This is a genomic window from Bradyrhizobium valentinum, assembly GCF_001440405.1.
In the GTDB taxonomy this organism is placed as follows: domain Bacteria; phylum Pseudomonadota; class Alphaproteobacteria; order Rhizobiales; family Xanthobacteraceae; genus Bradyrhizobium; species Bradyrhizobium valentinum.
The window spans coordinates 1-43540 of the sequence record NZ_LLXX01000234.1; the positions used below are offsets into that span (position 1 = coordinate 1).

Here is a 43540-nt window from a genome sequence, read left to right on the forward strand (position 1 = left end):
TCCTACCTCTAGTACCGCTGCACGGTGATTATGACTCATTGGCCGAGGCGTTTGGGACCCGCCTGCCAAGGCGGTAGGCGCGGCCATTTGGGCACGAGCTTTCGCGGTTGTGAATCTGATGCGGGCGCGTGATGCGTTGCGCTGTCGCTCGCAAGCAGCGATCTCGGATACGAGTTGTTGGCGGTTGGCGATGCGCCTGTCCAGACACTGGCTGCGCAGCACGCCAATCTCGATCTCCACGATATCTTCTTGTCACTGCAACCAAATGATCAATGACCTCCGTATATCCTTGAGGCCAGCCGCACCCTGTTGACGTCCTGGCAATTGCACCGGGCCGCAGCTTCGCGTCAGTACCGGACATCCCGCCCAGTAGCGCCAGACGACCGCTCGCCATCCATTTCGGGCGATCAATTCGCTGGGGGGAATGACCGCTTCGATTCAAAGTCGGAACTTGGCTCGCTTGAACGGCATGTCCGTTCTACCCCCAACAGCGGACCTCATCAGACCGGCCCGCTTGGTCCGGTTCGTGCCAATACCGGACCTTTGCTTGTTCACTCAATTACCTTGTCGGCACTCGCGACGAGCGCAGGAGGTACGGAAAGCCCCAGCTGCTTGGCCGTGTTGAGATTGATGGACAACTCGAATCTGGTCACTTGGTAGATCGGGATGTCGCCGGGCTTTGCTCCTCGGAGAATTGCGTCGATGTTGTTGGCGACGCGCCTATACAATTCGATCAGATCGAAGGAATAGGCCATTAAGCCCCCGGCCTCGACGGGATGAGGATGCGTAAAAATCGCCGGAAGCTTCGCGTCGCCGAGCAACTTAGCGATCAAAGTGCTGTTTTGATCGACCTCAGGCGAATCGAGGACCATGACCGCATCTGCACCGTCGCGGGAGATGCTCTCGATCGCCGCCTGATAGCCTGCTTCGCTGGTACCAAATTCCAGTAAAGACACCGCGAGAGGGAGGCCTGCCGTTTCGGCAGCTGCGCGGAAAGCGCCTGCGTTCGACCCATTCCATTGAAATCGAAGGGCGAGACAGCCAAGTTTCGACATCGTCGGAACCATCTCGCGCAATAGTGCAATCCGCTTCCCATGAATGGATGGACCGACGTCGACGCTAACTCCCGAGAAATTGCCGCCCGGATGAGCCAGACTCTCGGCGATCCCTTGCCTAACAGGATCGCCAGTTATCACCACGATTGGAATACGCGATGTCAGCTTTTTGAAGATGACTGCGCCAGGGCCAATGACAAGGATGACATCTGGGTTACTCCGAACGATTTCCGTCGCCAGGGCTTCGAGGCCGGACGTGTTCTGCTCTCGGCCGTAACTTTCGACCTTGAGGTTTTGTCCCTCGATCCACCTTAACCGCCGAAGTTCAGCGAATAGAGCTGGGGAAACTTTGCTTTCGCTATGCTCATGCAAGTCCGCGCTCGGCTGTGATGGGCTGAAGATAGCAAGACGTTTCTTATTGGTGCTCTGCTGTGCTACCGCAGCAAGCGGCCGTACGACCGCCGCACCGCCAAGAAGCCTGATGAAATCGCGCCGTCTCATGCAGCCCTCCAAGGAGGCTCAGGACCACGCAACGCAGGTCGAAGCATACCACATCGCGGCAGGGGAGTCCGGGGTGTTGGAGGCGCAAGATGTCGAGCGCGGCAATCCGCTATTCTGCGTTGCGCCATGGCCGCTAAGGGGCATTCGCTTCGTTCTGACGTGCGCTTGCGACTTCCGGTCTAACCCCTTAAGCGGACAATTTGCGAACCGCTCAGTATGTCTCAAGAGAGTGCCAATAGGAGACTCGTGCGCCGCAGCAAACGGCGTCTCTATTCGACCACCTCGTCGGCGCGGGCGAGAAGCGACGGCGGCACTTCGAGGCCAAGCGCTTTGGCGGTCTTCACATTGATTACCAGCTCGAACTTGGTGGGGGCTTCAACCGGCAGGTCGGACGGCTTTGCACCCCGCAATATGCGATCAACATATGCGGCGGCTCGGCGAAACGACTCGCTCCTGTCGACTCCGTAGGACACCAATCCGCCATCGGTAACGAAGAATCGGAAGAAATAGATTGCGGGTAGACGATGTTGCGCCGCCAACCCGATGATCACCTTCCGGTTCACGACACTGAAACCGTCGGATAGAACAACAAGACCACCGTTCGGATCGCGGGCGAATGATTTGACCGCAGGTTCCACGTCGTCGACGGCATGCACAGGCATAGCGATCGGCTGCATGCCGAGCGCCGCTGCCGCAGCCTCGATGGGACGCGAATAAAACGACCCGCCGCCAGGAGAGGTCTGCGGATTGAACAGGAGCGCGACCCGGCTGACGGCGGGAGCAATCTCTCTGAGAATCTCCAGCCACTTTCCCCCCAGGCTTGGTTCGAAATTGGTGAGGCCGGTCATATGGCCTCCGGGTCTTGCCAGGCTCGCGACGAAACCCTCGCCGATCGGATCGGAAACCTGTGCGAAGACAGTCGGGATGGACTTGGTCTCCCGCCACAGGGCCACCGATGCCGGCGTACTGGAGGTAAAGAGGACATCCGGCGCCAAGCCTAAGAGTTCTTTCGCGAAGACGTGCATGCGCTCGACATCGCCAGCGGCGTAGCGATGGTCGATTTGGATATTGCGTTCCTCGGTCCATCCAAACGATGCAAGCCCCTGCACAAACTGCGCGATACTGGCACGGTACTCCGGGTCGTCTTCGGCATTGATCGTGAGTACGCCGATCCGCCGCATCCGCTCGCCTTGCTGCGCGCGCGCCGCGATCGGCCACGCCGCCGCCACGCCGATGAGCGCAACAAATTCTCGCCGCCTCATAGGCTTCCCCTCTTGCAGAGAGAGTTCCAGCGAGCAGAGGCTATCACACTAGGGCGACGTCTGTTGTGCGTCAGAGCAAATTTGGCGGCCAAACGTCTCAGTTGGGTCAATCTCGTCATCCCGACCATGCGCCAGTCACTTCCGGTCTACCCCTGAGAGCAGATATTCTCTGAGCCGGTCGGCATGTCTCAAAGGGTGCCAACTCCGGACTCATGCACCGAACTACGCCCTCATTGGATCACGTCGTCGGCGCGGCTAACGCATGCGACGGGAGGTGGAGCGCTGTCACTGTCTCCAAATTGATTGCTGCCGCACTCGCCGCGGGCAAGCACGTCGCCGCGCTGCCAAGGAATGAGATGAATTCCTTTCGTCGCATGCGCCCTCCCCCTCAGAGGACCACGCCTGTGGCATAGAGAGCTTAGCAGCTTGGTGGTTGGCCGCCAGGGATTGTAGCTTTCGGTAACTCTCAGCTGGGCGAGCAACCTCGGGTTCCGTTACCGCCTGCCGGCTCCCGGTCCGCAGGCTGAGACAAGCTGCAGCATTGCTGCTAGATTTGAGCAATGAGCATCTCCCTCCACCCGGATACGCCACGGGGTCGGACGCTAGCGGGATCGCCGGTAGCGAGCGCGGGATTGGGAGCGGTTTCATCCGGCGCGAGGAACCGCAGCGGGCTCTTCATCAAGTACGTTGCGCTGTTTGTCGCCGTCGTTGGCGTCGCGCTGCTCGCCAACGGAAGTTTCGAGGTTTTCTTCTATTACCGCGAGCACAAGACCTCGCTGATCCAGATTCAGCACGAACAGGCGGTGGCTGCGGCGGCCAAGATCGGCCGGTTCATCAAGGAAATCGAGAACCAGCTCGGATGGACCACCCAATTACCGTGGTCGGCGGATTCAATCGAACAGCGCCGCTTTGACGCGCTGCGATTGCTGCGTCAGGTGCCGGCGATCACCGAACTCGCGCAGGTGGATTCTTCCGGCAAGGAGCGGCTGCTCGTCTCGCGCTTGGCCATGAACGTGATCGACAGCGGCCTTGACCTTTCAAAGGAGCCGAAATTCACCGAGGCCGTCGCCCACAAGGTCTACTACGGGCCGGTCTACTTCCGCAGGGAATCCGAGCCCTATATGACGTTGGCGGCGGCCGGCATCCGTAAGGACGCCGGCGTCAGCATCGCCGAGGTCAACTTGAAGCTGATCTGGGACGTGGTGTCCCAGATCAAGGTTGGCGAGCACGGCCGCGCTTATGTCGTCGACGCTCAGGGCCGGCTGATTGCGCATCCCGACATCAGCCTTGTGCTGCGCAACACCGACATGTCCAAGCTCGCGCAGGTGCAGGCGGCGCAAGCTGGGCAGGCGGGCGCCACAGCCGACGAGCTGCAGGGCGCGCGCAACATCCAGGGGCAAGAGGTGTTGACCGCATCCGCGCCGATCTTACCGCTCGGTTGGACCATGTTTGTCGAACTGCCGGTCGAGGAAGCCTATGCCCCGCTCTACACCGCCTTGCAGCGGCTAGCGTTCGTGCTGCTTGCGGCATCAGTGTTTGCTGTGCTTGCAGGAATCCTGTTGGCGCGACGCATGGTCGGCCCGATCCAGGCGCTGCGCGCGGGCGCCGCACGCATCGGCGCTGGCGATCTCGGCCAGCGCATCTCAATCAAGACCGGCGACGAACTGGAAAGCCTCGCTGACCAGTTCAACGAAATGGGCGCGCGCTTGCAGGAATCTTATGCCGACCTGGAAAACAAGGTCGAGCAGCGGACCGCAGAATTGCGGAAGTCCCTGCAGCAGCAGACGGCGACCGCGGAAGTGCTCAAGGTAATCAGCCGGTCGGCCTTTGACCTGCAGACGGTGCTCGATACGCTGGTCGAATCTGCCGTACGGCTGTGCGAAGCCGATTTCGCGCTTATCTCCAACCTCGAGGGAGAAGCTTACCGGGTGGTAGCAACCTTTTCCATTACGCCCGAATACAACGCGCTCATTCGAGGTCGCGTTTTGCCCGTTGGGCGTGGGAGCATGACCGGACGGATTGCATCTGAGGGACAGGTCGTCCACATCGCCGACATCGCTTCCGACGAGGAATACTCCATAACCGAGACGGTGACGCTGGAAAAAACTCACACCATGCTCGGCGTGCCTCTACTGCGCGAGGGGGTCGTGGTCGGTACGATCAATCTCGGACGCCAGCGGGTGCAACCCTTTACTGACAGGCAAATCGAGTTGGTTCGGACTCTCGCCGACCAGGCCGTGATCGCGATCGAGAATGTTCGGCTGCTCGATGAGCTTCAGGCGCGAACGGAGGAGCTCGGGCGCTCGGTCCAGGAGCTGAAAGCGCTCGGCGACGTCACGCAGGCGGTGAACTCGACGCTCGATCTCGAAACCGTGCTTGCGACCATCGTCGCCAAGGCGGTGCAGCTCTCGGGTACCGATGCCGGCGCCATCTACGTGTTCGACGAGGCGCAACAGCAATTCCGGCTGAGCGCCACCTACGGAATGGACGAGGCGCTGATTGCAGCGATCCGCGACCAACGGATCGGCGCCGGTGAGAGGCTGATGCAGCAGGCCGCTTCGGTTCGCGGACCCCTGCAGGTTTCCGACCTGCGTCAGGAGCCCTCCTCGCCGACGCTGGAGCTCATCCTACGCGCCGGCTATCGATCGCTGCTGGCTGTGCCGTTGCTCAGCCGCGACACCATCGTCGGCGCCCTGGTGGTACGGCGGCGTGACACCGGCACGTTCGCGGCTGGCAAGATCGACCTCCTGCAGACCTTCGCGGCCCAATCGGTGCTGGCGATCCAGAACGCCAGGCTGTTCCATGAGATCGAGGACAAGAGCCGGCAGCTCGAGATTGCGAGCAAGCACAAATCGCAGTTCCTCGCCAACATGAGTCACGAGCTGCGCACGCCACTCAACGCCATCCTCGGCTACACCGAGCTGATCCTGGACAACATCTATGGTGACATGCCCGACAAGATGCGAGCGGTGCTCGAGCGCGTTCAGAGCAACGGCAAGCACCTTCTTGGTCTGATCAACGACGTCCTTGATCTGTCCAAGATCGAGGCGGGTCAGCTCACCCTGTCGCTGACCGACTACTCACTTAGAGACATCGTACACGCCGTGGTCGTCGCGGTCGAATCGCTCGCGACCGGAAAGGATCTGGCGCTCAATGTTGAAGTCGCCCCGGATCTGCCGATTGGCCGCGGCGATGAGCGTCGCCTCGCGCAGGTGCTGCTCAACCTTGTCGGCAATGCCATCAAGTTTACGGACCGCGGCTCGGTGTCGATCAAGGCTTCGGCAGCGGATGGCACGTTTACGGTCGCCGTTCGTGATACCGGGCCCGGAATTTCGGCAGACCATCAAGTGACGATCTTCGAGGAGTTTGCGCAGGCCGACACATCCTCGACGCGCAAGAAGGGCGGAACGGGGCTCGGCCTGTCGATCGCCAAGCGGATCATCGAACTGCACCACGGGCGGATTTGGGTGGAATCGGTCCTTGGCGAGGGCGCGACATTTTCCTTTATGGTTCCGGTGCGAGTCGAGCAACAGGCGAGGCAACCATGACCAAGCGCATCCTGGTGATCGAAGATCAGGAGGACAACCGGAGAATCCTGCGGGATTTGCTTTCGAGCGTCGGATACGAGCTGATCGAAGCCGAAAATGGCGAGGACGGCGTTGCGGCCGCCGCCGCGAATCGGCCCGATCTCATCCTAATGGATATACAGCTGCCGCTTCTGGACGGCTACGAGGCGACACGCCGGATCAAGGCTCAATCGGCACTCTCCGCAATCCCCATTATCGCGGTGACCTCCTACGCCCTGAGCGGAGACGAAGACAAGGCGCGGGCTGCGGGCTGCGAGGGCTATGTCACCAAGCCCTTTAGTCCGCGTGAGCTGCTCGCCAAGATCCGGGAATATCTGCCCTAACGAGCCGAGCTCCGATGCACCATCCTCCCCGCATTCTAATCGTCGACGACAGCGAGGCGAACCGCGACATTCTCAGCGCACGGCTTGCGCCACACGGCTATGAGCTCATGCAAGCGGCCGACGGAGAGGAAGCGCTCGCTGCCGCGAGAGAAAGGGCCCCGGATCTGATCCTGCTCGACGTCATGATGCCCAAGATCGACGGCATCGAGGTCTGCCGCCGGCTCAAGCAGGATGCCGAGCTGCCGTTCATGCCCATCATTCTGGTGACGGCCAGGGCCGATACCAGGGATGTGGTCACAGGGCTCGAGGCCGGGGCCGACGAATATCTGACCAAGCCGATCGATCAGTCCGCGCTGGTAGCGCGTGTGAAATCGGTCCTGCGCCTCAAGGAACTTCATGACAAGGTGCAGCGGCAGGCGCACGAACTCGCCGACTGGAACCGCACGCTCGAGCAGCGCGTCACGGAGCAAGTCGCCGAGATCGAACGCATGGGCCGGCTCAAGAGCTTCCTGGCGCCGCAGATTGCCGAGATCGTTCTGTCCTCGGGCGAAGAGCTCTTGGACAGCCACCGCCGAGATGTGACCGTGTTGTTCTGTGATCTGCGGGGGTTCACAGCCTTTGCGGAGACGGCCGAGCCGGAGGAGGTAATAGCCATTCTGCGCGAGTACCACGCGGACCTCGGTGGGCTCATTCACGAGTTCGAAGGTACGCTGCACCGCTTTGCCGGCGATGGCATCATGGTCTTGTTCAACGATCCGCTGCCATGTGTCGATCCTGCGCTGCGCGCCGTTAGGCTCGCCGTCGCGATGCGCGACCACGTTGCCGCGCTTGCGACTAACTGGCGCAAGTTGGGTCACGAGCTCGGGTTCGGGGTCGGCATCGCCCACGGCTACGCCACGCTCGGCCGCATCGGTTGCGAGGGCCGGTTCGACTATTCGGCCACCGGCTCGGTCGTCAATCTCGCCGCGCGACTGTGCGCCGAGGCGAAAAACGGACAGATCCTGATCGACAGCAAGGTGTTCGCGGCGATCGAGGAGCTTGCAGAGACCGAGCCTGTCGGCGGGCTCGTGCTCAAGGGCTTTCACCGTCCGATCCAAGCCTTCAATGTGAATGTGTGCGCACTTCACCCGTAAACGAAATTCAAGACTTGGTCGATTGAATCTCCAGACCGTCCGCAACTGTGTCGCTACGCCGATCTGAATCCCCATAGCCCACGCTGCGCCATTTTCATGCCCCTCCCGTGGTTCCCTTGGAGGTTTGCGGACGCCGGCGCCGTGTGTGCGGCACCACCATCATGGGGCCGGCATCCGAAAACCTTCACAAACCCGGAACTGCCGATCTTATTCGATCACCTCGTCGGCCCGGGCGAGTAACGAGGGCGGCACAATGAGGCCGAGCGCTTTGGCAGCCTTCATGTTGATCAGTAGCTCGAATTTGGTCGGCTGCTCTACCGGCAGATCGGAAGGCTTGGCGCCTTTGAGGATCTTGTCGACGGAGCCGCCTGCACGGCGGAACAGATCGGCTATATCGGGGCCGTATACCGACAATCCGCCATTGGCGTAGTGTCGGAAGAAATAGTTTGCGGGCAGATGATACTTCGCCGCGAGCGCGATAATTCGCGGAGCCTGGACAAAGGTCAGAGCATCGCCAACATCAACTATGGCACCGGCGTGCTGGGCCGCGGCCGAGGCAAAGGCGACATCGAGTTCCTCGGCCGTGCTCGCCTCAACTATCGGCAGAGCCATGCCCAGCTGCTGGGCTATGCGCGGCACTTCCTCAGCTAATATCAGCCTGTGAGTTGGGCTGCCCGGATTAACCAGAAGCGCAATTTTCGAGGTGCCAGGAACCAATTCCCGGAGGATTTCTAAACGTTTACCGAGGAAATCTCCAGGTACGGCGGCCGCAAGACCTGTTACGTTGCCACCTGGTCGCGATAGGCTTTGCACGAGGCCAACTCCCACGGGATCGCCCACAGCCACGAATACAATCGGAATGGTAGCGGTTGCCGATTTCAGGGCTACGGCCGCTTGCGGTCCGGCGACGAGGAGCACATCGGGACTGCGAGCAATCAGGTCAGTGACTGAAGCCGGCAGTCGATCCGGGGGTTGGGAAAAACGATACTCGATAATCAGGTTTCTTCCGTCTATCCAGCCGTGGCTTCGCAGCCCATCAAACAACGCAAGCTCAGTTTGATTGAGGGCCTGCCCGCTCCCATCACCTACAGCAAGAAAGCCAAGCCGACGGCGTGTCCCCTGCGCCCACGAACGCCGTGGCGAAACGAGCAGCGCCGCAGCAGATGCTATGAACTCCCGCCGCTTCATTCAATCCTCATCGCAGCTTGAGGATGACGCGGGTGAGACTATCAGATTTCGATAGTCGTCGCACTCAGTGCTGGCGTAGATGCTGCGTCGCAAACGCGGCGCGTAGCGCACAACTGCTATGGGTCAAAAGCGCCGTTTTGAGCGCGCGCGCCGTCTACCCACTTCCGCGTCGGTCGGCATATCTCAAAGTATGCCGGCAACGGACATGCTATTCGATCACCTCGTCGGCGCGCGACAGGAGGGTTGGTGACACCGAAAGGCCGAGAGCCTTCGCTGACTTAACGTTGATAACAAACTCATAAAGTGTGGGCTGTTCAACTGGCAAGTCAGCAGGTCTCTCTCCCTTCAAAATGCGACCAGTGTAGACACCAGCCCGTCGAGATCCGCCAGCAATGCTTGCGCCGTAGCTCATCAGGCCGCCAGCTTTTGTGAACTCGCGATATGGCGAGATACTCGGTATCGCGTGGCGAATGGCCAAGGCGGCCAGCTGTTCGCTCCGTGCATTTAGGAATGTGTCGGCCCCTATCGTAAGTCCACCTACCCGCAGCTCCTTCATCCTTGCAAAGACCAAATCAAAGTCATTCTCGACGCTTGCATACAGCACATGAAGTTCCAGCCCGAGCTTGCGGGCAGCTGCGGGGACATCCCTCAATTGCCTCTGGGCGATCGAGGAATTGTTTGGATTGAGCAGGAGAGCAATAACGGACGCGGCGGGAGCGAGCTCGTGCAGCAATTCCAGCTGCTTGGATCCTAACTCGGCCCCCATGGTGGTCACACCGGTGACATTGCCGCCGGGTCGGCTAAAGCTCTCAACTAGACCATTTTCCACAGGGTCTCTTGCCATGCGAAATACGACAGGAATCGTCACGGTCGCATTCTTTGCAGCCAGGGCCGATGCTGTGCCTCCGAGGGCCACCAAAACCGATACTTGCCGCTGAACTAAGTCGGCTGCAAGCGCAGGCAATCGCTCATGGTGACCCTCTGCCCAGCGATACTCGATCACGACGTTCCGACCTTCCACATAGCCAGTTTCGTTGAGCCCTTGCCGAAACGCCGCCAAACGGTCAGCCCAAAGGGCCGGCGTCTCGCTGCCCAGAAATCCGATCACAGGCATCGCCGTCTGTTGCGCGCGCGCGACGCCGGGCAGCAAAGCCCAGGTGCCTCCGAGCAGCGAGATAAATTCGCGCCGATGCATCCTTCCTCCGCCAGCAAGCATAGCGTTGCGCATCCGAGCGACAAGCAGGAAACGACGACGCGTTTGGCCGGTTTGCTGCGACCCGATGTCCCGAGTTTTGCAACACAATCCCCCTGCAAACGGACATCGTCAGGGCCGGTCGCCATGTCTGCCAGATGCGGACTCATGCGTTGCAGTAATGAGCCGCTTCATTCAATCACCTCGTCGGCGCGGCCGAGTAATGAAGGCGGTACCGTGAGCCCGAGGACCTTGGCGGTTTTGAGGTTGATTACAAGTTCGAATTTCACAGGTTGCTCGATAGGCAAATCTGCCGGCTTCTCCCCGTTTAAGACCTTTTGCACATAGCCCGCCAGACGTTTGGCCTCAAAAATCCGACTCGGCCCGTAGGACAGCAACGCACCGCTGTCTGCGAATTCCCGCCACGACGCAATCACCGGAAGACGACGCTCTTGGCCGTGTTGTGCGATTTTAGCGGCAACAATGCCAGTAAGGCGCGACGAGATGACGAGCAGGCCATCGGCGCCACTTGCACCCACCCCCTGCAGCGCTACATCAAGATCGGCGATCTTGTTTATCGGATGGGTCGTTAGCTCAAGGCCGAGCGATTCGGCTCCGCGCCGTGCAAAAGTCACTTCGTCATCGAAATGCTGCGGATTGAATATCACCGCAACCTTCCTGACGTTGGGCGCCACTTCCTTGAGCAGTTCCATCCGCTTCGCCGCCATTTCATCCGTAAGAAACGTGATCCCAGTGAAGTTCTTGCTTGGTCGAGCAAGAGACACGGCAATTCCCGACCGGATAGGGCTATCGCTAACGCCACCGACGATGGGTATGCGACCTTTACTTGCCTCAAACAGTGGCTTGATAACGTCACCGCCAACAGCGAGCAGAAGGTTGGGCCTTTGCGCGACAAGTTCGGTGGCCAGTTCCGCAAGTCGATCCGGCATACCGTTGGCATAGCGGAAGACGATTTCGATGCTGCGGCCATCGAGAAGTCCGGCCTGTGCGAGTGCGTCCTTCAACGACTGATCGACTGGTCCCAGTTTCTTGGCGTCGCCAAATACTAACCACCCAATCCGGGGCAGCGATTTCTGCGCACGCACGGCAAGCGGCCAAGCTGCCACCATGCCGCCAAGAACTGCTATGAACTCGCGCCGCTGCATCCGGACACGCTCATTTAGTTCAACCCACAATCTAATCTAACACCTTGCGAATGGGCGGCGAATGAAAAATGGTAAGCAAACGGCATGAAACGGCATCAGGACCTAATGCCTCAAATGGGTCATTAGCTCGTTCTGACCATCATCCGACCACATCCGGTCTACCCCGATAAACGGACATCGTCAGACCGGGCCGGCCGGTCCGGTTCGTGCGGATATGTTGCAAAAGTCGAAAATCGAACAACGCTAACATTCTCGCGAAAGTTGATCTTTGGACCTCTCTGCTGCTGCGTCGCTTTTCAACGCCACTTACGGAGGTCCGTGATCGATTTTGGATTAAACGATAAGTTCCCTCACGTCGCCGCGCGCAAAACGCATTAGCAGCTCTAAGAGTTTTCATTCGCCACCCCAAAAAGACTTTTGCAACAATGCCAGAAGCAGACTCGTGAAATGCAGCAATCCGCCCTACTCGATCACCCCGTAGCCGCCCGCCAGAACTGGCCGTCGAAATTCGGTTCGTATGCCATGAGACTGCTGGTGGCCCGTCTCATTCGATCGTTCGGCTCGCACCTAGCAAGATCGATGTCGGGATCTCGATGTCCAGCGCCTTCGCCGTTCTGACATTCACTACGAGTTCGAACTTGGTCGGCTGCTCGACCGGAGGATTTGCAGGGCTTTCGCCCCGGAATATCCGGTCAGCGTAGGTCGCAAGTCGCAAATAGGTCGCTCGCTGGTTGGCTCCGTAACTCAAGAGCCCACCGGCATCGCAGTACTCGCTCCAACCGAACATCGATGGCAGCTTTTGATCGATGGCAAATTGCGCAACCCTGACTCGATGCACCATAGTGGCGCCTTCTGGGAACACTAGCATCGCGTCCGCGCGTGCACTGCTGACTGTGGCTAGCGCTTTGTCCAATTCCCCCGCGCCCACGAACGGAACGTAGATCAGATTGATGCTTAGCTTTTGGGCTGCCTGTTGGGTGGCATGCCATTCCGCTGGCTCACCGGGATGATCGGTATTTGACAGCACAGCGAGCTTCCGCAATTTCGGAAATATATCTTTCAACAAATCGACTCGCTTTGCGGCGAGATCGAGTGACAGGAACGTAATGCCCGTAAAATTGCTCCCCGGCCGGGCGAGGCTTTCGACGAGACCGAGTTGCACCGGATCGCCGCTAATGGCAAAAAGAACGGGAACTTCAGTTACCGCCCTCATTGCTCGAGTGGCGGGTCCGCTCGACACCACAAGGTCCACCTTGCCGCGAGCCAATTCGGCCAAGACCGGACGAAGTGCGTCGGGATTGCCGGGCGAATAACGCAGTTCCAGCAATACGTCCTTGCCTTCGACATATCCGCGCTCACGCAAACCTTCGCGAAATCCATCAACGAAAGGATCGGGTTGCGATTCAGTCGAAACCCAGAAGACGCGGCGAATCCTGGCCGTCTGTTGTGCCCTTGCGGCGAGCGGCCACGTAAAGGCTGTACTGCCAATCAGAGTAAGGACGTCGCGTCGTCTCATGGCCTTTTCATGCATGTGATCACGCAAAATGCCAGTACCAACAAATCAACCACAAAACTGGTGAGTGTCAGAATAACTCATTCTAAGGACATGCCCAATGAGATGGGTCAATCGCGTCGTCTTGGTCACGGATCAATCACTTCCGGTCTACCCCAATAAATAGACATTCTCAGCATCTGTCGGACTGTCTCAAACGTGACATAACCGGACCTTTGCTTGTTCACTCAATTACCTTATCGGCACTCACGAGGAGCCCAGGAGGTACGGAAAGATCCAGCTGCTTGGCTGTCTTGAGGTTGATGGACAACTCAAATTTGGTTACTTGGTAGATCGGGATTTCACCGGGCTTTGCTCCTCGGAGAATTGCGTCGATATTATTGGCCGCGCGCTTATGCAATTCGATCAGATCGAAGGAATAGGCCATTAAGCCCCCAGCCTCGACGGATTCGGTAAACGTGAAAATCGCCGGAAGCTTCGCGTCGCCGAGCAGCTTGGCGATCAAAGTGCTGTCTTGAAGGACCTGAGGCGAATCGAGGACCATGACCGCATTTGCACCGTCGCGGGAGATGCTCTCGACCGCTGCCCGATAGTCTGCTTCGCTGGTACTAAATTCCAGTAAAGACACCGCGAGAGGGAGGCCCGCCATTTCGGCAGCTGCGCGGAAAGCGCCTGAACTCGACCCATTCCATGAGAATCGAAGAGCGAGACAGCCAAGTTTCGACATCGTCGGAACCATCTCGCGCAACAGTGCAATCCGTTTTCCATGAATGGACAGACCGGCGTCGATGCTGGCTCCCGTGAAATTGCCGCCCGGGTGAGCCAGACTTTCGGCGAGCCCTTGCTTAACGGGGTCGCCAGTTATCACTACGATCGGAATATGCGATGTTAGCTTTTTGAAGATGACTGCGCCAGGGCCAACGACGTGGATGACATCCGGGTTGCTCCGAACGATTTCCGTCGCAAGGGCTTCGGGGCCGGACGCATTTTGCTCTCGGCCGTAACTTTCGACCTTGAGGTTCTGTCCCTCGATCCACCCCATCCGCCGAAGCTCCGCGAAAAAGGCTCGGGACTTTTTGCTTTCGCTATGGTCATGCAAGTCCGCGCTTGGCTCTGCTGGGCTGAAGATAGCAAGACGCTTGCTATTGGTGCTCTGCTGTGCCGCCACAGCGAGCGGCCATGCCACCGCCGCACCGCCAAGAAGACCGATGAAATCGCGCCGTCTCATGCAGCCCTCCAAGGAGGCTCAGGACCACGCTAAATGCAGGTCGAAGCATACCACATCGCGGCATGGGAGTCCGGGGAGTTGGAGGCGCAAGATGTCGAGCGCGGCAACCCGCTATTCTGCGTTTCGCCATAACCGTTAGGGTCAATCGCGTCACTTTGGCTGTCGGCCGACTACTTCCGGTCTTCCCCCCGTAAAGCGACGTCGTCAGGGCAAGTGAGCATGTCTCAAAAGTGCCACAACCGGACTCATGCGTCGCAGCAGGAGAGCTCTATTCGATCACCTCGTCGGCGTGAACGAGCAACGCGGGCGGCAGTTGCAGGCCCAATGGCCGTGCAGCTTTTTGGTTCATGACCAACTCAAATTCGGTTGGGACTTGAACAGGCAGTTCGGCAGGATTGGCACCGCGCAAGATTCGATCAACATAGGATGCCGCGCCTGCGAAAATCTTCTCGATTTTCACCCCGTACGACATTAGGCCGCCGGCCTCGCAGAAGATGCGAAGCGGGTAGATCGCCGGTAGCCTGCACTCTGCAACCAGCGCAGTAATCTGGACGCGCCGGACAGAAGTGATCGCATCTGGCAGAAAAATGAGCCCACTATTCGGCTCATCCTTGAGCGAGCGAATAAGACGATCAATGTCGGAGCTATCGCCGCTCGGTGTCTCAATCGAGGCAATCCCTACTTTGCTCGCGACTTCATCAATTGACTTGCGAAACGCTGAGGAATTGTTGCCCGGTTCAGGGTTATATACGATCCCTATGCGCTCGACGTTTGGCGCCACTTCCTTGATCAGCGAAACCCATTTGCCACCGAGGGACGGTTCAAATGGCGTAAAACCAGTCACGTTGCCCCCGGGCCTTGAGAAGGTCTCGACGTAACGCATGCCGACTGGATCGCTGACCATCGCGAAAACGGTCGGAATGCTAGAATGTTCGGCGTGCAGAGCGGCCATAGAGGTGTTGGTCACTGCGAACAGAACATCAGGCTGCAAAGCGAGCAGCTCCCGGGCATATGCCTGTGAGAGATTGGTATCGCCACGAGTTATTCGATACTCGATCTGGAGATTTTGGCCGAGTATCCACCCCTTCTCTCTGAGGGAGGTTTCGAGAAAGTTAGCTTGACCTGGCTCGGTATAGAGAATCCCGACACGACGCGCACGGCCTTGAGCGCTCGCGCGGCCGACACTAGCGAGCATCGCAAGACCGAGAATGAACTCTCGCCTCCTCATGCGCCGCCCTTAGACTTCAGATGCGCTAATGGTATCGCGCCGCAGAAAAGGCGGATAGAGGCTTGTGTCCGCGTTGGGCAATTTTCGACCGATTCAGTCAGTTTTGGCTGCCAGTTCATATCCGCTTCGCCCCAGAAAGCGGACCTTAAACGGAGGACGATAAGCATAACGCGCGTTGAGGTTGGCTAGATGCATGTGAATCCAACTCCCGTTCACGTAGGGCCGCACTGTTTGAACGTTTGATCGCACACCCTCCCACATCGATCGACGTCATGTTGATGGAGTAGTCGAGCTTTGATCGCCTCGGCGCTGATCACTTTCAACCGAGGCAGAAGTCGGACAGCGCTTCGTTCAGCTCTTTGAAAGCTCGGAGGGCCTGGCGCTAGTCGCCGCTTCGGCCCAGAACATCGATCGGATGGTCAGCCTCTACCGGTCCTATAGCGCACGGGCCGGACACTGATCATTGGCCTCAAAGCGCTTGCGCGGAGTTCAGCCTTCCCTGAAAGATTAGAGCGATCGGCAACCCGCCCGTTCAGCACGAGATTTCTTCTGATAGGCCGCAGAAAGTGGCTTGAGAGTGACACGCGATCTTTCGTCGCAAAACTCCGCAATTTCTCAAGCCCTCATCTGAAGCTTAAGGAGCGGATCAGGCGCTGCGTGTCTTCTGGAATCCCCGATGGATGTTATTGTCTATTACTGCATACGTCCAAGCGACCCTTCCTATTCGGATCAATCTCTTGAAGAGCAGCGAGCTGCCGTCCAGAGCTGGCTGACCAGCCATCCCGCCACCATCGAAGCTGAGTACATCGAGCCAGAGACAGACGGCTTCTCTCGTCCGCACCTGCGTGACGCGATTGAAGCATGCAAGCAGACTGGTGCCACGCTGCTCGTGGCCCGAACTGAAGCTGTCGGCAGCGGTGCACCGTTCTCGCCGCGCATCACAAGTGTTCCTGTCGCATTCGCGCCGGAGACCCCGCGCGACCGGGGCTACATCATTGCGGCCCCCGGGAAGGCTCCCACCGGAATAACGCTATACTTTCCGGATCGCGGCGCCATGAACGTCATGCCAGTCTTTCTCTGCAACAGAACCGACCGAACGATGCGCGACATCACGGTTACTACTGTCGGCATCACCACACATATATCCATGAGCAGCCCCACGGGAGCGCCCCTCTCTCGACGACGCATACCTCGCTGACCTTCGAACAGCTCACCCCGAATACTGCAGTTCTGATCGATCGCTATGCCCCATGATCGATGGGGAGTTCATCACTTTCTACGACGTTGCATTCATAGATCATCGGGATCAAAAGCAACTTATTCGCACCGCGATTGCCCCGGGCGGACCTTCCGCCAGGTTCGTTGCGATAATGGCGTAGCAGAGCCGCATCCCTGAACACACCAGCCTGCTGCGTCCCGAACCAGGAACTCTCAATCAACGAACTGTTGGGGTTTTCAGTATAGGCGCTCTTCTGGACAGAAGGGCGCAATTCACTGCCTCCGAGACGCGATGCTAGCGCAAGGGGCGTTGGCAAGGCACGCGCCTGCGATCAAGTACAACCTCAGCACAGAGCTAGCAGCCTAAGGCCGTGCGTAAACCAATCCGAGTGGACCGAACAATGAGCATTGAGCCCATGCATCATCTAGCGCAAACATTTACCGAAAAGGTTGCCTATTGGTATTTCCGCCTCAATGGGTTCCTGCAAATCGAAAATTTCGTCGTGCATCCGGAGCGACGCGGCAGCCAGCGAACCGATGCGGACCTACTAGGCGTTCGTTTCAGACATCGTGCCGAATTCACCTTTGATCATCAAACTCCAATGAAGGACGACTCGCGCCTTTGTTTCTCTCCTCGTCTCGATGACATTGTGATCGTAGAGGTGAAAACGAACCAACCATGTACGCTGAATGGACCATGGACAGATCCAGATAGGCAGAACGTACAACGGGTTGTGGCAGCCATCGGTTGTCTACCGCGCGCCAGCATTTCAGAGGCTGCAAAGTGCATTACGAGGACGGTATTGCCATATTCGGGCGAACCAGGATCCGGCTGGTCGCCGTGGGTCGAAATGAAAGTGCAGAGCTAAGGGAACGCTATCCGGAGGTGCTTCAGCTCAGCTGGGACCAGATAATTGAGTTCATTTGGGATAGATTCCGCATGTACTCGGAGCAGAAGCGACATGTCGAGCAGTGGGATGAGGTCGGCAAATATCTGAGGCGATTGGCCGAGACTAACGACAAAGCTGCATTCATTCGTGATGTCTCCCATCAGATTGGCTTGACGCAGAGGAGGCAATGACAAGCAAGGGAGCGGTTATCCGTCCTGGTAGAAGGCTGCGTTCGATAGTCGTGACCTGTTTGAAGCGGAATTTAGCCCGAGGCGCGACAAAAAGGTCGTTGCCCGTCTAGTCGAAAGTATGGGCTCGGATATGGGCCGTCAGACAGTCAGCTTCAGAAAGTGCTGAAAAATAAGAACTTTTCGGCCTATATGGCGGAGAGAGTGGGATTCGAACTGGCGGTACGCTCGTTCGGCGCGTGGGGACTCAGTTCCCGAATAATAAAAAGGCGCTCGTCGAGCCGCTTTGCCGGCTCGGCCCTGTCAATCACATTGCGGAGATTAGACGTACGCCGGCCTCCACAAACACCGTTTGAAAAACCGTTTTAACGTCACGTTCTCAAACGGTAATCTTTTGTAAGTGCTTGATTTGAATGGCGCGCCCGAAGAGATTCGAACTCCTGACCCCCAGATTCGTAGTTCAACGGTGAGGCAGCGTGGCCGGCGCAGCAAAATGGTGACGGCCAGCGAGCCGTGATCCGACGTAAGTGCGGCGGTCGCCATCGACCTGCGATCACAATTGAGTCATCGCGCCCCGTTCACCCTCGCCGATTTTACGCTACGACTTTCCTTCTGCCGCTTCCACGGCGCCTCCACGAGCAAAATTTCCAACCAAATTGGGAGCAGCAAAAAGCCCTCGAAAACGATGCGTTCTCAAGGGCTTAGAACTTGGTTGCGGGGATAGGATTTGAACCTATGACCTTCAGGTTATGAGCTTGACGATTTGCCGGTAGTGTTTGTCACGATCATCTGGCGGTTTGCATCACCGGTCCGATTTCTATGCCACGACCATCCACATCCCGCAGACAAACGACGTTCTTTAAACACCGGGGTCTTTGAGAATCGGCCATACAATCTATGATAATAGTCCTTTCTTGTGCAACTTTTGGGCGGGACAGGTCAAATGCCGAAGAGCATCGTCATCTTTTCCGATGGCACAGGCCAAGCGGGCGGCATCAATTTCGACGAGGCGCGAACCAACGTCTACAAGCTGTACCGCGCCTGCCGCGTAGGCCCCGACACCCGGATTGATCCTTCCGAGCAGGTCGCATTCTACGACCCCGGTCTCGGTTCGGCAGCGGACGGCGGTCACTTCAAGGTCGGCTGGCTGCGTACGTTCTACAACGTCGCGAGCATGGCTACCGGCCTCGGCATCACCGCAAACATCATAGACTGTTACGCTGCGATAATACGATTGTATGAACCCGGCGATCGTATTTTCCTGATCGGCTTCAGCCGCGGCGCTTACACGGTTCGCTCGCTTGCGGGTGTGATCTCCTATTGCGGAATCGCGCGGCAGTTGCCGGGTGGTGCTCCCCTACGTCTTGACCTTGAGGGATCGCGCAAACTTGCAGAACACGCGGTGAAGGACGTGTATCAGTTCTGCTCATCCTATGACCGGACGAGGGCGGGCCGCTATCTCCAGTTCATGTTGCGGACGCGCGATGCGATCGCCAAAAAATTCAGGACCGAACACGGATGCTCAGCCGTCAAGGACGGAGTCGAGCAGGCAAACGTGTTTCCTTATTTTATCGGCGTCTTCGACACTGTGGCCGCATTAGGGAATAAGTGGCTGGCGCCGATTCTTATCGCGGCTGTGCTCGCGATTCCATTCGGGCTGCATTTCATCGGGGCTTGGCTCGAAGCCGCCTATCCGTGGGCCGGCAAGGTTACGCGCGATCTGGGCTATTTGAGTGTTATCGTTGCGCTGCTCATCTACCTGAGGAATTATTTGAAGATTGCGCCGTCCCTGCCCGGCTATGGCTTTTTCAGACGTCTCATGACGCTGCATCTCACGCGGCCGAAGCATCAATTCTATGACACGACCCTTAACGTGAATGTCGGCTACGCGAAGCATGCAATCTCCATCGACGAAAACCGCGCCGACTTCGCGCGTGTGGGCTGGAGGCCGACCGCCGAGAAGCTGATGAAGCGCGACGAGGACAAGAACCTTTACTTCGAACAGGTCTGGTTTCCCGGAGTTCACGCGGATATCGGCGGCGGCTACCTCGAAAACGAAGCCCGCCTTTCGGACGTCGCCCTGAGCTGGATGCTCGCCGCTTCGTCCATCATCCCCGATGGCCTGAAACACGACAGCAGTGTCCTGAAGCTATGGCCCGATCCCAGCGGCCTGCAGCACGACGAACAGGCCGGGGGCTGGCTGAGGAAGGGCCTCCGGCTGTTGCCGGAAGACGATAAGACGCATGAGTCGGCTGCAACGATGCACAAGTCTGTCTACCAGCGATTCGCAGGCGATCCGGTCCTGTTGTTCAACCGAATTGCGCAGTATCGCCCCTCAAATCTGGGAAGGCATGTCGACTTCAAACAATATTTTGGTTCGAATGCAGCTCTACCCAAGCCTGCTCAGAATCCAAAGTGCGTCGCCGACAATATCGAGGCGAAGTGGGAAAAAGCCGGCTATCCGGGCCGTTTGTGACGGGGAGCCCGGAATGAAGAGCGTCTACGCCGATAGGATCTCAACCTATGGCCTTAGGTCATCAGGCTGAAGGTCCGCTACAAGTGACAGACGTCAGTCGCCACAAACGCCCTCTCTAAGTTCGGGTCCAGACCGAGGCGTCACCGCACCAGTTTCGCACCAGAAACGGCCTCATCGAAGAGCAACAAACGCGATCGAATTCAAACAAAACCACTGCAAAATCAACAGGGCCGATCGATATTCCGCCGCTCATAACGAACTGGTTGCAGGTTCGAGTCCCGCTGGGACACAAGTGAAACGGGCGAAACGCCGAACGCGGCTTTGGATCACCGCACCAGATACAACTCAGTTCCGCGAGATGTCATAAGCAATTCTGAAATGGTTCGCGCGCATGGACCTGTCCGATATCCACTCCAAACTAACCGAATGCGCGACGGCGAGCCCACTACTCTTTTCTCGGCCTTGATCAACTACTATGCCGCCGAAACTGGACACCATTCAAAGTGGCGGCGGTGGGAGTGCTGAATGATCGAGCCCCGTGGCATGTCGAAAGAACAGGCCGCGGCCTATGCCGGTTGCGAAACGTTGTCGGCGTTCAACGACTGGATTCGACGCGGAATCATGCCGGGCCCGATCCCCGGAACGCACAAGTGGGATAGAAAAGCCATCGATGCTGCCCTTGACCGGCTATCCGGTCTCCAGCCTACAATGCAACCGCGGCTATCACCATACGACGCGTGGAAGGCATCCCAAAATGCGAGTGCGGCTGAAGGGAATCAACTGGTCAATCAAAAAACTCGCTGACGGAACGTCGAAAACCTATTGGTACGCTTGGAAGGGCGGCCCACGCATCGACGCGGAGCCTGGCACGCCCGAGTTCATGCGCCTCTACAATGAAGCTGTTGCGTCCTACAAGAAGAAGAGCGCCGAGACGTTCAGTTCGCTCATCGACTACTTCAAGGACTGCAGCGAGTACAAGGACCTCGGTGAGAAGAGTAAGCGCGCCTATGACGGCTACCTCAAACTCATCGAGGCCAAGTTCGGTTCGTTGCCAATCGGGGCTCTCGAAGACAAGCGTGTGCGGGGTGACTTTAAAGAGTTTCGTGATTCATTTTCCGATACGCCGCGCAAGGCGGACTACATCTGGACCACAATTGCGCGCGTGCTGTCGGTTGCGAAGGACCGTGGCAAGATCGCGGTGAACGTCTGCGAGCGCGGTGGCCGGCTTTATGAATCTGATCGCTCGGAGATAGTGTGGACTGCAGACGATATCCGCGCCTTCTGCGGTGTCGCGTCCGTCGAGCTGCAGGCCGCTCTCCTGCTCGCGGTATGGACAGGCCAGCGCCAGGGAGACCTGCTGCGGCTGACCTGGAAGGACTACGATGGTACATACATCCGGATGCGTCAGTCGAAGGGGCGCGGCCGTAAGGCCCGGCGCCGTGTAACAATCCCGGTGGGACCGCCGCTGAAGGCGGCGCTTGATGCTGCGCTGAAGGAGAAGCGCTCGGCCGTGACCATTTTGGTCAACTCGTTCGGCCGGCCGTGGACGGAGGACGGTTTCAGGACGAGCTGGGACAAGGCGTTCAGGAAAACCTCGCTGAAGGACCTGCACTTCCACGATCTGCGCGGCACTGCCGTTACGCGCCTCGCCCTGTCGAACTGCTCCGTGCCGGAGATCGCCTCCATCACCGGCCATTCGATGAAGACGGTACAGGAGATTCTGGACGCGCACTACCTGGGTGGCCGCCTCGAGCTCGCGGAGTCAGCGATCAAGAAGCTGAGCGAAGTTTACGGGTAGGAACAGAAATGAGATTGGGATGTGGATCGATTCCAGGTGAAGGCGTCCTCTGTCGCCAAGGCTTCTGCGTGTGAGAATGCTCCACGCCGCCGGGGAACGAACTGGCCGCTGTGGTAACGCGCAGCCATCCCGCCACTCCTTAAACAGGCGTACGGATGACGAACAAATTTCTCAAACCGGACGTCAAACCGAAAGGCCCGTTCTGATACGCATTGCTGCTAAGTCCCTGCGAGGCTTGGTGGGCGCACCAGGGCTCGAACCTGGGACCCGCTGATTAAGAGTCAGCTGCTCTACCAACTGAGCTATGCGCCCGGATGCGTGAGGTCCGGAAAAGCCTTCGCGAGAGGGCGTCGTTTAGCAAAGCGACCCGGGGATGTCCAGCAAGCGAGGCTAAGTTTTCCCGGGCTTTGGCGGACAGCCCGAACGGCAAAAGCCGCTGGATTTCAGCGGCTTCTGCCAGTGTCCGGATCGGGCCCCGGTTGGGGGCGCGTCAGAGCCGTTCGGGGCCGCCCCGGTCCGGGCCACCATCCCGGTCATAACGGTCGCGGCCGTAGCCGTGATGCCGGTCAAAGTCGCGGTCCCTGCCCATTTCGCGCTCGAACCGGTGATGGTGCCAGCCTTCCCTGCCCCCGAACCGCCGGTCCATATGGGTCAGAACGGCAAGCCGCCGCTTCTGGCCGTCATCGAGCGTCTTGTAGAGCGGGTCGGCGACGTCGGCGATCTTCTTCATCGCCGCCGCCGTCGCGGCCATATTCTCGGCCCGCTCGCGCAGGCGCGATACCGGATCGTCGGGCTTCTGCTGGCTGGAATCATCCCTCGGCGCGTTCATCCGCGCGTTGGCGCGATCGATTCTGAGCTTGGCAAATTCCCGTACCGCGGCCTCGACCGGCGGCCAGAGCTTTTCCTGCTCCGCCGTCAGCTTGAGGCCGGCGTGGACGGCCGCGATCCGCGCGTCGGCATAGGCAGCCCGGTCCTCCGGGTTCATCCGCATATGGCCGTAGCCCCAATGACGGTGCTGGGCGTAGACGGCGGTCGAACCGGCGATGGCAAGAACCGCGACCGCGGCGATGGCGAACTTCCTCATGCGAACCTCCTCTGAAAAGGTTGCCTGAGGATGAGCCTGCGCCAGCCGGCGTTCAACTTAATGATTGGCAAGGGATGCTTCCCTTACCAAGATGTAATCCGGCGTCGTTTGATCCAGCGCAATGCGCTGATGGCTACAGCATGCCGAGCGCACGCGGCAGCCACAGCGAAAGCTCCGGCACATAGGTGACGATGCCGAGGAAGATCAGCATGGTCAAAAGCCACGGCCATACCGCGATCGTCAGCTCCGTGATGCCCATCTTGGCGATGCCGGACGCCACATACAGGTTGAGCCCGACCGGCGGATGGCACATGCCGACTTCCATGTTGACCACCATCAGGATGCCGAGATGCACCGGATGGATGCCGAGCTTGACCGCCACCGGAAACAGGATCGGCGCCATGATCAGCACGATCGAGGACGGCTCCATCACATTGCCGGCGATCAGCAGCAACAAGTTCACGATCAGGAGGAAGATGATCCAGTCGACGCCGACCGAGGTGATCCATGCCGCGATCTGCTGGGGAATGTTTTCATTCGCCATCAGGAACGAGAACAGCACCGCGTTGGTGATGATGTAGAGGATCATCGCGCTCATATTGGCGGAGCCGAGCAGCACTTTCGGCACGTCCCGCAGCGACATGTCGCGATAGACGAAGACCGCGATGACGAAGGCGTAGACCGCGCTGATCGCGGCTGCTTCCGTCGGCGTGAACATGCCGGCATAGATGCCGCCGAGCACGATCAGGATCAGCAGCAATCCCCACATGCACTTGCGGAACGCGGTGAAGCGCTCGGTCCAGCTCGCTTTCGGCAGCCGCGGATAGTCGTTCTTATACGCGCGATAGAAGGTCGTAACGCCCAGCAGGGTCGCCAGCATGATGCCCGGGATGACGCCGGCCATGAACATCTGGCCGACGGATGCCGATGACACGCGATGCCCGGCCGGATCGAGCGCAATGCTGCCGCCCGTCGCCACGCAATAGATTACCATCACGATCGAGGGCGGGATCAGGATGCCGAGCGCGCCCGAGGTGGTGATGACGCCGGCCCCGAAGCGCTTCGGGAATCCCTGCTTCACCATCGCCGGCAACATGATGGCGCCGATCGCGATCACGGTCGCCGGCGACGAACCGGACACCGCGGCAAACAGCGCGCAAGCCATCACGCCGGCAAGCCCGAGGCCGCCATACCAGTGCCCGACCATGGTGGTCGCGAAATTGATCATACGACGCGCGACGCCGCCATGGGTCAGGAAGTTTCCGGCGAGGATGAAGAACGGGATCGCCATGATCTCGAAATTGTCGATGCCGGTGAACAGCTTCAGCGCCACCGACTCGGTCGGCACGTTCGTCATGGTGTAGATGAAGGTCAGAACCGTCATGCCGAGCGCGATCGAGATCGGCATGCCCGTCAGCATCAGCGCGATCAGCAGTCCGAAGATGAATACGCTGGTCATCGCGTCACCTCCGCGACACCGGCGCCGGGCGCTTCGACCTCAACCCCCTCGACATGGGCGTGATCATGATGCGGCAATTCGCCGGTACGCCAATAGCCGTACGCGACCTGCAGGAATCGGAAGCACATCAGGTACGAGCCCAGCGGGATGCAGAGATAGACGAACCAACTCGGTATCTCGAGATCGGGCGAGACCTGGTCGGTGTGCATCAGGCCCCAGACGAACGTCGCGCCCATCGTTCCGATAACGGCGGTGAAAAACGCGCCGCAGAACAGCCCGAACAGCACCACCGCATTGCGCCAGGGCGATTTGAGCTGGTTCACGACAACGTCGACGCCGACATGGATGCCGGTGCGGACGCCATAGGCGGCGCCGAACTTGGCGACCCACACGAACATGTAGATGCAGAGTTCCTGCGCCCAGGACAGGTGGATCGGAAACAGGATCGGATACAGCAACGGAATGCCGATAAGATAGCGGTGCATCACCGCCAGAAAGATGATGAAGGTCGCGAGCCCCATCAGCGTTGCGATCAATATCTCCTCAAGCCGATCGAGGATGCGAAGCAGCATCAACTTCCCCCTGAAAGATCGGCCGCTTTTGTCCCAGCCTGATCCTGTGCCATTTCCGCGGCATCTACTACGGGCCGCAGTCCCCACTCATTCATAGCATATTTCGGAAAGGACAAGGGCTTCCGCGCCGACGCACGGAAGCCCTTAAACACCATTCTAGTTCGTCGCGCCCCTCGTCTCCTTGAGGAATTCGTCGATCAGGGGCTGACCGACTCGCTTGGCCACGTCCTGGTAAACCGGTTCGAGCGCCTTGCGCATCGCTGAGTCCTGCTCCGGCGTCAGCGACACGATTTCGCTCTTGCCGGTCTTCTTGATTTCGGCCAACGCGTCGTCGTTTTCCTTCGCCGACTGGCCGTTGCCGTAGGCGGTGGCCTCCTTCATGGCCTTGTCCAGCTCGGTGCGAATATCCGCCGGAATGCCATCCCAGAATTTCTTGTTCACCACCACGATGTAGCCGATGTAGCCATGGTTCGTGACGGTGATGTACTTCTGCACCTCATGCATTTTCTGGGTGTAGATGTTCGACCAGGTGTTCTCCTGGCCGTCCACGACGCCGGTCTGCAGCGCCTGATAGACTTCGGAGAACGCCATCACCTGCGGGATCGCACCCAGTGTCCGGAATTGCGCTTCCAGCACCTTGGATGACTGAATGCGGAACTTCAGACCCTTGTAGTCCGCCGGCGCCACCAGCTTCTTGTTGGCGCTCATCATCTTGAAGCCGTTGTCCCAATAGGCGAGCCCGGTCATGCCCTTGGCATCCAGCAGCTTCAACAGCTTGGTGCCAAGCGGTCCCTCGGTGACCTTACGCAACGTGTTAAGATCGGGAAGGAGATAAGGAAGATCGAACACCTCGAACTCCTTGACGCCGATCGGGCCGAACTTGGCGTTCGACGGCGCCAGCATCTGCACCGCGCCGAGCTGCAGCGCTTCCAGCTCTTCCTTATCCTTGTAGAGCTGCGAGTTCGGATAGACTTCGACCTTGACCTTGCCGGCGGTGTATTTCTCGGCCAGCTCCTTGAACTTCTCGGCCGCCAGACCCTTTGGCGTATTGGTCGCCACCACATGGCTGAACTTGATCACGATCGGCGATTGCGCCGTGGCCGGTCCGACCAGAGCCAGTACCGCGATCGATGCCGCGGCCAAAATCAGCTTGCGCATATGTCCTCCCTTTTTATTCCTTCCGGCGCACGCGTAAGCGGCTCCGATGCTTGCATGCCAGTTGACCAATACAGACAAGCGAGCCCAATTGCCATTGCCCGTTAGCAGGGGTTCTCGCGGCCGGCTTTGCTGCGCTGCAAAATTCGGCCTTCCTCCGAGCCGGTTTTGGACCCGTTGGCTCGCAATGTCCGCCGCCTTGGCAACGATCGGTGGATTACATCGCGTGTCCAATGCAAAAACGCGGCGCCTTGCAGCGCCGCGTTTCGTTAGTCCGTCGATGAGCGAGACGTCTCAGCCCGCCGCTTGCGCCGGCATGTCGCGCTGGCGCTTCATGACGATCTTGTTCAGCGCGCCGAGATAGGCCTTTGCGGAAGCGACCAGCGTATCCGGATCGGCTCCCTTCGACGTCATCGAGCGGCCTTCATGGGCGAGCCGCACCGATACCTCGGCCTGCGCGTCGGTGCCTTCGGTGACGGCGTGGACCTGATAGAGCTCCAGCTTGGCCTCGTGCGGCACCAGCGCCTTGATGCAGTTGAAGACCGCATCGACCGGGCCGTTGCCTTCGGCTTCCTCGATTTTCGTCTGGCCTTCGACGTCGAGCTTCATGGTCGCGCGCTGCGGACCGTGGGTGCCGGCGATCACCGTCAGCGAGACCAGCTTGATGCGGTCATGCGAGGCTGCGATCTCCTGATCGACCAGCGCCTCGATGTCCTCGTCATAGATGTCCTTCTTGCGATCGGCCAGCGCCTTCATCCGCACGAAGGCGTCTTCGAGCTGGTTGTCGCCGAGCTTGTAACCCATCTCCTCCAGCTTGTGCACGAAGGCATGGCGACCCGAATGCTTGCCGAGCACCAGCGACGACTTCTTCAGGCCGACCATTTCGGGGCGCATGATCTCGTAGGTCGATGCGTCCTTCAGCACGCCGTCCTGATGGATGCCGCTTTCATGCGCGAACGCGTTACGGCCAACGATAGCCTTGTTGTACTGCACCGGGAACGAGGTGGCCGCCGAAACCAGTTTCGAGGCCCGCGTCAGCATGGTGGTGTCAATCTTGTTCCACCACGGAAACACGTCATTGCGGATGTTGATCGCCATCACGACTTCTTCCAGTGCGGCATTGCCTGCCCGCTCGCCGATGCCGTTGACGGTGCATTCGATCTGCCGCGCGCCGCCGGCGATGCCGGCCAGCGAATTCGCCACTGCCATGCCGAGGTCGTTATGGCAATGCACCGAGAAAACCGCCTTGTCGGAATTCGGCACCCGCTCGATCAGCGTGCGCATGAAGTTCGTGTATTCCTCCGGCACGGTGTAGCCGACCGTGTCCGGGATATTCACGGTGGTGGCGCCGGCCTTGATGACGGCCTCGACGATGCGGCAGAGAAAGTCCATTTCGCTGCGGGTGCCGTCCTCGGCCGACCATTCAACGTCGTCGATCTGGTTGCGCGCGCGGCTAACGTTGGCGATCGAAAGCTCGACCACCTGCTCCGGCGTCATGTTCAGCTTGACGCGCATGTGCAGCGGAGAAGTCGCGATCACGGTGTGGACGCGGCCGCGTTTTGCAAATTTCACCGCTTCGGCGCAGCGGTCGATGTCCTTGGGGTGCGCGCGGGACAGGCCCGCGATGACGGCGTTCTTGGAGCGGCGGGCGATTTCGCTGACCGCCTGGAAGTCGCCTTCCGAGGTGATCGGGAAACCGGCCTCGATGACGTCGACGCCCATGTCGTCGAGCATCTCGGCAATCTCGAGCTTTTCCTCGAACGTCATGGTCGCACCCGGGCATTGCTCGCCGTCACGCAGGGTGGTGTCGAATACGATTACGCGGTCCTTCTCGGACTTGTTGGCGATAGTCATCTGAAGAATTCCTTTTGGGTCTTGCGCCGGTTCAAGTGGCGCTGAAGGGTCTGGTGATCTCGCGCGAACCCCTGAGTGCCCAGGCGCAAACCGCCCAGACGGCCCTCAGGGGCCGATAAGAAGCAGAAGCCCGCCAAGAAGGAGGGTGGGCGCGGTCGCAGCCGGAATCGCAGGGGCAGCCTTGGCCGCTCCACCCCGAACTCCGTGTTTTTCGCTGCGAATCAGCATTGCCAGACCCTTTGGGACGCCAAAATTCTCGGCCAAAACCATTGACGGTTCGTTGCCGGAGAGCGCGTTCCGGGCCCCTTCTAGACGAAAATTATGGGTCGCCGCAATGCCAAAAGAGGTTCAGGACAGGTGACCTAACGGGCGGACGAAATCGGTTAGGAGCGGCCCGGCACCCGGCAACCTCTTCCTGCGTTACCAATCTACAGCTTCACGTGAGCATCAAAATGGGCGTTGAGAATGAAATCAAGTTCCGCCTGCCGAAGCGAAATCTCGGGCCCTCTCCCAGATTGACGGTGCCCGGCTGCAAGATCGGCGAGCGCTCCGAGAGCGATCTGCTGTCGACCTATTTCGACACGCGGAAACAAAAATTGAAGCGGCGTGGACTTCTGCTCCGGGTCAGGCAAACGGACGGCAAGCACATACAAACAATCAAGCAGACGTCCGGCGCGCAGTTCGGCCGCGGCGAGTGGGAAACCGAAATAGGAGGACGCACTCCCGATCTTGGCGAGGCGAATGGCACCCCCCTGCAGCGGTTGGCCTCGAACAAGCTGCGGCGCAAGTTGAAGCCGATCTTCAAGACCTCGGTACATCGCATCACCATGCCGGTCCGCACCAGACGGAGCGAACTGGAACTTGCCATTGATCACGGCAAGGTCGTCGCGGCCGGGCGCGCCAGCCGCATCGAGGAGGTTGAACTCGAACTGAAACGCGGACCTGCAGCGGATCTGTTTCGCGTCGCGAAGGCGCTGGAGCGGAAGCTGGCGGCCGAGCTTTGTTTGAAAGGGAAGGCAGACCGGGGCTACGAACTCATCAATGGCAAGAGCGCTCAAGCTGTTTTTGCAGAGCCGATCGAGCTTGAGAAGCGGATGAGCGTCATCGAGGGTTTCCGAGCCATCGCCCGCTCCACCCTTCGCCACTTTTCCGGAAACGCAGATGCCGTCCGTAACCTTGATCCGGAAGGCGTACATCAGATGCGCGTAGGCCTGCGCCGCCTGCGTGCGGCCATCTCGCTATTCTCACAAGCATTGGCGGCTGCGAAAACCGAAGAGATCAAGACAGAACTGAGGTGGCTGACAAGCGAGCTTGCCCACGCGCGCGAACTCCACGTCTTCCTGGAGGAGAAGATTGGCCCTGTCGCTCGCGAAATAACACCGCGGCGGGGCGGCAAAGCCATCGCGAGAGAGTTTGCCGATAAACGCGCCGAGGCGCTCGAGCGGGCCAGGAAGGCCGTCGATTCGCCGCGATGCCGTGCGCTGCTCATCGACGTGCTCGAGTGGATAGAGGCGCAGCATGGCCGGGCAGACGTCGCCAACAGCGAGCTCGACGAATTCGCCGCGAAGCTGCTGGATCGGCGCATCAGGAAGGCACACAAGGACGCAGGGAAGCTGCAAGAGATGACGGCTCCCGAGCGGCACAAGCTCCGGATCAGGATGAAGAAGATCAGGTACGCAGCCGAGTTCTTCGAAAGCCTATTCCGCAGCAAAGGCGAGCGAAAGGCGCTCGCACGTCTATCGAAACATGCGAAGAAGATTCAGGATGCTCTGGGCTCGCTCAACGACTTCATTGCGGACCGAAAGATGGCGGCAGAGGCCGCGCTCCAGGCCCCACCTCAAAACAGGCGCGCCCGCGCCTTTGTTTCAGGCATTATCGTCGGACGCGAGGATGAGCAGGCCAAGCCGCTCATGAAAGCGGCCGCAAAGGAACTGCGCGCGCTTCGCCATCTTTCCGCACTTGGCTAATGCTGTCGTCATCAGCACGTAGGATGGGTAGAGCGGAGCGAAACCCATCTATTTGCGCCACTTGGAATGAATGATGGGTTTCGCTTCGCTCTACCCATCCTACTTCTTGCCCTCCGCCAGCAGCGCCTCGCGGACCTGTTTGAACTCGCTGCGGTCGGCTTTGTCGACTTTCGGGAAGTGGAGGTCGAGGCTGTCCAGCGCTGCGACGATCGTCGAGCCGATCACCACGCGGGCGAACCATTTGTGGTCGGCAGGGACCACGATCCAAGGGGCCGCCTGCGTCGAGGTGTGGCGGATCATGTCCTGGCAGGCGGCCTGGTATTTCGCCCACAGATTGCGCTCGCCGATGTCGGCGAGCGAGAATTTCCAGTTCTTGGCCGGATCCTCCAGCCGCTCGAGGAAGCGCTCGCGCTGTTCCTCCCTGGAGACGTTGAGGAAGAATTTCAGGATCGCGGTGCCGTTGCGCGCGAGGTAGCGCTCCATCGCGGAGATGTCCTCGAACCGCTCCTTCCAGATGTCCTTGGTCACGAGTTGCGGGGGTATTTTCTGCTTGGCGAGGATCTCCGGGTGCACCCGCACCACCAGGCATTCCTCGTAATAAGAGCGGTTGAAGATGCCGATCCGGCCGCGCTCCGGCAGCGCGATCATGCTGCGCCACAGGAAATCGTGATCGAGTTCTTTCGTGGACGGCTGCTTGAACGACGTGACTTCGCAGCCCTGCGGGTTGACGCCCTCGAACACGCTCTTGATCGCACTGTCCTTGCCGGCGGCATCCATGCCCTGGAAGATCAGCAGCAGCGACCAGCGGTCCTGGGCGTAGAGTTTTTCCTGGAAATCGGACAAACGCTCGCGATTGGCCTCGATGATCCCCGTCGCCCTTTCCTTGTCGAGGCCGCCCTTCTCGTTGGTCCTGTGCGACTTCAGGTGAAACTCGCCTGACCCGTCGTAGCGGAACGGAGCGACATAAGGCTTCAATTCATCCGCCAGCGATTGCGAGGATTTCTTGCTCATTTCGTCCCGGAGGGCTTGGGTTGCGTTTTCAATCTGTCGAGAACGCTACCAAGAATGCCCTTGGGAAGGAATATGATGAAGATGACCAGCAGCACGCCGTAGACGAGGTTGTCCCAGCCGACCGCCTTGGTTCCGAACCCGATGCGCAGCACTTCGGCGAGCATGATGGTGATGACGGCGCCGACCGTCGGGCCGAGCGAGACATAGAGGCCGCCAACGATGACGGCGAACACCATCTGCAGCGACACCGCGATGCCGCTGACGGTGTCGGGCGAGATGAACATCTGGTACTGGCAATAGAGCGCGCCGGCGAGCGCGGTCATCAGCGCCGAAATCAACGTGATCTTGAGCTTTTCGGCCGTGACGTTGACGCCGGCCGCAGCGGCTGCATCCTCGTCCTCCGAGATCGCCTCCATGGCGTAGCGGCTCATGCTGCGGTCGACCCAGCGCCAGATCAGAAGGCCCACGACCCAGACGAACAGCGCGATCAGGTACCAGGTCGTCTTGTCGTCGAACTGCAGCGCCATCAGGCCGCTTCCGCTGCGGGCGCGGTCCGGCGTGTAGCCAAGCGAGCCGCCGGTGTAGTCACGCGTTGCGGTGATGACCTGCAGCACGATGCCGGACAGCGCCAGCGTTACCAGCACGAAATAATGCCCGGTGATGCGGAAGCGAAAACAGGGATAGGCGACGACCAGCGCCAGCACCCCCGCCGCCGCCATGCTGATGGGAATGCCGATCCACGGCGACACATCGAGATGGTTCCACAACAGTGCGGTGACATAGGCGCCGACGCCCATGAAGCCGCCATGGCCGAGCGACACCAGGCCGAAGCGGCCCATGATCGACCATGCCGTATAGGCGAACGACCAGATCAGGATCAGCACGAGAATGTGCAGGTGATACGGCTCGCGATAGACAAAGGGCAGCGCGACCAGCGCTGCGAGTCCGACGGCCCAGGCGATGTAGCGGGAATTCACGAGCGCCTCGCAAAAAGGCCCGCGGGCCGGATGAACATCATGACGATGAAGAAGGCGAACGCTAGCACGTAACCCCATTCGAGATCGGAGTACAGGCCGCCCAGCGAAATGATCTGGGCGAACACGAACGCCGCGATGAAGCCGCCTACGAAATTCCCCAGGCCCCCGAGCACGCAGATCAGGAAGGTGATCGGCCCGAACGACAGCCCGACGAAGGGGTGCACGTCGTATTGCAGCACCAGAAGACAGGCGGCGAGGCCGGCGAGCGCGCCGCCAAGCGCGGAGGTGATGAGATAGATGCGCTTGGTATCGACCCCCATCAGCGACATGATCTGGCGGTCCTGCGCGACAGCGCGGATCGCCGTGCCGGTATAGGTGCGCTTCATGAAGAAGTAGATCGCCAGCATGCCGATCAAGGCGGCGGCGAAGGCAAGCAGCCGCGAATAGCTGAAATGCATCTCGCCGATCGCCAGCACCGGCAGGCGGATGCCGAGATTGCGGAAATCGATGCCAAAGGCAACAGTGGCAAAACTCTGCAGGATGAACAGCACGCCGCCGGTCGCGAGCAACTGGTTGATCGGCGGCGCGGTCAGAAGCGGCGCGATGACGATGTAGTGCAGCGCAGCCCCAAGCGCCGCCACCAGCAGGATCGCGAACGGCGCCGCGACCCAATACGGCAGGCCGAACACCTGGACCATGTAGTACATGCCGTACATGCCGATCATGACCAGCTCGGCGTAGCAGATCCAGGTGACGTCGATAACGCCGAAAATCAAATTGAGCCCGAGCGCGAGCAGCGCCAGCACGCCGCCGAGCAGGATGCCGTTGACGATGGCTTCCAGCAGAAAGATGTCGAAGGTGTCGAGGAATGCCTGCATGCGTGACCTGCCTTAGACGCCCAAATAAGCCTGCTTGATGGTATCGGTCGACATCATCTCTTCCGACGTGCCGGACGCGCGGATGGTGCCGGCCTCGAGCAGATAGGCGCGGTCGACCACTTTCAGCACCTGCTGCACGTTCTGCTCGACGATCAACACCGTGAGCCCGCTGGCGCGGATGCGTTTGACCAGTTCGAACACCTGCTGGACCACGACCGGCGCAAGACCGGCCGACGGCTCGTCGAGCAGCAACAATTTCGGGTCCGACATCAGCGCGCGGCCGATGGCGCACATCTGCTGCTCGCCGCCGGACAGGGTGCCGGCCATCTGGCTGCGCCGTTCCTTCATGCGCGGAAACAGGTCGAATACGAATTCCAGCCGCTCGGCATATTTGGCGCGCGCGCCCGGCATGTAGGCGCCCATCTTCAGATTGTCGTCGACGGTGAGCCGCGGGAACAGCCGGCGGTTTTCCGGCACGTGCGCGATGCCGAGATCAACGATGCGATGCGCCGGCGTCGCCAGCACGTCGTGGGCTTCCATCGCGATCGCGCCCCTCGTCGGCCGGATGAGCCCTGAGATCACGCGCATCAGCGTCGTTTTTCCTGCGCCGTTGGGGCCGATCACGCCGACCGCCTCCCCCGCCTTGACCTCGAGGTTGATCCCGAACAGCGCCTGAAAGCTGCCGTAGCCTGCGTCGATCGATTTCAATTCGAGCATGCGCTAGACCCCTGCCTTGCGACGCGCTTCCGCGGCCGCAATCTGGCTCGAATCCGCGTCCGTACCGAGATAGACCTCGATCACTCTTGGGTCGCCGGCGACCGCGCTCGGCAGGCCTTCCGAAATCTTCTCGCCGTGATCGAGCACCATCACGCGATCGACCACCCGCATCAACACGCCCATGATGTGCTCGACCCAGATGATGGTGATGCCGAGTTCGTCGCGGATCTTGCGCAGCATATCGGCGGCCTGATCCATCTCGTGCTCGTCGAGGCCGCCGAGGCTTTCGTCGGCGAGCAGAAGTTTCGGCCCAGTGGCGAGTGCCTTGGCGAGTTCGAGTTTCTTCAGGCCCGCCGCGCCCAGGCCGTCGACGCTGGCGTGGCGGTCGGTCGGCAGGCCGACCATGCGAAGCGCCCGCTCGGCCGCCTCATCCGCCTTGGCGCGGCTGTGGCGGCCCTGCCCGTAATATCCGGCGAGCGCCACGTTCTCGAAGATGCTGAGCCGGTGAAACGGCCGCGGGATCTGGAAGGTGCGCCCGATGCCCCTGTTGATGATGCGGTGGGGGGCTACGCCTGCGATCTCCGCGCCGTCGAACAGGATCGATCCGGCCGTCGGCACCAGCGTGCCCGACAGCATGTTGAAGATCGTGCTCTTGCCGGAGCCATTCGGGCCGATCAGGCCGAGAATCTCGCCCTGTTCGACCCGGAACGACACGTTGTTAACCGCGGTGAAGCCGCCGAAACGCTTCACCAACCCTTCTACCGTCAGCACCGCAGAACCTCCGCTGGCTTTTTCGTTGGAGCATGATCCGTTTCGGAAAGCCGGATCATGCTCTTGCCCCGTCTGTGCTGGCCTACTGGTTGCTGAACGTGGTTCCCTTCGGCAAGGGCAACACGGCCTCGCGTTGCGCCTGGCTCTTCGGCCACACCACATAGGACTTGTCGTCAATGTACTGGATGACCACCGGGAACGAGCGCTCGTTCTGGCCGGCCATCTGGCTGCCCTCGCCGTGGAACTTGACGCCGAAGCCCAGCATAGTGCCGCCTTCGGGAAGGTCGACTTCGAGGGCTGCCTTGCGCAGCGCTTCGGGATCGACGCCGCCATATTTCTTGATGGCGCGCGGCAGCACTTCGGTCAGGAAGACATAGGTGTTCGATGCGGCCATGCCGACATGGGCGGAACGGATCGCAACGCCGGGCTTGGCCTTGTCGAACTCCTCGCCGACCATCTTGATGACCGCGGGCAGCTTCGGATCCATCGATTTCTGGTTGGCGAGCCAGATCGAGATCGGATCGGCATTGAAGACGTAGTTGACGTCGCCGCCCAAACCTTCCTTCAGCTTCTCGTAGACGCCGTAGCCCGCGCCATGGCCGACGAGTGCCTGGAATTTCAGGCCCTGCTCGCGCGCCTGGCGGCCGAACAAGGTGATGTCCGGGTTGTATCCGGTGTGGAAGATCACGTCGGGCCGCGCACGCTTCAGCTTGGTGACAAGCGAGGACAGATCCGGCGCGGTGGCGGAATAGCCCTCTTTCAGCACGATGTTGAAGCCGGCCTTCTTGGCGCCGGCCTCGTTGCCCTTGGAGACGTCGACGCCGTAGGCGCCGTCCTCGTGGATGATGGCGACACGCAGATCCTTCGGCTCCTTGCCGAGCTTTGCCTTGGAGTTCTGCGCGATGAAATCCATCGTCATCAGGCCGAACTGGTCGCCCGAGGCCTGCGGACGGAATACGTATTTGAAGTTCTTGTCGGCCAGCACCGCCGAGGAAATGCAGGTGGTGATCCACATGAAGTTCTTGAGCTGCTCGACGCGTGCGGCCACCGGCACGCATTGCGCCGACGAGAAGAAGCCGAGCAGCATGTTGACCTTTTCCTGCTCGATCAGCCGCACCGCCTCGTTGATCGCGACATCAGGCTTGCTTTGCGCGTCGGCGTAGACCGCTTCGACCTTGTAGCCTTCGACGCCGGTCTTGGCGTACTGGTCGAGCATGATCTTGGCGCCGATATATTGCAGCTCGGAACCGCCGCCGGCGAGCGGGCCGGTGAGGTCGTAGATCACGCCGATCTTGATTTTCTTTTCCTGAGCCTCGGCGGTAGCCGCCATCCCCAGCACCGCGATTGCGGCAGATAGCCCGACGAGAAGGCGTGCAGCTTTGCGCCCCGACATGGAATCCTCCCTGGATTTATTTTTTGTGCACTGCGTTTTCTTGTTCTTGTTGTCGCCTATCACATTGGTAGCGCCACCAGATGTCAAGCGTATTGCTGCGTCAGGGCTCGGAAGCGAGCTGTGCCTCGATGAACGCCGTGACAAAACGCGGCATCGCGGAGGTGAGATCGCGGGTACTGCGCACAAGATGGATCGCGGATAATTCCGGCTGGCGCTGCGAGGCGAGATTGCGCTCGATCCGCTCGCGCAAGGCCTCGCCCGGCATGCTGAGGTGCAGCATGCGCATCATCGCGACTGTAGGCCCCGTACAGATACAGTGCCAATGCGGGTCGCTGTCGTATTCACCGGGCGCAAGGCCGGTCTCTTCCTCGAGTTCGCGCGTGACGCTGCCCGGTATGTCGACCGTGCCATCCTTGATGTCGTCGAGGTCGGGCGTCCCCGATGGAAAATAGATGCGCCCGGCATTGGAGGTATGCCGGCCCATCTCGCCGAGCACGAAGGCGCCGTCGGCGCAGCGGAGCGCGCCCATGCCAAAGCCGTTGAACACGGACGGATCCGGAAAGCCCCAGTCGCGCCAAGCCAGGAAGCTTGCGAAATCGGTCTCGAAATAGCTGGCGCTGAAGCGATCGCCGGCAAACACCGGGTTGCGCCCGAGCAGGACGCGGCCGTTCCACATGGCGGGCTTCTCGCGCTGCTTGTCTGCGAAATGCGCCGTTATCTCTGCGCGCCGCGCCTCGGCAAACGGCCACGCCCATGCCTCGACAACGAGGTCGAGCGCGCTGACGCGATGAATGACCAGCGGCCTTGTACCACTCATCGCCCGACTTCGCTCGATCTCACGCCCATCCTGTACCGATCTTACTTCGGATTCGCGCCGGTGGTCTTCTTGACCTGCTCGACATATTTGTTGGTGTAAGTCTTGGTCACGTCGATATTGGCCTTGGCGATCTCCGGCGAACTCTCGCTGAACACCGCGAGCACCGCATCCGCTCCCTTGGGATCCATCTTGCCGGTCAGCGAATACATCGGGATCGTATTCTTCAGCGCCGCCAGATAGAGCTCCTTGTTCTTGCCGACGATTTCGTCGGGCATCTTCGCCATGATCTCTTCCGGCGAATGCGAGTGAATCCAGGCGAGCGTGTTGACGATCGCATTGGTCAGCGCCTGCACTTCCTTCTCGTGCGACCTGATCCATGCGGTGGTCGTATAGAGCGCGCCGCCGGGATATTCCCCGCCGAACACGGCGAGCGTGTCCTTCTCGCTGCGGGTGTCGGCCAGTATCTTCAAATCGGGATAGCTGCCCTGCAAAACGGTGACGGAGGGATCGAGCATCACCGCTGCGTCGATCTGTCCCTGCTGCATCGCCGCCACGGCGGTGGCACCGAGGCCAACGCCGATCACCGCGGCGCTGGTCGGATCGAGCCCGTTCTTCTTCAACAGATACTTCAGGAAGAAATCGGTCGAGGAGCCCGGTGCGCTGACGCCGACCTTCTTGCCGGCCAGATCCTTGATCGATTTGATCTCGTTGGTGTGTGCGGGTGACACGACCAGCACCAGGCCGGGATAGCGGTCATAAATCACGAAGGATTGCAGCTCCTGCTTCTTGGCGGCCAGATTGACGCAGTGGTCGAAATAGCCCGACACCACGTCGGCGCTGCCGCCGAGCACGGCCTTCAGCGCATCTGAGCCGCCCTTGAGGTCGACCAGTTCGACTGCCAGCCCCGCCTTTTCGTATTCGCCGAGCTGCTTGGCGAGCACGGTGGGCAGGTAGCACAGGCAGGAGCCGCCGCCGATCGCGACGGTGACCTTGCTTTGTGCCGCGGCAAATCCCGAGGTCAGCGCCAGCGCCAACAGTGAAGCGGCCAGCCGGCCGAACAGTTTCTTCATGGTTTCCTCCATTCGTTGGCCGGCAACATAGAGCAGCGCGCGGACGTTGAGAAGGCCGCCAGGCGATGCGCGGGTGAGGCTTGCCTCCTCCTCCGTCATTGCAGGGGGCGACAGCGACGAAGCGATCCAGCGGGTACTCGGCGATCCATGATGCGCCTTCGCCGCGCGGACTGCGGGTCAAGAGACGGGTTCACCGGAACGTCCCTGTCCCTTCGCCGACATGGCCCGATCGATTCAAAGGGTTTCTGAATCCATGTAAAAAATCGCGGCTCCCAACATATGGAAGGCGTGGATGTCTGAACCCGTAGATTGGTGCTCGGCTCGCAACCTTCGTTCCCACTTGAGCGTTATAACGTTGGCTAGCGGCGATTACATCAGGGAAGTCAGGGTGCGAACACCTCAGGTATCGTTGGCTTCCGCAACTATTCCACTATTGTCTGCGATGATGGGTATCGATGGCAAACAAGCGCAAGGAGATTTGCTAATGACCACATGTACCGAGAAACACCATGCCAACCACACCCATAAACATGGCCCGGATTGCGGGCACACCGCGGTTCGTCATGACGGACATGTGGATTATCTTCACGACGGCCATCTCCACCATATGCACGAGGATCACGTGGACGAACATGTCATCACGGTAAATGCCACAAATCCCGTGCAATGCACTCCTCAAGTCCATTGCGACCACACGCACGGTCCAAACTGCGGACATGAAGCGGTGCCGCATGGTGACCATGTCGACTATCTTGTAGACGGCCGGCTGCACCATCCGCACGGTGATCATTGCGATGATCACGGGCCCGTGCAGTTAGCCTGAGGGCGATGGTGATCGAACCCTGGCGGCGCTGGAGGCGCCGGCCGATGACGCCGGCGACGATATCGCGACCGCGCGAACGAAGTAGTTCATGGTCGGCGCCTCGAAGCCTATCTAGTGTACATATTGCCAAGTCGCGTTTGCCTAGTCGCGGAATTGGGGATGCAGAATGGCTCATCATCAAAAAGCCGTTGCCGCCGCAGTGGCGATAAACACTGCAATCTTCGTGGTGGAGGGTATTGCCGGCTATCAGGCATCGAGCCTGAGCCTCCTGATGGACAGCGCGCATAACCTGTCGGACGAGTTGGCGCTGGTCTGCCTGTATGCAGCGTTCCTGGTCGCCAGAGGTCCTTCGCAGCGGCTGTTGAGAGCCGGAAATCTCTTTAACTCGGTCGGGCTGATTGCGGTCAGCGGACTGCTTTTGTGGCAGGCCGGGGAGCGTCTGTTCAATCCGGTGCCGGTTCAGGGCGTCGTTCCGATGATCGTGGGTCTGGCTGCCGCTGCCGCCAATTGGAGCGTGGCCCGCTTGCTCCTGGAGCCAAGCCAAAACAACGCTGCAATCCGGCTCGCGTATATCCACAATCTTGGCGACGTATGGGTATCCCTTGCCCCGGTGGCCGCGGGCTTACTGCTTCTAGTGACGGGTTATCCGATCTTCGATCCAATCATCGCAGGAGCCGTTGCGTTGTGGATCATTTTCACGACTGGCCGGGAGGTTCTTGAATCGCACGATGAACTGATATGGCCGGAGAAAATCATCTGCTGCCATACCGACCACGATCAACCGGTCGTGACGCCACTCTCAAATTGAGACGGTAGCAGATGAATCGCGCCGCCTTCCGCACGAGCGGGGAGATGATTGGCGGATGCTCGAAATTAAGGCAGCCTGCAGCTCGCCAATGCACTGATGATCAAACGCGGCGACTCAAATCCCTGCTTAAGCCGGTCCCTCACCGGAGTCTGGTTCAAAGCCATCTGCATGGGCTTGTCCTTTGCTGATGCTGCAATTGGTCTGCGCCGGCTAGCGTCGATCCGCGGCTACGCGATGGTCATTCCGCTTCGATGGAGGTTCGGGCAGGCCGGTTGGTGCGGCAAACGGCGCCAGCGCATCCGCAAGGTCTGTCTGCGTGATCTGTTCAAGCGGCTTGTCGATCGAGACGGCCTCGGCTGGCCGTCTCGGGTGCATGATGAGCACGATGGTTCGGGCGCCGCCGCGACCAGAATCGCCGCGTTCGCTTACGGTAATTATTGTCTCATCATCGGCGTTGATGGCTGTGCGGGCATGCTCCTTCAATGCACGCACGACGTTCCATTGGTGGCGCGGCGACCTTGGGAAGAAAACAACAGTCATTGTCGACACAGCCTGAAGGAGCAAAGGTATTTGTGATGTTATAACATTACAAATCTACGTCAAACAGCTTATGGCGCACTCTGGGCATCCGCTGGTTTCGCAATAAGGAAGGTTGCTTTCCGAGTTCGGTCCCTACCCCCTGCCCTCCGCCGCTGCCGGCCGCCACACCAACAGCCGCCGCTCGACCAGCGTTACGCCCATGTCGATCAGGATGACAAACGCTGAAAGCACGAACATGCCGGCGAACACGCCGGCGACGTCGAACACGCCTTCGGCCTGCTGGATCAGGTAGCCGAGGCCGGCGGCCGAACCCAGATACTCGCCGACGACGGCGCCGACCACCGCAAAACCGACCGAGGTGTGCAACGAGGAAAACATCCACGACAGCGCCGACGGCCAATAGACATGCCGCATCAACTGCCGCTCGTTCATGCCGAGCATGCGGCCATTGTCGAGCACGGTGTTCGAGACTTCCTTGACGCCCTGATAGACGTTGAAGAACACGATGAAGAACACCAGCGTCACGCCGAGCGCGACCTTGGACCAGATGCCCAGGCCCAGCCACAGCGTGAAGATCGGCGCCAGCACCACGCGCGGCAGCGCGTTGACCATCTTCACATAGGGATCGAACACCGCGGCGACGCGCGGCTGCCGCGCGAACCAGAAGCCGACCAGCACGCCGGCGACCGAGCCGATCACGAAAGCCAGCAGAGATTCCCACAGCGTGATGATGAGATGCTTCCAGATCACGCCACTCGAAAACCATTTTACGATCTGGCTGCCGACATCGATCGGGTTGGAGAAGAAGAAAGGCGGCAGCAGGATGCGGCCGAACACCGGCACTGTGGTGAGGAACTGCCACAACGCCAGCGCGACAACGGCGACCAGAAGCTGACATGTGAGAAGCATTAATCGAGACATGAGCGATACCTATCTCCACGTCGTCCCTGCCTAGTGCGCAATTGCGCACGGGGCGCCGGGACCCATATGTTCATAGTTGCAGAAGGTCTCTACCCTATCGCCCAAACGATAGGACACGGCGTATGGATCCCGGCGCCCGTGCGCAATTGCGCACTAGGCCGGGACGACGTAGGAAAAACGACATCAGCTTGCCTCTGCCGCTTGTGTGGATTGCACGTAGCCCTTCATCACTTCGTCCTTCAGCACGCTCCAGATTTCCCGGTGCAGCTCATGAAAATCCTTCTCCATTCGGATTTCGGAGATGTCGCGCGGGCGCGGCAGCGGCACCCGCCAGTCGCCGATGATGCGCGCCGAGGGACCTGCCGACATGATCACGACACGGTCGGCAAGCGCTATCGCCTCTTCGAGATCGTGGGTGACGAACAGCACAGCCTTGCGGTCGGAATTCCATAATTCGAGCAGGAGATTGCCCATGATCTGGCGGGTCTGGGCATCGAGCGGGCCGAACGGCTCGTCCATCAGGAGTATCTTGGGATCGCGGATCAGCACCTGCGCAAGGCCGACGCGCTTGCGCTGTCCGCCGGAGAGCATGTGCGGATAACGGTTGCCGAACGCGCCGAGGCCCACCGAGGTGAGCCAGCCTTGCGCGCGCTGCAGCGCCTGTTCGCGCGGAGCGCCCTTGATCTCGAGCCCGATGGCGACATTGTCGATCGCGGTCTTCCAGGGAAACAGCGCATCGGCCTGGAAGAGATAGCCGGCATCCCGGTTCAACCCCGCTAGCGGCTGGTCGAAGATCTTCACCGACCCCGACGCCGGCTTCAGAAGCCCGGCGGCGACATTGAGCAGCGTCGACTTCCCGCAGCCCGTCGGCCCGACAATGGCGACGAACTCGCCATGCGCGACGGACAGATTGGCCTTCTCCACGGCCGTGTAGACGCGGTCGCCAGCGACACGAAACGCCACTGTCGCATCGCCAAGCGCGACCGCCGTCGGCTGTGCGGTATCTGCCATATTTCTCCCCAAGCGTTTGGAGGGATGCCTTAGCGGGTAAGAAGGATAAGTTCAACGCGGCCCGCCGACGTGGTAGGTGATGTCTACCCTCCCCTGGAGGGGGAGGGTCGGCTCACATGAGCGAAGCGAAATGTGAGACGGGGTGGGGTGATCTCTCCAGTCGGGGACTGTTCGTAAGGAGAGACCGTCACCCCACCCCGCCGCTCATTGCATGAGCGTCGACCCTCCCCCTCCAGGGGAGGGTGAAAGTCGAGATCGCATGGCCGCTCCCCTGATCGCCTATACCCGTGTCGGCAAGACCTTTGACGATGGCCGCGTCGTGGCGGTCGACGACGTCTCGCTCGAGGTCGCCGAGGGCGAGTTTTTGGCCATCGTCGGCGGCTCCGGCTCGGGCAAGACCACGCTGCTGCGGCTCGCCAACCGGCTGATCGAGACGGATTCTGGCTCGATCACGGTCGAGGGCGAGGACGTGCGTGAGGTCGATCCGATCCTGCTGCGGCGGCGGATCGGCTATGTCTTCCAGAGCGGCGGGCTGTTTCCGCATCTCAGCGTCGCCGGCAATATCGGCATTACGCCGAAGCTAACGGGCGCGCCCCTCGCCGAGATTTCTGCGCGGGTGGACGAGCTGCTCGACCTTGTCAGGCTCGACCGGGCGCAATACCGCGACCGCCTGCCGCATGAACTCTCGGGCGGCCAGCGCCAGCGCGTCGGCGTGGCGCGCGCGCTCGCCGCAAAGCCGCGCATCGTGTTGATGGACGAACCGTTCGGCGCACTCGACCCCCTCACCCGCGACGCGCTCGGCGACGATTTCCGCGAGCTGCATCGCAAGCTCGGCCTGACCACGGTCATGATTACCCATGACATGACGGAAGCCATTCTGCTCGCCGACCGGATCGCGGTGATGGGGGGCGGCCGGCTGCTCGCGCAGGGCACGCCATCAGAGCTTTCCGAAAGCGAAGACGCTTACGTCGGCGAGCTCCTGCGCACGCCGCGCCGGCAGGCCGAGCGGCTCGGCGCCCTGCTGCCGCGGAACGGTGCAGCATGAGCATCTTCACCGATCCACGCTGGGGCGAGGCGCTGGGCCACCTGCCCGACTACCTCGGCAGTCATGTCCGCGTCAGCGTCACCGCGCTGGCGCTGGGGCTTCTGGTCAGCCTGCCGCTCGCCATCATCTCGCGCCATCGGCCTGTGATGCGAGGTGCATTGCTCGGGCTCGCCAGCATCGTGCAGACGGTGCCGGGGCTGGCGCTCTTGGCGCTGTTCTATCCGCTGCTGCTGGCGCTCGCGGCGCTCTCGCTGTCGTGGTTCGGGTTTAGTTTTTCCGCATTCGGATTTTTGCCCGCGGTGCTGGCGCTGGCGCTCTATTCGATGCTGCCGGTGCTGCGCAACACCATCACCGGCCTGCAGGGTGTCGAACCTGCGGTCCTGGAAGCGGCGCAGGGCGTCGGCATGACGCCGCGGCAATCGCTGTTCACGGTGGAACTGCCGTTGGCGCTGCCGGTGATGATGGCGGGCATCCGCACCGCCGCGGTCTGGGTGATCGGTACCGCGACGCTGTCGACGCCGATCGGCCAGACCAGCCTCGGCAACTACATCTTCGCGGGATTGCAGACCCAGAACTGGGTGTTTGTGCTGTTCGGCTGCCTCGCCGCCGCGGTGCTGGCGCTGCTGGTCGATCAATTTCTGGCGCTGATCGAAAACGGCTTGCGCCACCGCAGCCGCCTGCGCGCGGCGCTCGGCGGCGCCGGCATCGCGGCGCTGGTCGC

General features: G+C 60.1%; 36 protein-coding genes, 2 tRNA genes and 2 pseudogenes. 13 read left to right on the forward strand and 27 right to left on the reverse strand.

Annotated elements, in window-relative coordinates; all coding sequences use genetic code 11:
* Positions 1–81 precede the first annotated feature (81 nt).
* From CP49_RS45620 to CP49_RS40230, 3 genes and pseudogenes are all read right to left on the reverse strand, one after another.
* Positions 82–246, reverse strand: a pseudogene (locus CP49_RS45620) (IS630 family transposase); the annotation flags it as partial.
* 305 nt (positions 247–551) lie between these two features.
* Positions 552–1556, reverse strand: a complete 1005-nt coding sequence (locus tag CP49_RS44045; RefSeq protein ID WP_082646479.1) for an ABC transporter substrate-binding protein — start codon at positions 1554–1556, stop codon at positions 552–554.
* Between the two features lie 269 nt (positions 1557–1825).
* On the reverse strand, positions 1826–2818 hold the full coding sequence (locus CP49_RS40230; protein WP_057855621.1) for an ABC transporter substrate-binding protein: 993 nt from the start codon (positions 2816–2818) through the stop codon (positions 1826–1828).
* Positions 2819–3378: 560 nt separating this feature from the next.
* Between CP49_RS40230 and CP49_RS44050 the strand changes: the two genes are divergently transcribed.
* Genes CP49_RS44050 through CP49_RS40245 form a run of 3 tightly spaced genes read left to right on the forward strand, consistent with a single transcriptional unit; the run spans position 3379 to position 7861 of the window.
* A complete protein-coding gene (locus tag CP49_RS44050; RefSeq protein ID WP_082646480.1) occupies positions 3379–6366 on the forward strand; it encodes a GAF domain-containing protein in 2988 nt (995 codons plus the stop codon).
* Entirely contained in the window at positions 6363–6728 is a 366-nt protein-coding gene (locus tag CP49_RS40240; RefSeq protein WP_057855622.1) for a response regulator, read from the forward strand. Before CP49_RS44050 ends, CP49_RS40240 begins: the two co-directional genes overlap by 4 nt.
* A 14-nt stretch (positions 6729–6742) precedes the next feature.
* Entirely contained in the window at positions 6743–7861 is a 1119-nt protein-coding gene (locus CP49_RS40245; protein WP_057855623.1) for a response regulator, read from the forward strand.
* Positions 7862–8068: 207 nt separating this feature from the next.
* Here the strand turns inward: CP49_RS40245 and CP49_RS40250 are convergent, their stop codons facing one another.
* The 6 genes from CP49_RS40250 to CP49_RS40275 all read right to left on the reverse strand — a co-directional run bounded on the left by CP49_RS40250 (position 8069) and on the right by CP49_RS40275 (position 15376).
* Positions 8069–9049, reverse strand: a complete 981-nt coding sequence (locus tag CP49_RS40250; RefSeq protein WP_057855624.1) for an ABC transporter substrate-binding protein — start codon at positions 9047–9049, stop codon at positions 8069–8071.
* Positions 9050–9257: 208 nt separating this feature from the next.
* Positions 9258–10244: an ABC transporter substrate-binding protein gene (locus CP49_RS40255; RefSeq protein ID WP_057855650.1), complete on the reverse strand. Its 987-nt coding sequence runs from the start codon at positions 10242–10244 to the stop codon at positions 9258–9260.
* A gap of 188 nt (positions 10245–10432) precedes the next feature.
* Complete coding sequence (locus tag CP49_RS40260) at positions 10433–11407, reverse strand: ABC transporter substrate-binding protein (protein WP_057855625.1); 975 nt, start codon at positions 11405–11407, stop codon at positions 10433–10435.
* A 544-nt stretch (positions 11408–11951) separates the two neighbouring features.
* Positions 11952–12923, reverse strand: coding sequence for an ABC transporter substrate-binding protein (locus CP49_RS40265; RefSeq protein ID WP_057855651.1), 972 nt, complete (start codon positions 12921–12923; stop codon positions 11952–11954).
* Positions 12924–13143: 220 nt separating this feature from the next.
* Complete coding sequence (locus tag CP49_RS40270; protein ID WP_057855626.1) at positions 13144–14148, reverse strand: ABC transporter substrate-binding protein; 1005 nt, start codon at positions 14146–14148, stop codon at positions 13144–13146.
* Between the two features lie 268 nt (positions 14149–14416).
* Complete coding sequence (locus tag CP49_RS40275) at positions 14417–15376, reverse strand: ABC transporter substrate-binding protein (RefSeq protein WP_057855627.1); 960 nt, start codon at positions 15374–15376, stop codon at positions 14417–14419.
* A gap of 676 nt (positions 15377–16052) precedes the next feature.
* Here CP49_RS40275 and CP49_RS40280 point away from each other — a divergent pair.
* Together CP49_RS40280 and CP49_RS45625 are read left to right on the forward strand one after the other, a co-directional pair.
* On the forward strand, positions 16053–16574 hold the full coding sequence (locus tag CP49_RS40280) for a recombinase family protein (RefSeq protein ID WP_057855628.1): 522 nt from the start codon (positions 16053–16055) through the stop codon (positions 16572–16574).
* A gap of 421 nt (positions 16575–16995) precedes the next feature.
* A complete protein-coding gene (locus CP49_RS45625) occupies positions 16996–17463 on the forward strand; it encodes a hypothetical protein (protein ID WP_156438916.1) in 468 nt (155 codons plus the stop codon).
* 918 nt (positions 17464–18381) lie between these two features.
* Here the strand turns inward: CP49_RS45625 and CP49_RS45630 are convergent.
* Positions 18382–18467, reverse strand: a tRNA-Met gene (locus CP49_RS45630).
* A gap of 148 nt (positions 18468–18615) precedes the next feature.
* On the opposite strand from CP49_RS45630, the gene CP49_RS40290 reads away from it, so the two are divergent.
* The 3 genes from CP49_RS40290 (at position 18616) to CP49_RS40295 (ending at position 21946) form a co-directional block, all read left to right on the forward strand.
* On the forward strand, positions 18616–20148 hold the full coding sequence (locus tag CP49_RS40290; protein WP_057855630.1) for a DUF2235 domain-containing protein: 1533 nt from the start codon (positions 18616–18618) through the stop codon (positions 20146–20148).
* A gap of 525 nt (positions 20149–20673) precedes the next feature.
* The gene (locus CP49_RS46575) at positions 20674–20952 is read left to right on the forward strand and encodes a hypothetical protein (protein WP_082646481.1); all 279 of its coding nucleotides are present in this window, start codon (positions 20674–20676) and stop codon (positions 20950–20952) included.
* A complete protein-coding gene (locus CP49_RS40295; RefSeq protein ID WP_057855652.1) occupies positions 20903–21946 on the forward strand; it encodes a tyrosine-type recombinase/integrase in 1044 nt (347 codons plus the stop codon). The genes CP49_RS46575 and CP49_RS40295 overlap by 50 nt, the downstream gene beginning before the upstream one ends.
* Before the next feature lie 236 nt (positions 21947–22182).
* Here the strand turns inward: CP49_RS40295 and CP49_RS40300 are convergent.
* The 6 genes from CP49_RS40300 to CP49_RS40325 all read right to left on the reverse strand — a co-directional run bounded on the left by CP49_RS40300 (position 22183) and on the right by CP49_RS40325 (position 28070).
* Positions 22183–22258 (reverse strand) — tRNA-Lys (locus tag CP49_RS40300).
* A 178-nt stretch (positions 22259–22436) separates the two neighbouring features.
* Complete coding sequence (locus CP49_RS40305) at positions 22437–23030, reverse strand: Spy/CpxP family protein refolding chaperone (RefSeq protein ID WP_057855631.1); 594 nt, start codon at positions 23028–23030, stop codon at positions 22437–22439.
* Between the two features lie 133 nt (positions 23031–23163).
* Positions 23164–24489 (reverse strand): TRAP transporter large permease, encoded by a 1326-nt coding sequence (locus tag CP49_RS40310; RefSeq protein ID WP_057855632.1) that lies wholly within the window; start codon positions 24487–24489, stop codon positions 23164–23166.
* Entirely contained in the window at positions 24486–25061 is a 576-nt protein-coding gene (locus tag CP49_RS40315; RefSeq protein ID WP_057855633.1) for a TRAP transporter small permease, read from the reverse strand. Before CP49_RS40315 ends, CP49_RS40310 begins: the two co-directional genes overlap by 4 nt.
* 156 nt (positions 25062–25217) lie before the next feature.
* Positions 25218–26219, reverse strand: a complete 1002-nt coding sequence (locus CP49_RS40320) for a TRAP transporter substrate-binding protein (protein ID WP_057855634.1) — start codon at positions 26217–26219, stop codon at positions 25218–25220.
* Positions 26220–26510: 291 nt separating this feature from the next.
* On the reverse strand, positions 26511–28070 hold the full coding sequence (locus CP49_RS40325; protein WP_057855635.1) for a 2-isopropylmalate synthase: 1560 nt from the start codon (positions 28068–28070) through the stop codon (positions 26511–26513).
* 452 nt (positions 28071–28522) lie between these two features.
* On the opposite strand from CP49_RS40325, the gene CP49_RS40330 reads away from it, so the two are divergent.
* A complete protein-coding gene (locus CP49_RS40330) occupies positions 28523–30037 on the forward strand; it encodes a CYTH and CHAD domain-containing protein (protein WP_057855636.1) in 1515 nt (504 codons plus the stop codon).
* A gap of 99 nt (positions 30038–30136) precedes the next feature.
* Here the strand turns inward: CP49_RS40330 and CP49_RS40335 are convergent, their stop codons facing one another.
* The 9 genes and pseudogenes from CP49_RS40335 to CP49_RS45635 form a co-directional block, all read right to left on the reverse strand.
* Positions 30137–31048 carry a polyphosphate kinase 2 family protein gene (locus CP49_RS40335; RefSeq protein WP_057855637.1) on the reverse strand — a complete coding sequence of 304 codons (912 nt, stop codon included), beginning with the start codon at positions 31046–31048 and terminating at the stop codon, positions 30137–30139.
* A pseudogene (locus tag CP49_RS40340) lies at positions 31014–32025 on the reverse strand (branched-chain amino acid ABC transporter permease). The gene CP49_RS40335 and the pseudogene CP49_RS40340 overlap by 35 nt, the downstream one beginning before the upstream one ends.
* Positions 32022–32903 (reverse strand): branched-chain amino acid ABC transporter permease, encoded by an 882-nt coding sequence (locus CP49_RS40345; protein ID WP_057855639.1) that lies wholly within the window; start codon positions 32901–32903, stop codon positions 32022–32024. Before CP49_RS40345 ends, CP49_RS40340 begins: the two are co-directional and overlap by 4 nt.
* 12 nt (positions 32904–32915) lie before the next feature.
* Positions 32916–33620: an ABC transporter ATP-binding protein gene (locus tag CP49_RS40350; RefSeq protein WP_057855640.1), complete on the reverse strand. Its 705-nt coding sequence runs from the start codon at positions 33618–33620 to the stop codon at positions 32916–32918.
* A 3-nt stretch (positions 33621–33623) separates the two neighbouring features.
* Positions 33624–34391, reverse strand: coding sequence for an ABC transporter ATP-binding protein (locus CP49_RS40355; protein WP_057855641.1), 768 nt, complete (start codon positions 34389–34391; stop codon positions 33624–33626).
* A gap of 82 nt (positions 34392–34473) precedes the next feature.
* Entirely contained in the window at positions 34474–35784 is a 1311-nt protein-coding gene (locus tag CP49_RS40360; RefSeq protein ID WP_057855642.1) for an ABC transporter substrate-binding protein, read from the reverse strand.
* Between the two features lie 100 nt (positions 35785–35884).
* Entirely contained in the window at positions 35885–36601 is a 717-nt protein-coding gene (locus CP49_RS40365; protein WP_057855643.1) for a hypothetical protein, read from the reverse strand.
* A 41-nt stretch (positions 36602–36642) separates the two neighbouring features.
* A complete protein-coding gene (locus CP49_RS40370) occupies positions 36643–37671 on the reverse strand; it encodes an ABC transporter substrate-binding protein (protein WP_057855653.1) in 1029 nt (342 codons plus the stop codon).
* Between the two features lie 481 nt (positions 37672–38152).
* On the reverse strand, positions 38153–38473 hold the full coding sequence (locus CP49_RS45635; RefSeq protein WP_057855644.1) for a hypothetical protein: 321 nt from the start codon (positions 38471–38473) through the stop codon (positions 38153–38155).
* A 187-nt stretch (positions 38474–38660) separates the two neighbouring features.
* Here CP49_RS45635 and CP49_RS40380 point away from each other — a divergent pair, with 187 nt between their 5' ends.
* The gene (locus tag CP49_RS40380) at positions 38661–39302 is read left to right on the forward strand and encodes a cation diffusion facilitator family transporter (RefSeq protein WP_057855645.1); all 642 of its coding nucleotides are present in this window, start codon (positions 38661–38663) and stop codon (positions 39300–39302) included.
* Between the two features lie 96 nt (positions 39303–39398).
* Positions 39399–39878 carry a hypothetical protein gene (locus CP49_RS45640; protein WP_156438918.1) on the forward strand — a complete coding sequence of 160 codons (480 nt, stop codon included), beginning with the start codon at positions 39399–39401 and terminating at the stop codon, positions 39876–39878.
* A 96-nt stretch (positions 39879–39974) separates the two neighbouring features.
* Here the strand turns inward: CP49_RS45640 and CP49_RS40390 are convergent, their stop codons facing one another.
* Both CP49_RS40390 and CP49_RS40395 read right to left on the reverse strand, forming a co-directional pair.
* Positions 39975–40763 carry an ABC transporter permease gene (locus CP49_RS40390; RefSeq protein ID WP_057855647.1) on the reverse strand — a complete coding sequence of 263 codons (789 nt, stop codon included), beginning with the start codon at positions 40761–40763 and terminating at the stop codon, positions 39975–39977.
* Between the two features lie 183 nt (positions 40764–40946).
* On the reverse strand, positions 40947–41774 hold the full coding sequence (locus CP49_RS40395; protein ID WP_057855648.1) for an ABC transporter ATP-binding protein: 828 nt from the start codon (positions 41772–41774) through the stop codon (positions 40947–40949).
* 259 nt (positions 41775–42033) lie between these two features.
* Between CP49_RS40395 and CP49_RS40400 the strand changes: the two genes are divergently transcribed.
* Both CP49_RS40400 and CP49_RS40405 read left to right on the forward strand, forming a co-directional pair.
* Complete coding sequence (locus tag CP49_RS40400) at positions 42034–42819, forward strand: ATP-binding cassette domain-containing protein (protein ID WP_057855649.1); 786 nt, start codon at positions 42034–42036, stop codon at positions 42817–42819.
* Positions 42816–43540: ABC transporter permease (locus CP49_RS40405; protein ID WP_156438919.1), on the forward strand; the 725-nt coding region annotated here is incomplete at its 3' end. The genes CP49_RS40400 and CP49_RS40405, both read left to right, overlap by 4 nt.

Excerpts from the sequence above, each read along its gene's own strand:
- CP49_RS44045 (WP_082646479.1), bottom strand. The coding sequence starts at position 1,556 with ATGAGACGGCGCGATTTCATCAGGCTTCTTGGCGGTGCGGCGGTCGTA.
- CP49_RS40230 (WP_057855621.1), bottom strand. The coding sequence starts at position 2,818 with ATGAGGCGGCGAGAATTTGTTGCGCTCATCGGCGTGGCGGCGGCGTGG.
- CP49_RS44050 (WP_082646480.1), top strand. The coding sequence starts at position 3,379 with ATGAGCATCTCCCTCCACCCGGATACGCCACGGGGTCGGACGCTAGCG.
- CP49_RS40240 (WP_057855622.1), top strand. The coding sequence starts at position 6,363 with ATGACCAAGCGCATCCTGGTGATCGAAGATCAGGAGGACAACCGGAGA.
- CP49_RS40245 (WP_057855623.1), top strand. The coding sequence starts at position 6,743 with ATGCACCATCCTCCCCGCATTCTAATCGTCGACGACAGCGAGGCGAAC.
- CP49_RS40250 (WP_057855624.1), bottom strand. The coding sequence starts at position 9,049 with ATGAAGCGGCGGGAGTTCATAGCATCTGCTGCGGCGCTGCTCGTTTCG.
- CP49_RS40255 (WP_057855650.1), bottom strand. The coding sequence starts at position 10,244 with ATGCATCGGCGCGAATTTATCTCGCTGCTCGGAGGCACCTGGGCTTTG.
- CP49_RS40260 (WP_057855625.1), bottom strand. The coding sequence starts at position 11,407 with ATGCAGCGGCGCGAGTTCATAGCAGTTCTTGGCGGCATGGTGGCAGCT.
- CP49_RS40265 (WP_057855651.1), bottom strand. The coding sequence starts at position 12,923 with ATGAGACGACGCGACGTCCTTACTCTGATTGGCAGTACAGCCTTTACG.
- CP49_RS40270 (WP_057855626.1), bottom strand. The coding sequence starts at position 14,148 with ATGAGACGGCGCGATTTCATCGGTCTTCTTGGCGGTGCGGCGGTGGCA.
- CP49_RS40275 (WP_057855627.1), bottom strand. The coding sequence starts at position 15,376 with ATGAGGAGGCGAGAGTTCATTCTCGGTCTTGCGATGCTCGCTAGTGTC.
- CP49_RS40280 (WP_057855628.1), top strand. The coding sequence starts at position 16,053 with ATGGATGTTATTGTCTATTACTGCATACGTCCAAGCGACCCTTCCTAT.
- CP49_RS45625 (WP_156438916.1), top strand. The coding sequence starts at position 16,996 with ATGAGCATTGAGCCCATGCATCATCTAGCGCAAACATTTACCGAAAAG.
- CP49_RS40290 (WP_057855630.1), top strand. The coding sequence starts at position 18,616 with ATGCCGAAGAGCATCGTCATCTTTTCCGATGGCACAGGCCAAGCGGGC.
- CP49_RS46575 (WP_082646481.1), top strand. The coding sequence starts at position 20,674 with ATGATCGAGCCCCGTGGCATGTCGAAAGAACAGGCCGCGGCCTATGCC.
- CP49_RS40295 (WP_057855652.1), top strand. The coding sequence starts at position 20,903 with ATGCGAGTGCGGCTGAAGGGAATCAACTGGTCAATCAAAAAACTCGCT.
- CP49_RS40305 (WP_057855631.1), bottom strand. The coding sequence starts at position 23,030 with ATGAGGAAGTTCGCCATCGCCGCGGTCGCGGTTCTTGCCATCGCCGGT.
- CP49_RS40310 (WP_057855632.1), bottom strand. The coding sequence starts at position 24,489 with ATGACCAGCGTATTCATCTTCGGACTGCTGATCGCGCTGATGCTGACG.
- CP49_RS40315 (WP_057855633.1), bottom strand. The coding sequence starts at position 25,061 with ATGCTGCTTCGCATCCTCGATCGGCTTGAGGAGATATTGATCGCAACG.
- CP49_RS40320 (WP_057855634.1), bottom strand. The coding sequence starts at position 26,219 with ATGCGCAAGCTGATTTTGGCCGCGGCATCGATCGCGGTACTGGCTCTG.
- CP49_RS40325 (WP_057855635.1), bottom strand. The coding sequence starts at position 28,070 with ATGACTATCGCCAACAAGTCCGAGAAGGACCGCGTAATCGTATTCGAC.
- CP49_RS40330 (WP_057855636.1), top strand. The coding sequence starts at position 28,523 with ATGGGCGTTGAGAATGAAATCAAGTTCCGCCTGCCGAAGCGAAATCTC.
- CP49_RS40335 (WP_057855637.1), bottom strand. The coding sequence starts at position 31,048 with ATGAGCAAGAAATCCTCGCAATCGCTGGCGGATGAATTGAAGCCTTAT.
- CP49_RS40345 (WP_057855639.1), bottom strand. The coding sequence starts at position 32,903 with ATGCAGGCATTCCTCGACACCTTCGACATCTTTCTGCTGGAAGCCATC.
- CP49_RS40350 (WP_057855640.1), bottom strand. The coding sequence starts at position 33,620 with ATGCTCGAATTGAAATCGATCGACGCAGGCTACGGCAGCTTTCAGGCG.
- CP49_RS40360 (WP_057855642.1), bottom strand. The coding sequence starts at position 35,784 with ATGTCGGGGCGCAAAGCTGCACGCCTTCTCGTCGGGCTATCTGCCGCA.
- CP49_RS40365 (WP_057855643.1), bottom strand. The coding sequence starts at position 36,601 with ATGAGTGGTACAAGGCCGCTGGTCATTCATCGCGTCAGCGCGCTCGAC.
- CP49_RS40370 (WP_057855653.1), bottom strand. The coding sequence starts at position 37,671 with ATGAAGAAACTGTTCGGCCGGCTGGCCGCTTCACTGTTGGCGCTGGCG.
- CP49_RS40380 (WP_057855645.1), top strand. The coding sequence starts at position 38,661 with ATGGCTCATCATCAAAAAGCCGTTGCCGCCGCAGTGGCGATAAACACT.
- CP49_RS45640 (WP_156438918.1), top strand. The coding sequence starts at position 39,399 with ATGATCAAACGCGGCGACTCAAATCCCTGCTTAAGCCGGTCCCTCACC.
- CP49_RS40390 (WP_057855647.1), bottom strand. The coding sequence starts at position 40,763 with ATGTCTCGATTAATGCTTCTCACATGTCAGCTTCTGGTCGCCGTTGTC.
- CP49_RS40395 (WP_057855648.1), bottom strand. The coding sequence starts at position 41,774 with ATGGCAGATACCGCACAGCCGACGGCGGTCGCGCTTGGCGATGCGACA.
- CP49_RS40400 (WP_057855649.1), top strand. The coding sequence starts at position 42,034 with ATGGCCGCTCCCCTGATCGCCTATACCCGTGTCGGCAAGACCTTTGAC.